Annotated in this window: 49 protein-coding genes (1 of these 49 running past the window's edge); 28 read left to right on the forward strand and 21 right to left on the reverse strand. The window is 68.2% G+C overall.

All coding sequences use genetic code 11. The features are described 5' to 3' along the window. Nucleotides 1–366: 366 nt before the first annotated feature. Complete coding sequence (locus B0T44_RS02570; protein WP_077120623.1) at nucleotides 367–936, reverse strand: carboxymuconolactone decarboxylase family protein; 570 nt, start codon at nucleotides 934–936, stop codon at nucleotides 367–369. 99 nt (nucleotides 937–1035) lie between these two features. Continuing rightward, on the reverse strand, nucleotides 1036–1413 hold the full coding sequence (locus B0T44_RS02575) for a nuclear transport factor 2 family protein (RefSeq protein ID WP_077120626.1): 378 nt from the start codon (nucleotides 1411–1413) through the stop codon (nucleotides 1036–1038). 420 nt (nucleotides 1414–1833) lie between these two features. Here B0T44_RS02575 and mihF point away from each other — a divergent pair, with 420 nt between their 5' ends. Further along, nucleotides 1834–2148, forward strand: a complete 315-nt coding sequence (mihF, locus tag B0T44_RS02580; RefSeq protein ID WP_077120627.1) for an integration host factor, actinobacterial type — start codon at nucleotides 1834–1836, stop codon at nucleotides 2146–2148. Nucleotides 2149–2274: 126 nt separating this feature from the next. Here the strand turns inward: mihF and fdhD are convergent, their stop codons facing one another. The 3 genes from fdhD to B0T44_RS02595 all read right to left on the reverse strand — a co-directional run bounded on the left by fdhD (nucleotide 2275) and on the right by B0T44_RS02595 (nucleotide 6697). Then, nucleotides 2275–3117: a formate dehydrogenase accessory sulfurtransferase FdhD gene (gene fdhD / locus B0T44_RS02585; RefSeq protein WP_077120630.1), complete on the reverse strand. Its 843-nt coding sequence runs from the start codon at nucleotides 3115–3117 to the stop codon at nucleotides 2275–2277. Further along, complete coding sequence (locus B0T44_RS02590) at nucleotides 3114–5408, reverse strand: FdhF/YdeP family oxidoreductase (protein WP_077120632.1); 2295 nt, start codon at nucleotides 5406–5408, stop codon at nucleotides 3114–3116. Before B0T44_RS02590 ends, fdhD begins: the two co-directional genes overlap by 4 nt. An 80-nt stretch (nucleotides 5409–5488) precedes the next feature. Further along, on the reverse strand, nucleotides 5489–6697 hold the full coding sequence (locus B0T44_RS02595; protein WP_081511493.1) for an FHA domain-containing protein: 1209 nt from the start codon (nucleotides 6695–6697) through the stop codon (nucleotides 5489–5491). 66 nt (nucleotides 6698–6763) lie between these two features. Here B0T44_RS02595 and B0T44_RS02600 point away from each other — a divergent pair, with 66 nt between their 5' ends. Continuing rightward, entirely contained in the window at nucleotides 6764–7267 is a 504-nt protein-coding gene (locus B0T44_RS02600; RefSeq protein WP_077120637.1) for a GNAT family N-acetyltransferase, read from the forward strand. 420 nt (nucleotides 7268–7687) lie between these two features. Here B0T44_RS02600 and B0T44_RS02605 read toward each other — a convergent pair whose 3' ends face one another. Next, on the reverse strand, nucleotides 7688–9238 hold the full coding sequence (locus B0T44_RS02605) for a glycerol-3-phosphate dehydrogenase/oxidase (protein ID WP_077120639.1): 1551 nt from the start codon (nucleotides 9236–9238) through the stop codon (nucleotides 7688–7690). 416 nt (nucleotides 9239–9654) lie between these two features. Further along, entirely contained in the window at nucleotides 9655–10311 is a 657-nt protein-coding gene (locus tag B0T44_RS02610) for a TetR/AcrR family transcriptional regulator (RefSeq protein WP_077120641.1), read from the reverse strand. Between the two features lie 132 nt (nucleotides 10312–10443). On the opposite strand from B0T44_RS02610, the gene B0T44_RS02615 reads away from it, so the two are divergent. Together B0T44_RS02615 and B0T44_RS02620 are read left to right on the forward strand one after the other, a co-directional pair. Further along, nucleotides 10444–12021 (forward strand): FAD-binding oxidoreductase, encoded by a 1578-nt coding sequence (locus tag B0T44_RS02615; protein WP_077120643.1) that lies wholly within the window; start codon nucleotides 10444–10446, stop codon nucleotides 12019–12021. Then, nucleotides 12018–12962: a diacylglycerol kinase gene (locus tag B0T44_RS02620; RefSeq protein WP_077120645.1), complete on the forward strand. Its 945-nt coding sequence runs from the start codon at nucleotides 12018–12020 to the stop codon at nucleotides 12960–12962. Before B0T44_RS02615 ends, B0T44_RS02620 begins: the two co-directional genes overlap by 4 nt. Nucleotides 12963–12986: 24 nt before the next feature. Here the strand turns inward: B0T44_RS02620 and B0T44_RS02625 are convergent, their stop codons facing one another. Beyond that, nucleotides 12987–13676, reverse strand: a complete 690-nt coding sequence (locus B0T44_RS02625; RefSeq protein WP_245839065.1) for a P-loop nucleotide/nucleoside kinase family protein — start codon at nucleotides 13674–13676, stop codon at nucleotides 12987–12989. Nucleotides 13677–14000: 324 nt separating this feature from the next. Here B0T44_RS02625 and B0T44_RS02630 point away from each other — a divergent pair, with 324 nt between their 5' ends. The 9 genes from B0T44_RS02630 (at nucleotide 14001) to proB (ending at nucleotide 26628) form a co-directional block, all read left to right on the forward strand. Further along, entirely contained in the window at nucleotides 14001–16676 is a 2676-nt protein-coding gene (locus B0T44_RS02630; protein ID WP_077120647.1) for a valine--tRNA ligase, read from the forward strand. Next, nucleotides 16652–18136, forward strand: coding sequence for a bifunctional tetrahydrofolate synthase/dihydrofolate synthase (folC, locus tag B0T44_RS02635; protein WP_425436788.1), 1485 nt, complete (start codon nucleotides 16652–16654; stop codon nucleotides 18134–18136). Before B0T44_RS02630 ends, folC begins: the two co-directional genes overlap by 25 nt. After that, nucleotides 18133–18570: a DUF4233 domain-containing protein gene (locus tag B0T44_RS02640; protein ID WP_077120649.1), complete on the forward strand. Its 438-nt coding sequence runs from the start codon at nucleotides 18133–18135 to the stop codon at nucleotides 18568–18570. The genes folC and B0T44_RS02640 overlap by 4 nt, the downstream gene beginning before the upstream one ends. Before the next feature lie 61 nt (nucleotides 18571–18631). Beyond that, a complete protein-coding gene (ndk, locus tag B0T44_RS02645) occupies nucleotides 18632–19048 on the forward strand; it encodes a nucleoside-diphosphate kinase (RefSeq protein ID WP_077120651.1) in 417 nt (138 codons plus the stop codon). A 396-nt stretch (nucleotides 19049–19444) separates the two neighbouring features. After that, a complete protein-coding gene (locus B0T44_RS02650) occupies nucleotides 19445–22891 on the forward strand; it encodes a translation initiation factor IF-2 N-terminal domain-containing protein (protein ID WP_077120654.1) in 3447 nt (1148 codons plus the stop codon). Nucleotides 22892–23190: 299 nt separating this feature from the next. Further along, entirely contained in the window at nucleotides 23191–23502 is a 312-nt protein-coding gene (gene rplU, locus B0T44_RS02655; protein WP_077120656.1) for a 50S ribosomal protein L21, read from the forward strand. 43 nt (nucleotides 23503–23545) lie between these two features. Continuing rightward, complete coding sequence (gene rpmA, locus B0T44_RS02660) at nucleotides 23546–23812, forward strand: 50S ribosomal protein L27 (protein ID WP_077120658.1); 267 nt, start codon at nucleotides 23546–23548, stop codon at nucleotides 23810–23812. A gap of 103 nt (nucleotides 23813–23915) precedes the next feature. Next, on the forward strand, nucleotides 23916–25412 hold the full coding sequence (obgE, locus tag B0T44_RS02665) for a GTPase ObgE (protein ID WP_077120661.1): 1497 nt from the start codon (nucleotides 23916–23918) through the stop codon (nucleotides 25410–25412). Nucleotides 25413–25494: 82 nt separating this feature from the next. Beyond that, nucleotides 25495–26628 carry a glutamate 5-kinase gene (proB, locus tag B0T44_RS02670; protein ID WP_077120663.1) on the forward strand — a complete coding sequence of 378 codons (1134 nt, stop codon included), beginning with the start codon at nucleotides 25495–25497 and terminating at the stop codon, nucleotides 26626–26628. A 393-nt stretch (nucleotides 26629–27021) separates the two neighbouring features. On the opposite strand, the gene B0T44_RS26920 is transcribed toward proB, so the two are convergent. The 7 genes from B0T44_RS26920 to B0T44_RS02700 form a co-directional block, all read right to left on the reverse strand. Then, nucleotides 27022–28200, reverse strand: a complete 1179-nt coding sequence (locus tag B0T44_RS26920) for a hypothetical protein (RefSeq protein ID WP_077120665.1) — start codon at nucleotides 28198–28200, stop codon at nucleotides 27022–27024. Continuing rightward, entirely contained in the window at nucleotides 28197–28571 is a 375-nt protein-coding gene (locus B0T44_RS02680; RefSeq protein WP_077120667.1) for a hypothetical protein, read from the reverse strand. The genes B0T44_RS26920 and B0T44_RS02680 overlap by 4 nt, the downstream gene beginning before the upstream one ends. A 519-nt stretch (nucleotides 28572–29090) precedes the next feature. After that, nucleotides 29091–29795 (reverse strand): ESX secretion-associated protein EspG, encoded by a 705-nt coding sequence (locus B0T44_RS02685; RefSeq protein ID WP_077120709.1) that lies wholly within the window; start codon nucleotides 29793–29795, stop codon nucleotides 29091–29093. 96 nt (nucleotides 29796–29891) lie between these two features. Next, on the reverse strand, nucleotides 29892–30020 hold the full coding sequence (locus B0T44_RS27785) for a hypothetical protein (protein ID WP_254893649.1): 129 nt from the start codon (nucleotides 30018–30020) through the stop codon (nucleotides 29892–29894). A 232-nt stretch (nucleotides 30021–30252) separates the two neighbouring features. After that, nucleotides 30253–32382, reverse strand: a complete 2130-nt coding sequence (locus B0T44_RS02690) for a RecQ family ATP-dependent DNA helicase (protein WP_077120712.1) — start codon at nucleotides 32380–32382, stop codon at nucleotides 30253–30255. Between the two features lie 320 nt (nucleotides 32383–32702). Next, nucleotides 32703–33920, reverse strand: coding sequence for an RtcB family protein (locus tag B0T44_RS02695; protein WP_077120714.1), 1218 nt, complete (start codon nucleotides 33918–33920; stop codon nucleotides 32703–32705). Nucleotides 33921–34350: 430 nt separating this feature from the next. Beyond that, nucleotides 34351–35238, reverse strand: coding sequence for a ribokinase (locus tag B0T44_RS02700; protein ID WP_254893650.1), 888 nt, complete (start codon nucleotides 35236–35238; stop codon nucleotides 34351–34353). Between the two features lie 125 nt (nucleotides 35239–35363). On the opposite strand from B0T44_RS02700, the gene B0T44_RS02705 reads away from it, so the two are divergent. The 8 genes from B0T44_RS02705 (at nucleotide 35364) to B0T44_RS02740 (ending at nucleotide 42376) form a co-directional block, all read left to right on the forward strand. Next, on the forward strand, nucleotides 35364–36629 hold the full coding sequence (locus tag B0T44_RS02705) for a glutamate-5-semialdehyde dehydrogenase (RefSeq protein ID WP_077120669.1): 1266 nt from the start codon (nucleotides 35364–35366) through the stop codon (nucleotides 36627–36629). A 65-nt stretch (nucleotides 36630–36694) separates the two neighbouring features. Continuing rightward, nucleotides 36695–37588 (forward strand): AAA family ATPase, encoded by an 894-nt coding sequence (locus tag B0T44_RS02710; protein ID WP_077120671.1) that lies wholly within the window; start codon nucleotides 36695–36697, stop codon nucleotides 37586–37588. Nucleotides 37589–37592: 4 nt separating this feature from the next. Continuing rightward, a complete protein-coding gene (locus tag B0T44_RS02715) occupies nucleotides 37593–39017 on the forward strand; it encodes a vWA domain-containing protein (RefSeq protein ID WP_077120674.1) in 1425 nt (474 codons plus the stop codon). A 48-nt stretch (nucleotides 39018–39065) separates the two neighbouring features. Next, nucleotides 39066–39713, forward strand: a complete 648-nt coding sequence (gene nadD, locus B0T44_RS02720; RefSeq protein ID WP_077120676.1) for a nicotinate-nucleotide adenylyltransferase — start codon at nucleotides 39066–39068, stop codon at nucleotides 39711–39713. 22 nt (nucleotides 39714–39735) lie between these two features. Continuing rightward, on the forward strand, nucleotides 39736–40140 hold the full coding sequence (rsfS, locus tag B0T44_RS02725; RefSeq protein ID WP_077120678.1) for a ribosome silencing factor: 405 nt from the start codon (nucleotides 39736–39738) through the stop codon (nucleotides 40138–40140). Next, nucleotides 40137–40796: a histidine phosphatase family protein gene (locus B0T44_RS02730; RefSeq protein WP_077120680.1), complete on the forward strand. Its 660-nt coding sequence runs from the start codon at nucleotides 40137–40139 to the stop codon at nucleotides 40794–40796. The genes rsfS and B0T44_RS02730 overlap by 4 nt, the downstream gene beginning before the upstream one ends. Beyond that, nucleotides 40786–41523, forward strand: coding sequence for a diglucosylglycerate octanoyltransferase (octT, locus tag B0T44_RS02735; RefSeq protein ID WP_077120682.1), 738 nt, complete (start codon nucleotides 40786–40788; stop codon nucleotides 41521–41523). The genes B0T44_RS02730 and octT overlap by 11 nt, the downstream gene beginning before the upstream one ends. Nucleotides 41524–41527: 4 nt before the next feature. After that, complete coding sequence (locus B0T44_RS02740) at nucleotides 41528–42376, forward strand: DegV family protein (RefSeq protein WP_077120685.1); 849 nt, start codon at nucleotides 41528–41530, stop codon at nucleotides 42374–42376. 112 nt (nucleotides 42377–42488) lie between these two features. Here the strand turns inward: B0T44_RS02740 and B0T44_RS02745 are convergent, their stop codons facing one another. Further along, nucleotides 42489–43055, reverse strand: coding sequence for a hypothetical protein (locus B0T44_RS02745; RefSeq protein WP_139795310.1), 567 nt, complete (start codon nucleotides 43053–43055; stop codon nucleotides 42489–42491). On the opposite strand from B0T44_RS02745, the gene B0T44_RS02750 reads away from it, so the two are divergent. The 3 genes from B0T44_RS02750 to holA all read left to right on the forward strand — a co-directional run bounded on the left by B0T44_RS02750 (nucleotide 43024) and on the right by holA (nucleotide 48221). After that, entirely contained in the window at nucleotides 43024–43596 is a 573-nt protein-coding gene (locus B0T44_RS02750) for a ComEA family DNA-binding protein (RefSeq protein ID WP_139795311.1), read from the forward strand. The two genes, B0T44_RS02745 and B0T44_RS02750, sit on opposite strands and share 32 nt — an antisense overlap. A 206-nt stretch (nucleotides 43597–43802) precedes the next feature. Beyond that, on the forward strand, nucleotides 43803–46934 hold the full coding sequence (locus B0T44_RS02755) for a ComEC/Rec2 family competence protein (protein WP_217697550.1): 3132 nt from the start codon (nucleotides 43803–43805) through the stop codon (nucleotides 46932–46934). Between the two features lie 315 nt (nucleotides 46935–47249). Continuing rightward, nucleotides 47250–48221: a DNA polymerase III subunit delta gene (holA, locus tag B0T44_RS02760; RefSeq protein WP_077120720.1), complete on the forward strand. Its 972-nt coding sequence runs from the start codon at nucleotides 47250–47252 to the stop codon at nucleotides 48219–48221. Between the two features lie 76 nt (nucleotides 48222–48297). On the opposite strand, the gene B0T44_RS28765 is transcribed toward holA, so the two are convergent. The 4 genes from B0T44_RS28765 to rpsT all read right to left on the reverse strand — a co-directional run bounded on the left by B0T44_RS28765 (nucleotide 48298) and on the right by rpsT (nucleotide 49663). After that, nucleotides 48298–48651, reverse strand: a complete 354-nt coding sequence (locus B0T44_RS28765; protein ID WP_483869940.1) for a DUF2798 domain-containing protein — start codon at nucleotides 48649–48651, stop codon at nucleotides 48298–48300. 87 nt (nucleotides 48652–48738) lie between these two features. Further along, a complete protein-coding gene (locus B0T44_RS02770) occupies nucleotides 48739–48987 on the reverse strand; it encodes a hypothetical protein (protein WP_077120691.1) in 249 nt (82 codons plus the stop codon). Continuing rightward, nucleotides 48984–49265 carry a hypothetical protein gene (locus B0T44_RS02775; protein WP_077120724.1) on the reverse strand — a complete coding sequence of 94 codons (282 nt, stop codon included), beginning with the start codon at nucleotides 49263–49265 and terminating at the stop codon, nucleotides 48984–48986. Before B0T44_RS02775 ends, B0T44_RS02770 begins: the two co-directional genes overlap by 4 nt. Before the next feature lie 137 nt (nucleotides 49266–49402). Further along, nucleotides 49403–49663 (reverse strand): 30S ribosomal protein S20, encoded by a 261-nt coding sequence (gene rpsT / locus B0T44_RS02780; protein WP_077120693.1) that lies wholly within the window; start codon nucleotides 49661–49663, stop codon nucleotides 49403–49405. A gap of 346 nt (nucleotides 49664–50009) precedes the next feature. Between rpsT and B0T44_RS02785 the strand changes: the two genes are divergently transcribed. After that, the gene (locus tag B0T44_RS02785; protein WP_077120695.1) at nucleotides 50010–50798 is read left to right on the forward strand and encodes an aquaporin; all 789 of its coding nucleotides are present in this window, start codon (nucleotides 50010–50012) and stop codon (nucleotides 50796–50798) included. A gap of 23 nt (nucleotides 50799–50821) precedes the next feature. Here B0T44_RS02785 and B0T44_RS02790 read toward each other — a convergent pair whose 3' ends face one another. Next, on the reverse strand, nucleotides 50822–51400 hold the full coding sequence (locus B0T44_RS02790; RefSeq protein ID WP_077120697.1) for a type II toxin-antitoxin system PemK/MazF family toxin: 579 nt from the start codon (nucleotides 51398–51400) through the stop codon (nucleotides 50822–50824). Between the two features lie 81 nt (nucleotides 51401–51481). Between B0T44_RS02790 and lepA the strand changes: the two genes are divergently transcribed. The 3 genes from lepA to B0T44_RS02805 form a co-directional block, all read left to right on the forward strand. Then, a complete protein-coding gene (gene lepA / locus B0T44_RS02795; protein ID WP_077120699.1) occupies nucleotides 51482–53383 on the forward strand; it encodes a translation elongation factor 4 in 1902 nt (633 codons plus the stop codon). A gap of 226 nt (nucleotides 53384–53609) precedes the next feature. Next, nucleotides 53610–55958, forward strand: a complete 2349-nt coding sequence (locus tag B0T44_RS02800) for a hypothetical protein (RefSeq protein ID WP_081511495.1) — start codon at nucleotides 53610–53612, stop codon at nucleotides 55956–55958. A gap of 103 nt (nucleotides 55959–56061) precedes the next feature. Then, nucleotides 56062–57671, forward strand: partial view of a dynamin family protein gene (locus tag B0T44_RS02805; protein ID WP_081511496.1) — the 5' portion only. Its footprint extends 202 nt past the window's final position; 1610 of the gene's 1812 nt are visible here — the first part of the coding sequence; the start codon lies at nucleotides 56062–56064; its stop codon lies off the right edge, out of view.

A 57671-nucleotide genomic window follows, 5' to 3' on the forward strand; every position in this document is an offset into this window, starting at 1 on the left:
AGGCGTACACGTCGGCTACGGCTGCCTGGTTCGCCTACCGTAGCCCGCCCACAGCCCCCGACACCCACCGATCGAATGCGAGCAACCGCAGGGGCGGACACGACCCGGAGTAGCACGCCCGCCCGGTAATGAAGACGGCCCCCGCCCACAGCAATGCGGAGGTACACAGGCCGTACGCCCGGAGCAAAGGCGGTAGCTAGGCAGGTTGCACCCTGTCGAGCGAACGCGTAGCGCGTGACCGGGAGCGCGGGCGGAAAGGTACGCAAGCCGCACACCCGGAGCAAAAGCGGTAGCTAGGCATACCCCTCACAGCCGCAATCATGGAAGGTACACAGAAAGGCGCACGGGCCGCAGCGAAGGCGAAGGTTACGCCCAGGGAACGCGGCAGGAGTCCGTGCTGAATCCCTGCGCGGTGATGCCCAGTGCGGTGTAGATGCGGGACCGCTCGTTCTCCAACGCGATGTGATAGGTCAGTTCGATGACGCCTTCCCGGCCGAACCGTCGTTCCAGGTCGGTGACTTGTTCATCGGTGACGGTGGTCGGGGTGGCGGTCATCGCGTCGGCGTAGGCGATCGCGGCGCGCTCGTCGTCGCTGTAGTGCGGTGAGGTCGCATAGTCGGCGATGTGTTCGAGCCGGTCGATGTCCAGGCCTTCCAATCGGCTGAGCATGGTGCCGAAGTCGATGCACCAGGAGCAGCCGATGGTCCAGGCGACGCGGTATACCGCGATTTCGCGGACGTTGACGGGCAGTGTTCTGGACACTTTTTCCACTATCACCTCGTGTACGCCTGCGGCGATGGTGAGTCCGGCGTGGTGGGCTGATACCGCGAACGGTTCGGGAACTTCACCGAACCTGCGCTTGGTGATCCGGTACATCAGCCGGGTCAGCAGACCGGCGTCGTCGGGTTTGACGGCGGGGATGCGGGTTGCGCTCATGATGAGCCTCCTTCGTTCGAGCAACTGGTCCTACTGCTCGGACGAGGAGTCGCCCCGCCGTGTGACGGCTCGAGAGTGTGAGCCGCCACACGGCGGATATCAGGCGGGTTCGACGTTCAGGTCGTCCGGCCCCCAGTAGGCCCGCATATGGACGATTCTGCCCTCATCGTCGAATTCCATCACATCGATCGGGTGCAAGGTGATCCGCTGTTCGGCAGCTTTGGTGACCAGTGTGAACATGAAGGCCGCGTGGTTGCCGGTGATGCGGATGGTGTCGGGGTGGATCGAGGTCTCCCGTTCCAGGTTGGCCAGCACGGTGTAGAACTCGCGAATCGCGTCCCGGCCTTGCTTCGGCGGGGTCCCGATCGGGTCCTCGACGGTCGCGTCGGGGGCATAGAGGTCGACGATCGCCTCGGTGGGGCCGCTGCCCACTAGTTTCACGTACTGTTCCACCACATCGCGGATCTGTCGCGCCATCCGAACTCCTACCGAATTGAAACGTGTTTCAGTTTCGCACTGTAGCAGTACCCACCGCATCGTGATCTGTGATCGCGATGATCCGCATACGCCGCTGTTCGGTTGTGTCGGCGCACCGGTCGTGCGGGGCTGGATATCGGAGCCGGATGCCGCCGGGTGGCCATCACCTGGTCCGAGCCGGGAAGCGCCGTTGATTCCCTCGGTTCGCCGTTGAACCTGCCTCCCGCGCGAAGTACGTCTGCTGGTGGTGTCGGAGCGCGCAGCCCGCATGTTACGCATTCCGGCGACTCGGCTCACAATGGAAAAACATCGCTATAACCGCCGGTACGGCCGGTGTGTCGGCCGGTTGCTGTCGGTATGGTGCTGTTGAATCGGTCCGGTCAACCAGATGTTCGAGTGATGAGTGAAAGCGGAGGAGAAATGGCACTGCCTACCATGACCGCAGAACAACGCACCGAGGCGTTGGCCAAAGCGGCGGCGGTCCGCAAGGCACGCTCCGAACTGATCGGCAAGGTCAAGGACGGCAAAGTCTCGGTCGAAGACCTGTTGAACAAAGCCGACACCGACGACCTGGTCAAAAAGACCAAGGTCGCCGCGGTGATCAAGGCGCTGCCCGGCGTCGGCCCAGTGAAAGCGGCCAAACTGCTCGATCAGGCCGAGATCCCCGAGGATCGCCGCATCGGCGGTCTGGGCGCCCGCCAGCGAGCCGCACTGCTGGAGGCGCTCGCAGGCTGAATGCCCGAGCGGGGGCTCGCTTGTTCAGTGGAGCACGGGCGGCCCCCGGCCGCCCGTCCCGGGAAGAAACCGACCTGCGGTGACGCGGTCGCCGTCTGACCCACCTGAACCGGTGCTCGCCGGTGGTCAGGCGGGGTGGGCTCGCGATGCCGGAATCGCGACGATGCGCTCGGGATGGCTGTAGATGTTCATGGTGTCGCCGCGCAGGAACCCGATGAGCGTCAGGCCGGCATCGACGGCCAGATCCACCGCGAGGGAACTGGGCGCCGAGACCGCGGCCAGCACCGGGATACCGGCCTGTACCGCTTTCTGGGCGAGTTCGAAGGATGCCCGGCCGCTGACCATGAGCACCAGGTCGGCGGCGGGCAGCCGATTCTCCCGCAACGCCCAGCCGATCACCTTGTCCACCGCGTTATGCCTGCCGATGTCCTCCCGGACCGCCAGTGCGACGCCGTCCGCGGTGAACAGACCAGCCGCATGCAGGCCGCCGGTGGCCTCGAACACCGACTGCCTGCCGCGGAGTGTGCCGGGCATCGCGGCCAGGACCTCGGTGTCGACAAGCGGCTCCGGTGCAGCCAGGGGGAACCGGGACCGTTGCCGGACCTCGTCCAAAGCGGTTTTCCCGCACAGCCCGCAGGCGCCGGTGGTGAGGAAGTTGCGGGTGGTAACCCGGGCAGCCGGGGTGCGCAGGGCGACATCCAGGACGTTGTAGGTATTGCGGCCCTCGTCATCGGTTCCGGCGCAATACCGTGCGGCGACGACATCGTCGGCGGCTCCGATCACCGACTCGGTGAACAAGAAACCGTGCGCTAAATCGATATCGTTGCCCGGGGTGCGCATGGTGACTGTCAACGATCGCCCGTCCAGCCGGATCTCCAGCGGTTCCTCCACCGCCAAGGTGTCGGGGCGCTGGATCTGGCCTGCCGGTGAGATGCGGCGCATCCGGCGCCGCGCGGTGACCCGGCTCATAGTTCGCTGCGCTCCAGGCGGATGGTGATCGCCTTGGATACCGGGGTGTTCGATCGTGCCGCAACGTGATCCAGCGGAACCAGCGGATTGGTTTCGGGGTAGTAGGCGGCGGCGTTACCGCGCGGAGTCGGATAGGCGACCAGCCGGAACCCCTCGACGCGGCGCGCCACCCCATCGGTCCATTCGGACACCACATCCACCAGATCACCGTCGGCGAAACCGAATTCGGCGATGTCGTCGGCATTGACCAGCACGACCTTCCGGCCGCCGCGCACCCCGCGGTAGCGATCGTCCAGCCCGTAGACGGTGGTGTTGTACTGGTCGTGACTGCGCAGGGTCTGCAGGATCAGCCGGCCCGGTGGGGTGGGTGTCCAGACCAGTTCGTTCACCGCGAAATTCGCTTTACCGGTGGCGGTGTGGAACTCGCGGGCATCGCGCGGCGGATGCGGCAGGACGAAACCGTTGCGGTGGCGCACCCGTGTGTTGTAGTCGGCGCAGCCGGGCACCACCTTGGCGATGGCGTCACGGATCAGGTCGTAGTCATTGCGGAAATCGTTCCATGGCACCGGATGTTGCGACCCGAACAGTTCGGCGGCGAGCTCGCACACGATGGCCACTTCACTGCGCAGCTGCTTGCTCACCGGTTTCAGCCGCCCGGTGGACAGATGCACCATCGACATCGAATCCTCCACCGATACCCGCTGTTTCACGCCGTTCTGCACATCCAGATCGGTGCGGCCGAGGGTGGGCAGGATGAGCGCGGTCGCACCGTGCACGACATGGCTACGGTTGAGTTTGGTCGACACCTGCACCGTCAGTGCACAGTTGCGTAGTGCGGCCTCGGTGACTTCGGTATCGGGGGTGGCGGAGACGAAATTTCCGCCCATGCCGAAGAACACTTTCGCGTGGCCGTCACGCATGGCGCGGATCGCGGCGACGGTGTCGAACCCGTGCTTACGGGGGCTGGTGATACCGAATTCGGCATCCAGCGCCGCCAGGAAGGCCTCGGGCATTTGCTCCCAGATGCCCATGGTGCGGTCGCCTTGGACGTTCGAGTGCCCGCGCACCGGGCACACTCCCGCCCCGGGTTTGCCGATCATGCCGCGTGCCAGCAGCAGGTTGGTGATCTCCTCGATGGTGGCCACACCGTGCGCCTGCTGGGTCAGCCCCATCGCCCAGCAGACGATGATGTTCTTCGATTCTGCGAGTAGTCGTGCCGTGTGTTCGAGTTGGTCGCTGTGCAGCCCGGTCGCTTCGGCCACTACGTTCATATCGACCGCGCGGATGTGCTGTTCGTACTCGGAGAAGCCCGCGGTGCAGGTGTCGACGAACGAGCGGTCGATAACGGTGCCCGGCGCGCGGTCCTCGGCCTCGAACAGCAGTTTCGCCAGCCCCTGGAACAGCGCCATATCGCCGCCGAGCCGGATCTGCAGAAAATCGTCGGCGATCGGGACACCGCTGGTCAGGCCCTTGACTGTCTGCGGGTCACGGAAATTGATCAAACCGGTTTCCGGCAGCGGGTTGATCGCGACGATCCGTGCGCCCGAGGCCTTGGCGTCGGCGAGTGCGCTGAGCATCCGCGGATGGTTGGTGCCGGGGTTCTGGCCTGCGACGAGGATCAGGTCGGCGGCGGCGAAGTCATCGATCGACACCGAGCCCTTGCCGATGCCGATGGAGGCGGTCAGCGCGGCGCCGGAGGACTCATGGCACATATTCGAGCAATCGGGCAGGTTGTTCGTCCCGAAACTGCGCACCAGCAGCTGATACAGGAACGCGGTCTCGTTGGCGGTGCGGCCCGAGGTGTAGAACACCGCTTCGTCGGGGGAGTCCAGGGCGCGTAACTGCTCGGCGATCAAGCGGTAAGCGTCGGACCAGGAGATGGGGGAGTAGTGGGTGTCTCCGGGGCGCAGCACCATGGGCTCGGTCAGCCTGCCCTGCCTGCCGAGCCAGTAGCCGGTTTTTCCGGCTAGGTCCGCGATCGAGTGAGTGGCGAAGAACTCCGGTCCGACGGTATTGAGCGTCGCCTCCTCGGCCACTGCTTTCGCACCGTTTTCACAGAACTCGGCGGGCCGCCGATGTCCCGACGGCTCCGGCCAGGCACAGCCCGGACAGTCGAACCCGTGCACTTGGTTGACCCGCGCCAAGCTGCGCGCGGTACGGACGACCCCCATATCGGCGACCGCGCGGCCCAACGCCACCCCCACGGCGGTGACGCCGGCGGCCTGCTGCTTGGGTGGGGTGACGTGCAGTGCGGATTCGTCGATGTCTTCGGTGGGCGCGTTGCGGTGCATATGTCTATTGTCCACTTCACACTTAGGTCCCGACCGTTCGGTATCTCTATGGAGGATCTTACCGGCCTGGACAGGGGTGGTCAGCCTGGTTGTGACGGATGGTCGCGTTGGTAGGTGAGGACCTGCTCACTGATGCGGACGCGTGCGCCCGGCGGGAGTTCGGTCGGCGACCGGCCGATGCGGGTCCAGCGCGGCGAGCCGGGCGTGGAGACGAAAGTGCCCGAGGTGGTGCCCGCATCGCGGATGTAGACCTTGCCGCCGTCGACGGATACGTAGGCGTGCACGCGGGAGATGTGGCGGTCGCGTTGCAGCACGATCGGGGCGGCGGTGGCGCGACGAACCGATTCGTCGGCGGAGGGGCCACGGCCGATGACGTAAGGGCGGTCCAGTGGGTAGGCGGCGCCGTCCTCGGCGATCAGGGCAGGCGAGGCCGTCGTGTCGCGACCTGTACCTAGGGCGGACGTGCCGGGCAAGTGCGAGGTTTTGCCCGCGCCGAGCGCCGGGCGAGGTCTGCGGCGGAGAGAGTCGTGCGGGCCTGCTTTGCGCAGAGCGATGGGTTCTGGTGCGGCGGTGGGGCGCAACGCGGCAGGCGCCTGCGACCAGGCCAGCGATATCGGCTGAGCGGCTACCGGCTCCGGGACGGCGGACGGCTCGGCCACCGGGGAAGGTTCGGCGACGGCCCTGGTCCGGGTGTGCTCGGCCGGGTCGGGATCGGCGGCGGCGAGCCCGGCTGGGGCGGTCGCAGGCGGTTGTGCTGTGGTGCCGGAGGAGTTCGCCGGCCGCGGGCTCGCCCCCGACGGTTTCTTACGGCTGCGCCGCACCCGCGCTGTGAGCACGAAACCACCCCCGGGGACGACCCCGGCGCGCAGGTCCGTGCGGGTACGGGCTTCGGGCTGCGCGGCGGTATCCGGTCCGACGGTGATGGTGCGGACCGGTTCGCGCACGATCTCGTCCACCCAGGTGAAGGCACGCGAACCGGTGAGTTTCCTGGTGCCTTCGGCGCCGGAGACGGTGGCGGCGACCGGGCCGCGCAACAAGATCAGGGTGCCGTCGTCGGTAGGTGCGACCACGCCGAATGACGGCGGCTGCGATCCGGCCCCGAACACCACTGCGGCCAGCCGTTGCGCGATCGCCGCACCGGGATGTTCGGTATCGGCGACCGCCTCGACGGCCCCGAGAATCCGATCGGTGGACGCGGTTTCCTCCGCGATGAAGACGACGACGCCGCCGAACCGCGCGACCAGGCCTTCGCCCGGCACGATTCCGGCGGTCGATGACTCGCTGCGCACCCGCGCCTCCTTCCTGGCGCATCACCGCGTCCAGCATAGAGGCCCGGCGCATATTGTTACCGAATCATGATCCGATCCGCTGCCACCGCCGATATCCCGATCCTGCGTGAGCTCGAACGTGCCGCAGGGAAGCCGTTCGCCGATATCGGTATGACCGCAGTCGCCGAGGACGAGCCGCCCTCGGCGGACACCCTGCGCGAGTTCGTCGAGGCGGGCCGCGCCTGGGTATGGATCGCTGCGGGAACCCCGGTCGCGTACCTGATCGCCGCCGTTGTCGACGGCAACGCCCATATCGAGCAGGTGTCGGTGCATCCAGCCCATCGCGGCGAACGGATCGGCCGACGGCTCATCGACCACGCGATGAACTGGACTCGCGACAAGGGCCTACCCGCAATCACCTTGACGACCTTCACCGAGGTGCCATGGAACGGCCCGTACTACGAAACCCTGGGCTTCCGCTACCTGGACATTGCCGAGGAGACGCCGGGACTGCGCGCCATCCGCGCCGCAGAAGACGCCCACGGCCTCGACCACTGGCCACGCGCCTGCATGCGCGCCGAAGTGTACTGATTCACGCACAAGCCGCCGCGAAGTCGCAGGTAGGCATGAACGCCACGACCGGAGCGAATGCGAAGGTACGCATCCCGCATGGTCGGGGCCAAGGCGGTAGGTAGGCGGGCCGAGCTCAGCCGTGCGTATGTGGGAGGTACACATGATGCGCATGGCCGGGGCGAATGTGGAGGTACGCATCCCGCATGGTCGGAGCCAACGCGGTAGATAAGTGGCCCGAGTTCAGTCGTGCATATGCGGGAGGTACGCATAAGGGCGCACAGCTGGGAGTGAGGGCAGGGCGGTGCGCAGGCCGCGCGGTCGGAGTCAAGGCGGTAGGTAGGCGGGCCGAGCTCAGCCGTGCGTATGTGGGAGGTACACATAAATGCGCATGGCCGGAGCGAATGCGGAGGTACGCCCGGAGCGAATGCGGAGGTACGCCTATTGCGCTGATGCGATGGCCGCCCGGGCGGCGGGTAGGGCTGCGGTGCGGTCTTCGGGGACCAGGCCGATGCGGGTGCGGCGGTCGAGGAGGTCGTCGGGGTCGAGGGCGCCTTCCCGGTGTACCGCCCAGGTGAATTCGGCGGTGATGACGTCGCTTCCTGGAGCGACCGGTTCGGCCAGTGCGGGATCGGTGGTGGCGAGTTCGGCGATGGCGGTGGCTTCGCTGCCGTAGCGCTCGATCAGGATCGGCGGTGCTGTCATGTGGTCGCGGGCCGGGCCGGAGGTGGCGCCGACCAGCGCGAGGTGGCGGGTGCGGCAGGGGCCTGCGGGGATATCGGCGTGCGTGATGGCGGCGTCGACGGCGTCGGCGGCCATTTTCCGGTAGGTGGTGAGTTTGCCGCCGACCACCGTGATCACTCCGTTGGGGGAGGTGAGGACGGCGTGCTCGCGGGAGATATCGGCGGTGCTGTCGGTGCCGGTGCGCAGCAGCGGGCGCAGCCCGGCGAAACTGCCGCGGATATCGGCGCGGGTCAGCGGTGCGCGCAGCACCGTGTTGACTGTGTCGAGCAGGAAGCCGATTTCGTCGTCGGTCGGGCGGGGCTCGTCGGGGACCGGGCCGGGGGCGTCCTCGTCGGTCAGGCCCAGATACACCCGGCCGTGCGGGGCCGGGAGGGCGAAGACGAAGCGGCCGAACGTGCCGGGCACCGGGACGGTCAGCGATGCGGTGAGCCCGCCGAAAGCGGCGGCATCGAACACCAGGTGGGTGCCTCGGCTCGGGCGTAGCTCGATACTGGGGTCCACCTGGTCGGCCCACACCCCGGTCGCGTTGATCACGGCACGGGGCCGCACAGTCAGCGTTTCGCCGGTACGGGTGTCGCGCAGTGTGGCGGTGTCCCCGCCGACCGCGGCGGCCTCGACCCGGGTGAGCACGGTAGCGCCTGCGGCCGCCGCGGTACGGGCCAGCCCGACGACCAGCCGGGCATCATCGACGAGTTGGCCGTCCCAGGCCTGCAGCCCGCCGCGCAGTCCGCTGCGCCGCACTGTCGGCGCCAGACGCAGCGCTTCGGCCGATGACACCCGCCGCGACCGCGGTAGCAGCGCCGACGGTGTCCCGGCACTGGCGCGCAGCAGATCGCCCGCCACGAAACCGGCCCGGATAACCGCACGATGGGCTATACCGATATCCGGTAGCAGCGGAACCAGCTGCGGTAGCGGCCGCACCAGATGGGGTGCGGTGCTGCCGATCAGGATGCCGCGCTCCACCGCGCTCTCATGGGCGATACCGACGTGCCCGCCCGCTAGATAGCGCAACCCGCCGTGTACCAGTTTCGAACTCCACCGGCTGGTGCCGAATGCGAAGTCGTGCCGTTCCACCAGTACGGTGCGCAGTCCGCGGGTGGCGGCGTCCAGCGCGACCCCCGTTCCGGTCACACCGCCGCCGATCACCAGCACGTCGATATCGGGGGCGTCGCCGAGCGCGGTGAGCTCACGGGCCCGCCGCGCCGCGTTCAGCGCCGAACTCGCTCCACCGTTCGGGTATCCGGTCATAGCAGGCCCCTTTCGTTCCAGTGCTCGCGCACGTATCGGAAGTCGACTTATCGACGTTGTCGTTCGGCGGGTTCGCCGCGGTTGAAGCTGGTTCGTTGTACTCCCGGCCCGCGCAGGCCTCCAGGGAGTTCGCTGCCCCGGGCCGAAGGTGACTGGGCCGGCAGCTCCACCCAGGCCGGTGCCGCCGTAGCGCGCCCGGTGAGTGAGCAACCGACAGATGGACGCCAGGATCCGATCCGTCGCCGATTCCGGGGGCGCGGAGGGGGACGGCCGGTGCTCGCCTCACTGTGGAACGGGCCCCTCGGCGGCTGCCTGGTCGACGCGCTGGTGTGTTCGGCACGCATCCGAAGCCGAACGGGGGTGTGTGTGCGCCGTCTGCGCTGCAGGGGGCAGTGCAGGTTTCGTGCGGATCGCGTTCATCGGGTGGGAGGCTCGGGGGCCGGGACGTCCCGCGTCGTGGCGGGGTCAACGGGGGCGAGGTAGGCGTCGACCGCGTGGAAGAGTTCGGTGCCCAGGTCGGGGCCGGGAAGGACCGGGGCCACCGTCGCTGCTGACTGGACTGCGGATTGGGCGATGAGCAGCAGCATGGTGGCCATATGTTCCGGGTCGCCGCGGCGGATCGAGCCGTCGTTCTGCCCGACGCGGATACCGGCGGCGAAGAGATCGATCAGGTGCCGCTGGTTGCGGCCGAGACGGCCGAAGACGTAGGTCAGCATCAGGTCGGTGTCGGTGCGGAAGATCTTCCGGAACAACGGGTTGGCGCGGATCGTGGCCGCGCCGTCGACGATGCCGCGGGTCAGTCTGGTCCGCCCCGGTCCCCGGTCGGGTACGGCGCTGCCGATGATGCCGCGCAACTCGCGGACCAGCAGTTCGGCGATCAGCGCTCCGGTGTCGGGCCAGCGCCGGTACACCGTCGGCCTGCTGACCTTCGCCCGGCGGGCCACCTCGGTGAGCGTGGTGCGCCGCACCCCGAACTCGGCCACGCAGTCCCGCGCCGCCGCCAGGATCGCCAGATCGACGGCGGCGGGCTCCGGGTCCTGGCCGCCGAGAGCGGATGCGGTGTCGGAATGCACGCCATCACCTCATAAGATTCTTACTGCTTGACAAACTATGTAAAACTGTAACGCATGGGCGACAGTCAGCAACCGTTTGGCACCGCGGGGACGTCTCCGGCAGACGTCTCCGGCGGTGTGCCGGCAGAGGGTATGGTGTGGGACGCTTGGGGCATCCCTGCCGGGCACAAGCCGTTGTCGGCGCAGATCCGAGGGTTGCTAGGACAGGTGTTCGGAGTGTCCGGGGAACCGGTGGCGCGCCGCGATGAGGGCGACGTGCCGCTGCGGGAACCGGCACTGTCCTCCGATCGGCGCGCCGGACTGGCCGCGATCGTCGGCGCCGACCACGTATCGACCGAACACCGCGACCGCTTGCGGCACGCAGGCGGAAAAAGCACTCTCGATCTGCTGCGACGCCGCGGTGACGGGCCGCAGGACGCCCCCGACGCCGTCGTCTTCCCGGCCGATCACGATCAGGTCCTCGCCGTGCTCGCCCACTGCTCCGGGCACGGGATCGCGGTGGTTCCGTTCGGTGGCGGCACCAGTGTGGTCGGCGGGCTCGATCCGGTGCGCGGGCGTTTCGAGACCGTTATCGCGCTGGATCTGCGCCGCCTGGACTCACTGATCGCGCTGGACCCGGTCAGCGGCACCGCGACCCTCGGGGCAGGTGTCACCGGTCCGCGTGCCGAACAGTTGCTCGGCACGCACGGTCTGTCGCTGGGCCACTTCCCGCAGAGCTTCGAATTCGCCAGCATCGGCGGGTTCGCCGCCACTCGGTCGTCGGGACAGGCGTCGGCAGGCTACGGCCGTTTCGACGACATGGTCCAGCATCTGTGCCTCGCCACCCCTGGCGGGACCGTGGAACTGGGCCGGGCTCCGGCCTCGGCTGCCGGGCCCGACCTGCGTGAGCTGTTCGTCGGCTCCGAAGGGACTCTCGGTGTGATCACCGAGGTCACGGTGCGCGTGCATCCCATACCGGAAACCGTTGCCTACCAAGCGTGGTCGTTCCCCGATTTCGACACCGGTGCGGCCGCGCTGCGCACCGTGGTGCAAACCGGCGCCGCTCCGACAGTGCTGCGCCTGTCCGACGAGGTCGAGACAGCGCTCAACCTGGCGCGGGCAGGCAGCATCGGGGGTGATGCGGTGTCCGGCTGTCTTGCGGTCACCACCGTCGAGGGCACCCGCGCGCATGTGGCGGCCCGCTGCGCCGAAGCCGCAGCGCTGCTGCGCGCCGCGGGCGGCACCGATCTGGGCGAAGCCCCGGCTCGGGAGTGGGAACACGGCCGTTTCGCCGCGCCCTACCTGCGCGATGCTCTGTTGGATCTGGGTGTGCTGTGCGAAACACTGGAGACCGCCACCAGCTGGGGCAACCTGGCCGCATTGAAGGAACAGGTCACCACCGCGCTGACCGAGGCGCTGACCGCGCAGCAGACACCACCGGTGGTGATGTGCCATATCTCGCATACGTACCCGACCGGCGCCTCGCTGTATTTCACCGTGCTCGCCAAGATGCTCGACGACCCGATCGCCCAGTGGCTGTCCGCGAAGACCGCCGCCGGTGACGCGATCATGGCCGCGGGCGGCACCATCACCCACCATCACGCGGTGGGGGCCGATCATCGAGACTGGCTTCCCGACGAAATCGGCAACCTGGGTGTTCGGGTGCTGCGGGCGGTGAAACAGGAAGTCGATCCGGCGGGCATCCTCAATCCGGGAAAGCTGTTGCCATGACCGAGCCTTCGGTACGCGAAGTGCGCGCGGTGACCGTGGTCACCAACCCGTCGTCCGGACACGGGAAGGGCGACGACGCGGCCGCCGCCGCCATCGCCCGGCTGTCGGAACGCGGTGTCGCGGTCACCGAGATCCGCGCCCCCTCGGCAGCGGAATCGCTACGGCAGCTCCAACGTTCGGTCGCGGGCGCGGTAGGTGGGCTGAAACCGAATGCGGTGGTCTGCGTGGGCGGGGACGGTATGGTCTCGACGGCATTGGGTGCACTCGCCCGCACCGGGGTGCCGTTGGCGCTGATACCGGGCGGCACCGGCAACGATCTGGCCCGCGAGTTCGGTATCCCGGCCGATGATCCCGCCGCCGCCGCCGATGTGGTGCTCGACGGCCGGATTCACGTGATCGACTTGGGCGAGATCGAAGCGCCGGATACTGCGCCGATGTTGTTCGCGACCGTGGCCTGCACCGGTTTCAGTGCCCGAGTCACCTTGCGGGCCAACCGGATGCGCTGGCCGCGTGGCCCCCTGCGCTACACCTTCGCCGCGGTGGCCGAACTCGCCCGCGGTTCCGCGGTACCCTATCGCATCGAGTTGCCGGACCAGACGGATTCGCGGCAGACGGTGTTCGAGACCGAGGCGGTGATGGTGGAGGTCGGCAATACCACCACCTACGGCGGCGGCATGCTGATCTGCCCGGACGCCGTCGCCGACGACGGTCTGCTCGACGTGACCGTGGTGGGTGCGGTGTCGCGACGGGAAATGCTGCGCCTGCTGCCAGCGCTGTCATCGGGGAAACGGATCGATCACCCAGCTGTCTCGCAGCATCGGGTCGAATGGCTGCGATTGTCGTCGCCCGGGGCGCCCGCGACCGCGGACGGGGAACCGGCGGGTGTGTTGCCGATCACGGTGCGTGCTGTGCCGGGCGCGCTGTCACTGCTGGTGCCCTGACCGGCATCGGCGATCGGGGGAGTGCTACCCCGCGAAGGAGATTCGTTGCAGATGGTCGACCGTGGACCGGTCCGCGATCACCAGTGACGCCGGGTTCGGGACGGGGTTGTGGCCGGAGTCGATCGCGTGCAGCATCCGCTGCCATCGCGAGCAGTGCAGTCGGAAAGAGAACCCGTTGATCCGCCGCCCGCGTGCGTACTGACCGGCCCTGGCGATGGAGGCGGGTACGTCGAGCAGGATCAGATGCAGTTCGCGGCCGTGTGCAGCAGCCCAGTGCGCGATCATCCGCCGCGCCCAGCCGAAAGTGGCGCATTCGTGGATCACCACCGGCCCGGCGTTATCGCGCAGCGCCCGCCGGATCCGCGTGTAATGCACCACATGCACCAGCGGACGCCACAGCGGATAGGGCAGTTTGTTCAGGCGCCGCCGCCACGCATTGCGGACGTGGTTGGAGTCGAGCACCATCGACCCGGACGGTCCGCGTGGCGGTTGTTCGGCATCGGCTGTGGAACTGAACAAAATTTTCAGCGCCGTGCTCTTACCCGCGCCGGGTACGCCCGCGATGATCAGTGCGGCAGTTGCGGAATAGCGCAGTTCACCGACCTGGTGATCGCGTAGGTCGTGCACCGCGTGGGGTGCGATGACATCGGAAATTCGTTCGGGGCCGCGGGATTCGGGTGGTGACAACGGTAGCGCGTCGAGCGGGGGGTTCACCCTTTCAGGTTCCCCAGTCCGGTCCGGATCGGCAACACCGGAGCCGCAACCCAGCTGCACCGAGCACGCTGGGCTGTGAGTTCGCCGACGAGAGTGCGCCGTGGACCGGCACCGATCCGGCCGGACGCCGCATCCTCGTTCCCACGCTGCCGGGAAGCTGAGAATTGTTTATGGATTCGCGGCCGCCCCGCCGAGCGGCGGTAGGCTGGGCGGCGAAGGCGAAGTCTTCGGTGTCCCTCATCCACCGAAGACTTCGCCTTCCTCTGCATCGGCGGCGCCTCGCCCCTGCGCAAAGCGGCTGGCATCGGCCACTAGAATCACGGCGTGACCAGCGCAGCCCCTGACAACACGCGTAATCGTGCCGATGCACTCCCCTCGAGCTGGAATCCCGGCGAGGTGGAGGCAGACCTGTACGAGCGCTGGGTAGCCGCTGGTTACTTCACCGCCGACCCGGCCAGCGGCAAACCGCCGTATTCGATCGTGCTGCCGCCGCCGAACGTCACCGGCACGCTGCACATGGGCCATGCCCTCGACCACACCCTCATGGACACCCTCGCCCGCCGCAAACGAATGCAGGGCTACGAGGTGCTGTGGCTGCCCGGGATGGACCACGCGGGTATCGCCACCCAGTCGGTGGTGGAAAAACAACTGGCCGTCGACGGCAAGACCAAGGAAGACCTCGGGCGTGAGCTGTTCGTGCAGCAGGTCTGGGATTGGAAACGCGAATCCGGCGGCGCCATCCAGGGCCAGATGCGCGCGCTCGGCGACAGCGTCGACTGGTCCCGCGACCGGTTCACCATGGACGAGGGTCTGTCCCGCGCGGTCCAAACGATCTTCAAGCGCCTCTACGATGCGGGCCTGATCTACCGGGCCGAACGTCTGGTGAACTGGTCGCCGGAACTGCGCACCGCCATCTCCGATATCGAGGTCAAATACGAAGACGTCGAAGGTGAGCTGGTGTCGCTGCGATACGGCTCTCTCGACGACGCGCAACCACATGTGATCGTCGCAACCACCCGGGTGGAGACGATGCTCGGTGATACGGCCGTCGCCGTGCACCCGGACGATCCGCGCTACCAGGCCCTGATCGGCACCACTCTGGAACATCCGATCACCGGCAGGCAGATCCCGGTGATCGCCGACAGCTACGTCGACCCCGAGTTCGGCTCCGGGGCGGTCAAGATCACCCCGGCGCACGACCCCAACGACTTCGAGATGGGGTTGCGGCACAACCTGCCGATGCCGTCGATCATGGACGAGCGCGGCCGGATCACCGGCACCGGTACCGAATTCGATGGTATGGACCGGTTCGAGGCGCGGGTGAAGGTGCGCGAGCGGCTCGCCGCCGAAGGGCGTGTGGTCGCCGAGAAACGCCCCTACGTGCACAGTGTCGGTCATTCCGAACGTAGCGGCGAACCGATCGAACCGCGGCTTTCCATGCAGTGGTGGGTGAAGGTGTCGTCGCTGGCCGAAGCGGCGGGCGACGCGGTGCGCAACGGCGCCACCGTGATCCACCCCGCCAGTCAGGAGCCGCGCTGGTTCGCGTGGGTCGACGATATGCACGACTGGTGTATCTCCCGGCAGCTGTGGTGGGGGCACCGTATCCCGATCTGGTACGGCCCCGAGGGGGAGGTGCTCTGCGTCGGCCCCGACGAGACCGCCCCCGAGGGCTGGGTGCAGGACCCGGACGTGCTCGACACCTGGTTCTCCTCCGGGCTGTGGCCGTTCTCCACCATGGGCTGGCCGGAGGCCACCGCCGAACTGCAACGGTTCTATCCGACGAGCGTGCTGGTCACCGGTTACGACATCCTGTTCTTCTGGGTGGCCAGAATGATGATGTTCGGCACTTTCGTCGCCGACGACCCGGCGATCACCGCAGGTAAGGGTGGCGCACCGCAGGTGCCCTTCAAAGACGTGTTCCTGCACGGCCTGATCCGCGACCAGTACGGCAAGAAGATGTCGAAGTCGCGCGGTAACGGTATCGACCCGTTGGACTGGATCAACGACTACGGCGCCGATGCGCTGCGGTTCACCCTGGCTCGCGGCGCGCAGCCGGGCGGCGACCTGTCGGTCGGTGAACCGCATGCGCTGGCCTCCCGCAGCTTCGTCACCAAACTGTTCAACGCGACCAAGTTCGCGCTGATGAACGGCGCATACCCCGGCGACCTGCCCGCCCGCGAGACGCTCACCGACCCCGACCGGTGGATCCTGGACCGGCTGGATCAGGTCCGTGCCGAGGTCGACGCCGCGTTCGACGCCTACGAATTCGGCAAGGCGTGCGAGGCGCTGTACCACTTCGCCTGGGACGAGTTGTGCGACTGGTATGTGGAACTGTCCAAGGCCCAGTTCGCCGCCGCCGATCGCGCCGAGTCCACTCGGGTGGTGCTGGGCACCGTGCTGGACGCCGTGCTGCGGCTACTGCACCCGGTGATCCCGTTTCTCACCGAATCGCTGTGGCAGGCGCTCACCGGCGGCGAATCCATCGTTGTCTCCGCCTGGCCGCAGCCCAGCGGTGTGCCCACCGACACCGCGGCCGCCCAGCGGGTCGCCGATACGCAGCGGCTGATCACCGAGATCCGCCGGTTCCGCAGCGACCAGGGCCTGGCCGATAAACAGAAGGTGGCCGCCATGGTGATCGGCCTCGATGAGGCGGGTCTGGCGCATCTGCACGATTCGGTGGCCAACCTGGCCCGGCTCACCGAACCCGGCGACGGTTTTGCTGCCACCGCCTCGGTCGAGGTGCGACTCAGCACGACAACGGTGACCGTGGAGGTGGACACCTCGGGGGCGGTCGACTTGGTCGCCGAACGCCGCAGGCTGGAGAAGGACCTCGCCGCAGCCCAGAAGGAGCTGGCGGGCACCACGGCCAAACTCGGCAACGAAGCGTTCCTGGCCAAAGCGCCCGAACCCGTGGTGACCAAGATCAGGGACCGCCGGGACGTCGCCGCCGCCGAAGTGGAACGCATCGGCGCCCGATTGGCGGAGCTGAGCGGCAAGTGAACGACCGCGCCGACAACACCGAACCGGAGCCGCAGCACGGTGCCGCAGACCGGCTCGGTTCCGGGCCGTCGCCGGTCGAATTGGCCGAAATGGCGCTGGTCGAAGCCGAACTCGACCAGCGCTGGCCGGAAACCAAGATCGAGCCCTCGCTGGCCAGGATCGCCGCGCTGATGGACCTGCTCGGGTCGCCGCAGCGCGGCTATCCGGCGATTCACGTCGCCGGAACCAACGGCAAGACCTCGGTTACCAGAATGATCGACGCGTTGCTGACCGCGCTGCACCGGCGCACCGGACGGTTCACCAGCCCGCATCTGCAGCTGGCCACCGAACGCATCAGCATCGATAACGCGCCGATCTCACCGGGGCGCTATGTGGAGCTGTACCGCGAACTGCAGCCCTATCTCGAGATGATCGACACACAGTCGGCTGCTTCCGGTGGCCCGGCGATGAGCAAATTCGAAGTGCTCACCGCCATGGCATTCGCCGCGTTCGCGGAAGCGCCGGTCGACGTCGCGGTGGTGGAAACCGGGATGGGTGGTACCTGGGACGCCACCAACGTCATCGACGGGCAGGTCGCGGTGATCACACCGATCGGCCTCGACCACACCGACTACCTCGGCCCCGACCTCACCGCCATCGCCGGGGAGAAGGCCGGGATCATCAAACGAGCACCGGAGAGCCTGATCCCCCAGGACACCGTCGCGGTCATCGCCGAACAGGACCCGGAGGCGATGACCGTGCTGCTGCGCCGCACGGTCGAAGCCGATGCCGCGGTGGCCCGAGCGGGCGCGGAATTCCAGGTGCTGACCCGGCAGGTCGCCGTCGGCGGGCAACAGCTGCAATTGCAGGGGCTCGGCGGGGTCTACGACGAGATCTTCCTGCCGCTGCACGGTGAGCACCAGGCGCACAACGCCGCGGTGGCGCTGGCCGCGGTGGAGGCGTTCTTCGGGGCAGGCGCGCAGCGGCAGCTCGACATCGACGCGGTACGCGCCGGTTTCGCGAGCGTCACCAGCCCGGGCAGGCTGGAACGGATGCGCAACGCACCCACCATCTTCATCGACGCCGCGCACAACCCGGCCGGGGCCACAGCGCTGGCCGCCACCCTGTCTGCGGAGTTCGATTTCCGCAAACTGGTCGGCGTGGTCGCGGTACTCGGCGACAAGGACGCCGCGGGCATTCTGACCGCCCTGGAACCGGTGTTCGACGAGATCGTGGTCACCAGCAACGGCTCGCCGCGCGCCCTGAGCGTCGACACCCTGGCCGATCTGGCCGTTCAGCGGTTCGGGGACGAGCGCGTGGTGACCGCACCCACCCTGCCCGACGCACTGGAGACCGCCATCGCCATAGCCGAGGAGGCGGGAGAGCCGGGTGAGATGGTGTCCGGCGCCGGTGTCGTAGTGACCGGCTCGGTGGTCACAGCGGGCGCTGCCCGCGCCCTGTTCGGAAAGGAACCGGCATGAGTGGTCAGCGACCGGAGGAGGGGGCGGAGCGTAACCACGAAGGTCGCCCTGCTATCACACCGCCCGACCCGTGGAAGGGGCTGCGCGGTGTGATGGCGGGCGCCCTGATCCTCGAGGCGATCACGGTGCTGCTCGCGCTCCCCGTGGTCGCCGACGTCGGCGGCGGAGTGACCTGGCTATCCGGTGGTTACCTGGTGCTGCTGGCGCTGGTGATGGTGGCCGGTGCGGGACTGCAGCGGCGCTCGTGGGCCATCCCGTTCAACCTCGGGCTGCAGGTGCTGGTGCTGCTCGGTGGGTTCATCCACATCTCCATCGTGATCATCGGTGTGGTGTTCGTTGCCGTCTGGGCCTTCATCCTGGTGCTGCGCGCCGACGTCAAACGGCGGATGGAGCGGGGGCAGCTGCCGAGCCAGCGGATATCGCGGCAGTCTTGACATCGCTTGTCGGTGGGCCACGGTTCGGTGACCAGGGGGGCAGCCCATTAAGCTGTGCGCTGTGACAGAGCAGACTTTGGTTCTCATCAAGCCGGACGGTGTGTCCCGCGGCCTCGTCGGCGAGGTGCTCAACCGCATCGAGCGCAGGGGTCTCGGGCTCGCCGCTCTGCAGTTGAAGCATGTATCGCAGGAGCTGGCCGGACAGCACTACGCCGAGCACGAGGGCAAACCGTTCTTCGGTTCGCTGATCGAATTCATCACCTCCGGCCCTGTGGTGGCCGCCGTGGTCGAGGGTCCGCACGCGATCGCCGCGTTCCGGCAGATCGCCGGCGGCACCGACCCCGTGAACAAGGCCGCGCCCGGTACCATCCGCGGCGATTTCGCCCTGGAAACGCAGGAAAATCTGGTCCACGGCTCCGATTCGCCCGACTCGGCCAAGCGCGAGATCGCGCTCTGGTTCCCCGACTTCCCGATCTGATATCCGGCCCGGTCCCGGCACTCGCCGACGCCCCAGCACAGCGCCGATGGCGAACCCTCGGCGCACCGTGTGGGATACTGGCAAGTGGTTGTGGCCGCGAAGGTCGCAATCGGATGACACACTGCGGTTCGATGCCGCCATCGCTGCCACGGACAGACAGCCGGTCTCATGGGCCGTCGCCCGGCACGCTGGATGAGCGCTCGTATCGCGGAGTTCAGCCATATGCCAGGCGCCGCGTGGCCAGTTAGCCCGACTGATGTTCGATGGAGATAACCGGGCACGCGGGGCGAGACCATTGACCTCGTGCCAACCGTGCGAGGCAGACGGACAGCGCCCCCGCGTCGGCCGCGTCACTCCCCCCGGGGAGGGACGCGCCCGGGGGCCCGAGGAGACTTCGTGGCCGATCAAGAGCCGCTGGACACAACATCACAGGATGCCGATCAATTGCCGGAGCGAATCCGAGTTCATGCGCTGGCCAAGCGGCTGGGGGTGACAAGCAAACGCATCCTCGCCAAACTCGCCGAGTTGGGGTTCCAGGTGCGCAGCCCCCAGTCGAACGTCGAGCGGGCCGTGGCCGAATCGGTCCGTGACTCGCTCACCACCTCCGACGAGGCGGCAAGCCCGGCAGCTGCGGCCGAGCCCGCCACGACCGTGCCCGGCGTCGCGGAATCGGCAGGCGAGGTGGCAGGGGCTGCTGCGGCTGCGGACAGCGTTCCGCAAACACCTGCCGAAGAGCCCGCTACCGGTTCCGGGCAAACCTCGGGTAGCCGAGCCGATACCGCTGCCGAACACGTGCCCGCATTCACCGGCGGTCTGTTCGCAAGTCCGATCCCAGAGGAACCGGCCGCCGCCGAACCTGTGGTGTTCGAATCCGCGGTCGTGGCCGCGCCGCTGTTCCTCTCCCCGGATGCCGCCGCAGCCGAGGAGCTGCGCAGGCAGCGCAGGGCTGAACGCGAAGCCGCCCGGGTCAGGGAAGCCGAGGCTGCTGAGGCCGAAGCCGATACAGAGTCCCGCGGTAACGGCGAGACCGAAACCGACGAGCAAACCATCGTCGAGCAGCAGGCCGAATCCGACGACCAGCCGCGGCGCAGGCGGCGCGGCAGGCGGGGACGCGGGCGTGGCCGGGGTGAACAGCCCACCGAGGCCGAAACCGACAGCGACACCGAGCGCAGCGAGGTAGCCGAATCCGACCAGGACGAGCAGGCCACCGAGGAGCGCGGCGCAGACAAGACCGACTCGACAACGGCTGCTGCGGCTGCTGTGTCTTCGGAGACCGAGGAGCCTTCAGGGGCGACCGAGAGCGCCGAATCGGGTGAGGACACCGAAACCCCAGAAGGCTCCAGCCGCAGACGGCGGCGCAGGCGCAGGCGCAAGGTCGTCGGTGAATCCGGCGCCGACAACGAGCCCGCCGACGACGACCCGCCCAATACCGTCGTGCACGAGCGCGAACCGCGGAACAAGAGCCGCGGCCGCGCCACCGTCGACGAGGTGCAGGGCATCAGTGGCTCGACCCGGCTGGAAGCCAAACGGCAGCGCCGTCGCGACGGCCGGGAAGCGGGCAGGCGCCGCCCGCCGATTCTGACCGAATCAGAATTCCTGGCCCGCCGCGAAGCGGTCGACCGGGTGATGGTGGTGCGGGAGAAGTCGTTCCCCGGGCATCCCACGGCCACTCAGGTCGCCGTGCTCGAGGACAACATCCTGGTCGAGCATTTCGTCACCAACACCGGCTCGCCGTCCATGGTCGGTAACGTCTACCTGGGCAAAGTGCAGAATGTGCTGCCCAGTATGGAAGCGGCGTTCGTCGATATCGGTCGCGGCCGCAACGGGGTGCTCTACGCCGGTGAGGTCAATTGGGAGGCCGCTGGGCTCGGCGGTAAAGAACGCAAGATCGAACAGGCGCTCAAACCGGGCGATCAGGTGCTGGTCCAGGTCAGCAAGGACCCGGTCGGGCACAAAGGCGCCCGACTGACCACCCAGATCAGCCTGGCGGGCCGGTTCCTGGTGTACGTGCCGGGCGGTACCTCCACCGGGATCAGTCGCAAACTGCCCGACACCGAACGCAAACGGCTCAAGGAGATCCTGCGCGAGATCGTCCCCGCCGATGCCGGTGTGATCATCCGCACCGCCTCCGAGGGGGTCAGCGAAGCTGAGCTGACCCGTGATGTGGAACGGTTGCAGACCACCTGGCGCACCATCGAAGAAGCGTCCACCCGCGATTCCGGTGCGCCGAAGACGCTGTACGAAGAGCCCGACCTGCTGGTCAAGGTCATTCGGGACCTGTTCAACGAGGACTTCTCCAAACTCGTCATCGAAGGCGAGCGGTCCTGGAGCACGGTGGAGAACTACATCCGCACCGTTGCCCCCGACCTGCTGTCGCGGGTGTCGCGGCATGAAAGCGGTACTGGTTCCCACCCCGGTGCGGATGTCTTCGAGACCTACCGCATCGACGAACAGCTCGCGAAGGCGCTCGATCGCAAGGTGTGGTTGCCGTCGGGCGGCACCCTCGTCATCGACCGCACCGAGGCGATGACGGTGATCGACGTCAACACCGGCAAGTTCACCGGTTCCGGCGGCGGCAATCTGGAGGAGACCGTCACGCGCAACAACCTCGAGGCCGCCGAGGAAATCGTGCGGCAGATGCGGTTGCGCGATATCGGCGGCATGATCGTCGTCGACTTCATCGATATGGTCCTCGAATCCAATCGGGACCTGGTGCTGCGCCGGCTCACCGAGGCGCTGGGCCGCGACCGCACCCGGCACCAGGTGTCGGAGGTGACCTCGCTCGGCTTGGTTCAGATGACCAGGAAGAAGCTGGGCACCGGCCTGGTCGAAGCGTTCTCCACCACCTGCGAGCACTGCCACGGCCGCGGCATCCTGGTGCACAACTACCCGGTGGAGCCTTCCGCGGGCGAGGACGGTTCCGGACGTGGGCGAGAAACCGGCTCGCGTCGCCGCCGCGGCCGGGACAAGGCCGCCGCCCCTGTTACGCCTGCGGCGCAGCCCGGCGAAACCCCCGATGAGGACGCCGCGGTCAAACGCGCCCATCCGGTGGCGCTCGCCATGGCCGCGCACCAAGCCGAGGAGACGGGTGCTGTCGAACAGCGCCCCGATTCGGTGGAAGCCGCCGAACCCGAGCGAGTGGCGACCGAGGCGATTGCCGTCGAACTGTCGCCGGAGGCCGCGCAGGCCGTCGCGGAGGACACTGGGCGCGTTGCTTCGTCAGCGGTGGACTCGGCGGATGCCCGGCCTGCGGAAACCGCTGCCGAATCCACCGAGTCCGGCGAGTCCGGCGAGTTCGCTGAGCCGGCCGAGCAGCGGCCGGCCCGCGCCCGGCGCAGGGCCAGGTCGAAGCCGAGCACGATCGGCGCCACCGCGGCCCGCAACGGTATGGCCGCCGAGGCGGCTTCCGGTGGCACCGCCACCGACACGGGTGCCGAAACCCCTGCTGCGGCGAAAGCCAACGGCCGGGCCGTTGTGCCGGAGCCGGCCCCGGCACCGGGGCGCGTCACCGACGAAGCGGTCGCGGCGACCGGGCAAACGGAGGCAGCCGAGCCTGCAACCACCGAGCAGGCACAGTCGGCGGCCGAGGAGTCTCGGTCGGGGATGACGGAGCCTGTCGCCCGGCAGCCGCGTCGGCGCCGAGTCGCCCGCTCTGCCGCAGCGCCCGCCGCGGACAGCGCGGGTGCGGTATTCGTCGTCGGCGCCGAACAGCCCGCCGCCCCGGCGGTCGACTACACCGATTACTCCACAGCCGCGTCGGCGGCGGCGCAGTTGCCCGCCCGCAAGACTCGCAGGCGCGCGGCGGGCAGGCCCGCTGGTCCGCCGGTGGACGCCGACGAGTGAGAGCGCAGGACCTCGCCCCACGCGGACGGGGATTGCGGCCCGGTTTGGCCGAGCCAGCAGTCGTCCTGTAATCTTGCACAGTCGCTGCCCAGCGACAGCGCATGTATCGGCCCCGCCCGCGCGGGGATGATCCCGCCGCTGTTGTCGTGAAGCTGTCCCGAACAGATCACGAGGTAATCGGGTTGCTGAGGCGGCGGCTATCAGACCAGAAGTTCGTGGTTCCCCGGCGAAACCGCCATGCGGAACCACCGGGCCGCGCGAGTATGCGCCGCAACTAGAGGAAGAAGGGCAGCCGACCGATGGCAACGTACGCGATCGTCAAGACCGGCGGAAAGCAGTACAAGGTCGCGGTCGGTGACCTGGTGAAGGTCGAGAAGATCGAGGGTGCGCCGGGTACCGCCGTTGCGCTGTCGCCCGTGCTCGTCGTCGACGGGGCCGAGCTGACCACCGACGCCGCCGCGCTGGCGAAGCTGTCGGTGTCGGCTGAGGTCGTCGAGCAGACCAAGGGCCCGAAGATCCGCATCCACAAGTTCAAGAACAAGACCGGATACCACAAGCGCCAGGGTCACCGTCAGCCGCTGACGGTCCTGAAGGTCACCGGCATCAAGTAACGGCCCAAGGGCTGGCCAGCCCGCACGGAGGAGTCTCACAGCAATGGCACATAAGAAGGGTGCATCCAGCTCCCGGAACGGTCGCGATTCCACTAGCAAGCGCCTCGGCGTGAAGCGGTTCGGCGGACAGACCGTCAAAGCCGGCGAGATCCTGGTGCGTCAGCGCGGTACCCACTTCCACCCCGGCATCAATGTCGGCCGTGGCGGTGACGACACCCTGTTCGCGCTCGCGGCCGGCGCCGTCGAGTTCGGCAGCAAGCGTGGACGCAAGACCGTCAACATCGTGGTCCCGGAGCCGGTCGAAGCCTGACCGGCTGACGACTCCACACAGACGAGCGGGTCAGGGTTGTACATCCCCTGGCCCGCTTTTCGTGTTCCCACCCGCTCGTTGTCGAAGGAGGATGATTCGGCGTATGGCCAAGTTCATCGACCGTGTCGTGCTTCAGGTGCGGGCCGGTAAGGGCGGCCACGGTTGCACCTCGGTGCACCGGGAGAAATTCAAACCGCTCGGCGGCCCGGACGGCGGCAATGGCGGCAACGGCGGGGATGTGGTTCTCGAGGTCGACTCGAATGTGCACACCCTGCTGGACTTCCACTATCACCCGCACGCCAAAGCAGGCAACGGCAAACCGGGCGAAGGTGGCAACCGCGACGGAAAACAAGGCGCGGACCTGCTGCTGAAGGTGCCCGACGGCACCGTCGTACTCGACCGCGACGGCGAGATCCTCATCGACCTGGTCGGCGTCGGCAACCGGTTCGTGGTCGCCCGCGGTGGCCGCGGCGGGCTCGGCAATGCGGCGCTGGCGTCGCGAGCGCGTAAGGCGCCCGGGTTCGCGCTGCTCGGCGAGGACGGCGAAGAGCGCGAAGTGGTGCTCGAGCTGAAATCGGTGGCCGATGTGGGGCTGGTCGGGTTCCCGTCGGCCGGAAAGTCGTCGCTGGTGTCTGTGCTGTCGGCGGCCAAACCGAAGATCGCCGACTACCCCTTCACCACCCTCGTGCCCAACCTCGGTGTGGTGGCCAGCGGAGACACCACTTTCACCGTCGCCGATGTTCCCGGGCTCATCCCCGGTGCCAGCGAGGGGCGGGGCCTCGGGCTCGACTTCCTGCGGCATCTGGAGCGCTGCGCGGTGCTCGCGCATGTCGTGGATTGCGCGACCTTGGAACCAGGCCGCGACCCCATCTCCGATGTGGAGGCGCTCGAAGCCGAACTGGCCGCCTACAAACCGGCGTTGCGCGCCGACGCCGGGCTCGGCGACCTGGCCGACCGGCCCAGGGTGGTGATCCTCAACAAGATCGATGTTCCCGACGCCGCCGAGCTGGCCGATATGGTGCGCACCGAGTTCGCCGAGCGGGGTTGGCCGGTGTTCGAGATCTCCGCGGTGAGCCATGCCGGGCTACGTCCGCTGACGTTCGCGCTGGCCGATATGGTTCGCCGATACCGTGAGGCCCAACCGAAGGCGGCCCCGAAGCGTCCCGTGATCCGGCCGATCGCGGTAGACGACACCGGTTTCAGTGTGATCGCCGACCCCGACGAGCCGGGCGGTTTCCTCGTGCGCGGCACCCGGCCCGAGCGGTGGGTGCGCCAAACCCAGTTCGATAACGACGAAGCCGTGGGATACCTGGCAGACCGGCTGGCCCGCCTCGGCGTCGAGGACGAGCTGGTGCGTCTGGGCGCGGAACCGGGCGCCTCGGTGACCATCGGGGATGTCACCTTCGACTGGGAGCCACAGATTTCCGCGGGCGTCGACATGGTGCCCACCGGCCGCGGCACCGATATCCGGCTGGAGCAGTCCGACCGGGTCAGTGCCGCTGAACGCAAACACGCATCCCGGGTGCGGCGTGGTCTGGTCGCAGACGATGAGGGCCCAGCGGCGGGGAGCGACGGGCCAGGAGGCGGGAGCGGAGCGTAACCACGGAGGGCTCCGCGAGTGCCGAACAGTGAAGGGAGCATAGGCAGGTGAACCAGCAGACCTGCGGAGCAGGAGATCTGCCGTGACCGAGACCGAATTACGTTTCGGAGCCGAACTCAGCGACGCGCGTCGCGCCATTGCGGGCGCACGCAGCGTTGTGGTGAAGATCGGTTCTTCGGCATTGACAAGTTTGCACGGCGGACTCGACACCCACCGATTGGATCTGCTCGCCGATGCCGTGGAAGCACGGATGCGGGCAGGATCGGATGTGGTTGTGGTGTCTTCCGGAGCGGTGGGCGCCGGAATCGCACCGCTGGGCCTGGCTCGGCGCCCCAGGGACCTGGCCGGTAAACAGGCCGCTGCCAGTGTCGGTCAGCTCGCCCTCGCTCACGCCTGGGGCACGTCCTTCGCCCGCTACGGCAGAACTGTCGGCCAGGTACTGCTCAGCGCCGGTGACTTCGCCCGCCGCGAACAGCATCGCAACGCTCAGCGCACCCTCGACAGGCTGCGTTCTCTCGGCGCGATTGCGGTGGTCAACGAGAACGACACCGTCGCCACCGAGGAGATCCGCTTCGGCGACAACGACCGGCTCGCCGCGCTGGTCGCCCACCTGGTCGGTGCGGATGCGCTGGTGCTGCTGTCGGATGTGGAGGGACTCTACGACGGTGATCCGCGCAAAGGCGCGGCCACTTTCATTCCCGAGGTACGTTCCAGTGTCGACCTGGACGGGGTCATCGCGGGCACCGGCGGCGCGCTCGGCACCGGCGGTATGGCCTCCAAATTGTCCGCAGCCCGGCTCGCCGCCGACGCTGGTGTGCCGGTCCTGCTGGCCGCGGCATCACAGGCGGCCACCGCGTTGGCTGCGGGCACCGTCGGCACAGCCTTCGCCGCCCGCCCGGTTCGCTTGTCGGCCCGCAAGTTCTGGGTCAGGCATGCCGCCGACAGCCGCGGCGCGATCGTCATCGATGCGGGTGCGGTGCGCGCGGTCGCCGAATGCCGCCGGTCGCTGCTTGCCGCGGGAATTGTCGCGGTCAAGGGACGCTTTTACGGCGGCGATGTCGTCGACCTCGTCTCCCCGGACCGCAAGGTGGTGGCGCGCGGGGTCGTCGAATACGACAGCAGCGAGCTGTCCACCATGCTCGGCCGCTCCACCCGGGAACTGCCCGACACCATGCAGCGTCCGGTGATTCACGCCGACGATCTGGTCAAAGTCTGATTTCCGGCGGTATCGTCAGGAAAGAACCGACGGCTCGAACGTGTCACTGCTTTCCTGCGGTTTCCCGCGGCAGGCGTTGCGGTAAGCCTGCGGGGTAACGCCGTCCGTGAGGCCACCATCGTCTCGGCTACCGCAAGCGTGGCTGCGGCCGAGCCACGAGGGACCTGTCGCTCGGATCGATCCGATCTCCTCGTAGCTCATCCGGCGGCCACTCGAGTATCCGCCTGCTCGGACGAGCGGCGGGTGGCGATCCCCGCCGGAACGCTCCCTCGCCTACGCGGTGGCTGTCGTCTGGGCAACCCAGCCGGATCCGGGAGACGACGCCTTCGAGGGCCGAAACCACCTGCGGTAGCTAAAAGCGGGTGACCCTGGCCGCGAGGCCCGACAATCGGCTCAGCGGTCGGGTGGAATAACCCCGGGTTGGTCGGGAGCAGCAGGCCCATCCTCCCCCGGGATCGGCCCCGTGATACCGGGCTGGCCCGAAGGATCGACCAGCGGGATCGGAGGTAAGCCGGGTTCCGGAATGGGCGGTGGCGCAGGCGGATCCGCTGGGGCGGGAATGGGTGGTGGCGCGGGCGGATCCGCCGGGGCGGGAATGGGTGGTGGCGCGGGCGGATCTGCCGGGGCGGGAATGGCCAGTGGGGCGGGCGGATCCGGCACCGAGGGCGGCTGGAAGGGCGTCTGCCTGGGTGGCGGGATCTGGACCGGTGGTTCGGCCGGTTCGGGGATCTGGAATGGTGCCTCGGCAGGTGGTGGGGCCTGCACCGGCGGTTCGGCCGCCGGAGGAGGGGGCGGAGGTGGTGTTTGTGCCGGTGGCGGGACGGGCGGCGGCGTCTGCTCGGGCTCGCCCGGTGCCTGCGGCTGCTCCGATTCGGACCGTGGGGCGGACGGCGATGCCGGGGTTTCGGGTTCGTACGACGGCGCGGAGCCGTTCGGGTTCGACGAAGGAGCTTGCGTTCCTGAGGATTCTGGGGGCAACGGTGGGGTCGCGTGCAGTGGCGCAGGCGGTGCCGACAGCGGTGGGGGAGTGCCGGGCGGCGGTGGCGGCGCGGGCAGCGCGGGAACATCGGTACCTGCCGTGGAGTATGCGGGTTTGTACACCATGTTCATGGTGAGCACGGCTTCCTGGCGTAGCGTTTCCTGGGCTTGTTGCGCGTCGATGACGTTGGCGGCTTCCAGGATTCGCGCGATCGTTCCGACGGGGCCGGAGTTTCCGGGTGGAACGACCGCGAGCTTCACCGCTTCCGCTGCTGCCGCGACCCCGGCGAGCCTGCCGCCGACCTGGCCGAGCACCGCGGCGAGCTCGTCGATGGAATCTGCGAAACTGCGGGTGCTGGCGTAGGCGGCGTCGGCGGCGGCGCCCTCCCATTCCATCGCGTTCATCACCCGGTCGGCGCTGTCGCGGGTCAGCGGGAACGATGAGCTCAATCCGGCCGCCACCTCGAGCCACGCGCCGGAGACCCGTAGGATCTCCACGGCGTCGATCTGCTGGGCTTTCGCGTAGATGTCTTCGTGCCGCATGGACTCGAAGTGCTCCATCGCGTTGATGTAGTTCGGGTCGGTGCCGGTCATAGCGGCAGTCTCGACTCGATTGCCCGCACCGCGGCCGCATTGGCCGCGTCGGCCTCTTCGTAGAGTCCGCCGCTGATCAGGAACGCTTCTTTCATCCGGTAGGCGGCCTCGATGTAGTGGTCGAGCAGGGCGGCGGCGTCGCGTGCTTTGTGCCCGAACCCGGCCTGCAATTGCTGGGCGGAGACGAACCCGCCGAATCCGCGTGGTTCGGTCACCGACTCCAACCGCTGCTGCAGATAGATCAACCGGTCGGCCTGCTGTTCGTAGAATTCGGCACAACGTCGCGCCGCGGCCGGATCGAATGTGACGGTGCCTGCATGGGCTTCTTGCCGGAACCGGGCGATATCGGCTCGGCTGTTCTCGATTGTCATCGCGCACCCCTCCGTCGGTCCGACTCAGGGTAACCGGAACCCGGCGACTCGGTCATCAGGTCGTCTCCGCTCGATGGGACGCTGTCGGATCGCCTGGCACTGTCACCGGAAGAGCTGACACGTGCACGCCGGAACGGGCGTCAGCCGATTCGAGATCCGCTCAGCCGAAGCGTCAACAGCCTCGTATGTTCCGTCATTCGCGTCGATCGGCCTGATACTTCTGGCCTGCTCTGCCGTGTTCTGGTAAACCATCACGCCTGTGCCGGCTCCGTCTGCTGGGAACGAGTCGCGGCTGATCCCGGCCGGAACTGGATGAGGAGCCGGGCGATACCACGTCGTAGTCGCACGGAATCGCTTGTTCCGCACCCGCACCTTACGTTCCTGCGCAGACCGTCGGGACTGCTGTCGCGGCGCCTCATCGACGAAGGCGGCCTCTTCCGGCTGCGTGCGGGTACGGCGCAGCAACAAGAACACTGTGCGCACACCGAGTTCCTCTCTGGTCGATCGCAGGGTATCCGGTCAGCTGGGGATGCGTTTCTGGAGTTGAGCGGCGAGCTGGGTGGGGGATGCGGGGACCAAGTGCACGGTGTCATCGGATTTGATGAGGTAGCGGCCGTCGGATTCGATGTCGATCCAGGTGTAGTGGATCGCGGGGGGCGGGGTGGGACGGTCGATGCGGGGTTCTACGCGGATATGGCCTTGGCTGGTGAGGGGTTTGCGGAGCAGGCGGCGGATGGCAGGGGCGGCGCGCTGGTCGGGGACGACGAGCTCGTCGTCGCGGACAGCTGCGGCGGAGGCGCTGCGGGCAGGATGGCGGCCTGCCGGGGTGCCGGGGAGGTGGGCGGTGATGCGGGCGCCGAGTTTGGCGGTGTGGCCGATGGTGATACGGACGCGGCCACCGAAATCGGGGGTGGTGCCAGGTTCTTGGATAGCGAGGACCGCGCGGTCGAAGACGGTGCAGGCGAGCAGCCGGATTTCGCCGCCGCGGCGGGTGGTTGCGCCGACCGTGACGATGCGGGTGTGTGGTGCGGCGAGGATACGCAGGCAGGCCGACAGGTCGGGGTCGGAGCCGAGGGGCAGCCGCTGCTGGAGTCGGGTGCGCAGCGTTTCGGCTTCGTACTCGGTTCCGGGGGTTTCCAGGATGCGCAGCGGGTACGGGTAGCGGTCCAGGTCGGTTTCGCGCCAGATATGGGCGAACTCGTCTGGGGTGAACGTCCAAGACACGCCGATCACATCCTCACCGACACGTGTTGCGCCTGCAGACAGCCTAACGGGCGGGTCCGCGTGCACCCCGTCCAGTTCGACTCGGTCCCGGTGAGCTCATTCGATGCGCCGGGATAGATCGAAGAAGGCGTCGTCGATACCGGCGTGCAGGTCACCGATCTGGTGATAGCGGACGGGCTCGGTGGCGATGATGAAATCGGCGAGGGGGCACCTGGGGGATCTCATCCCAGCCCACCGGTGTGGAGAGGGCGGCCTCGGGACGCCGCGCACCGAATAGGCACCGGTGATGCGTCGTCCGGGGCACTTCTGGTTGTAGCCGGTGGACAGCAGCCCGGGCCCCGTCCCCGCCGCCACGATGGGGTGATCATCTCATCGGCAAATGGATGTTCGGTGGCCAACCGGAGAACTGATGTCCGATCGCAGCTTCCGCTGTTCGAGGCAGGCGAATGCTCCGTTGTCAGGTCGGGGTTGCCAGGGCGAATGGGAGCACCGCGGGCGCGCCCGCGCGACGTAGGGCGTGGGCGGCGACGGTGAAGGTCCAGCCGGAATCGGTGACGGCGTCGACCAACAGGATGGGGCCGTCGACGGTGGACAGGTCGGGGAGGGTGAAGGAATCGTGCAGGGCGGCAACACGGTGGGCGGAGTTGGCGGCCGAGACGGGTGGGCGGCCGGTGCGGATCCCCATGGCGCCGAGATCGCGGAGCTTGCCGATGGCGGCAAGGCGGGCGGCGAGGCTCGCCGTGAGCACCGGGTGGGTGGGCGACGGCATGGCCAGTACCGAGGTAGGGCGCTGCGCCCATTCCCATTCGCGCAGTACAGCGATACATGCCTCGACGACAGAGTCGGGGACCGGCGCGTCAGGCTCGTCGAGGAGGGCGCGCAGCCGTTGACCCCAGCCGAGCGAACTGAGCCTGCCCAGAACCCGTCCCGTTTCCGCGCCGCCGGTGATCTTGCCGGACAACGGGATTCCGAGCTTGGCCATACCGGTCGGCCATTGTCTACGCGGGGCGAGGTCGATGCCGGGCCGGTCCAGCCGGGCGCGCGTGCTGGCCACGGATGCAGCGTCCACCGTCGCGCGGTGCTGAACCCCGGTGCAGTTGTCACAGCGCCCGCAGGTATGCGAACCGGGCGGTACCGCGGCCAAGCCGGGATCGTCCAATTGCCGGCGCAGAAACTCCATCCGGCAGCCGGTGGTCACCTGATAGTCGAGCATCGCCTGCTGTTCGGCCCGGCGGGCGGTGTCCAGCCGCGCGTAGCGTTCGGCGTCGTAGGTCCACGGTGCGCCGGTGCACAGCCAGCCGCCGCGTACCCGCCGCACCGCGCCGTCGACGTCGAGCACCTTCAACACCATCTCCAGCCGGGAGCGGTTGAGTTCGACCAGCGGCTCCAGCGCGGCCGTCGACTGCGGACGCTCGGTATCCAACGCTTCCAGCACCGAGCGCACAACGTGTTCGCGCGGGAAGGCCACCGAGGCGAAATAGCTCCAGATCCGAGTGTCCTCCGGCCCGGGCAGCAGCAGCACCTCGGCGCGTTCGGTGCCGCGTCCAGCGCGGCCGACCTGCTGGTAGTAGGAGATCGGCGACGACGGCGCGCCGACGTGCACTACGAACCCCAGGTCCGGTTTGTCGAACCCCATGCCGAGCGCCGATGTGGCGATCAGCGCTTTCACCTCGTTGTTCAGCAGCGCCGCCTCCAGCGCTTCGCGTTCGGCGGGGTCGGACTGCCCGGTGTAGGCGGCGACCTGGTGGCCGTGGGAGTTCAGCACATCGGCCAGATCGTGGGCCGCCGCGACGGTGAGTGTGTAGACGATGCCCGAACCGGGAAGGCCGGCGAGCCGGTCGCCGAGCCATGCCGTACGTTCCACTGCGTCGTCGAACCGCACCACCGCCAGATACAGCGATTCGCGGTCGAGGCTGCCGCGCAGCACCAGGGTGTCGGTGCCGATCTGCGCGGCGACGTCGGTGATCACGCGGTCGTTCGCGGTCGCGGTGGTGGCGAGCACCGGGACATCAGCGCCGAGGTCGGCGATCAGGGTGCGGATACGACGGTAGTCGGGCCGGAAATCATGACCCCAGTCGGAGACGCAGTGCGCCTCGTCGACAACGACCAGACCGGCGTCGGCAGCCAACCGCGGCAGCACCTGATCCCGGAAATCCGGGTTGTTCAACCGTTCGGGGCTCACCAGCAGCACATCAACGGCCCCGGCCGCGACCCGCTCGTGGATCTCCTGCCACTCGGTGGCATTGCCGGAGTTGATGGTCGCCGCAACCACCCCGGCCCGCTGCGCGGCCGCCACCTGATTGCGCATCAACGCCAGTAGCGGTGACACGATCACCGTCGGCCCGCGGCCCGCCGCCCGCAGCAGCTTCGCCGCGATGAAATACACCGCCGACTTACCCCACCCGGTGCGCTGCACCACCAGCGCCCGCCGCCGGTCCACCACCAGCGCCTCGATCGCCGTCCACTGATCACCCCGCAGCCGCGCCTCGGGGCCCGCCAGCTCGCGTAGCAGCGCCTCCGCGCGCTCGCGCAGGTCAGCGCGTGCTGGTCCGCTTTCGGCCATGGTGATGCCCGGTGCCGTCGTCATGCGGCCCATACTGCACGACCCCACCGACATGAGCTTTCCGGTGCACCGGAGGGCACGGAATGGTGTGCGCACGGCTACCTGTTCCCTCCCTGGGACGGCGAGAAGCCAGGCACAAACGAGGTGCGTACCGGGACGGCGACCGATCGGCGGCGCGCTCGCGACACACTCTCCCTTCAGGGAGAGGATCAGGCCAAAGGCAGGTCATCACGCTGAGCCGGTGCGATGCCGGGCCGGACACCAGCTGGCAGTGAGCCGATGGGCGGCCCGGTGCTGGGGCGGTCACCACCTGACAGCGAGCCGACGACCGGCCGGCACCCTGGTCAGCCCTTCACGCATAACACCTGACGCAGGGTCGCGACGACATCGACCAGATCGCGCTGGGCCGCGATGACCTCGTCGATGTCCTTGTAGGCCGCGGGGATCTCGTCGACCACGCCTGCGTCCTTACGGGACTCCACGCCCTCGGTCTGGGCGACCAGATCGGCCACGGTGAACTGCCGTTTGGCCGCATTGCGGCTCATCCGGCGGCCCGCGCCGTGCGAGGCCGACTGGAACGAATCCGGGTTGCCTTTCCCGCGCACCACATAGGAACGGGTGCCCATCGAGCCGGGGATCAGTGCCAGCTCGCCCTCGCCTGCCCGCACCGCGCCTTTACGGGTCACCAGCATCGGCATACCGTCCACGATCTCCTCCGCCACATAGTTGTGGTGGCAGGAGATGGGCTCATCGAACCGCACCGGCCGGTCCCCGAATTCGGCCTGCACGGCCCGGCACACCAGTGCGAGCATCACCGCCCGGTTCCGCGCCGCGTACTCCTGCGCCCAGGTCAGATCGCGCCGGTAGGCGTCCATCTGTGGGGTCCCGGTCAGGAAGACCGCCAGATCCCGGTCGGGCAGGTCCTGGTTGTGCGGCAGTTCCCGTGCCAGCGCCATATGCCGTTCGGCCAGTTCCTTACCGATATTGCGGCTGCCCGAATGCAGCAGGATCCACACCGTGTCGTCCTGGTCCAGGCATATCTCGATGAAATGGTTGCCGCCCCCAAGGGTGCCCATCTGCTTGTAGGCCTTGGATTCCCGTGACTGCACACCGCGCTCCAGCGAACCGAACGCCCGCCAGAACCCGTCCCAGCCGCTGCGCAACGTGGACGTGGTCACCCCGGACGGTCGCGCGGCCAGCTTGCCGACATCGACGGCGTTCTTGTGCGCGGCGAACCCGACCGGAACCGCCGCCTCGATCCGCGACCGCAGTGAATGCAGACTGTCGGGCAGGTCGGCGGCGGTGAGGTCGGTGCGCACGCTCTCCATTCCGCAGCCGATATCGACGCCGACGGCGGCCGGTGCGACGGCATCGCGCATCGCGATCACCGACCCGACAGTGGCGCCCTTGCCGAGATGCACATCCGGCATGACGCGCACGCCGTGTACCCATTCCAGTTGCGCGATATTGCGCAGCTGCCGCAGCGCGGCCTGCTCGATATCGTGCTCCTGGGCCCACATCAGCGTCCGCGCCCGAGTGCCGGGCAGCTCGACGGGAAACATCGTTTCGGTCCTTTCCTCCGCGGCGAAATAGGTGTTCGCCCGCAACCTCAACGGTAGGCACGGATCGGGCCATCGGCACCTGAATTTCCGACTGGTCAGCGCTCATGCGGAGGTATCAAGACCTCTGAGGATCCGACAGCGAATCCACCTGTCTCGATTTCGGTCGCTCGCCGTTGAGATCACGGCAAGGGTGCATCGCCCGCGGATCCCGGCGAGCAATCCACTCGGCCTACTCGAGCTCTCCGCGAGCTGCGGTCGACGCTGCACGACATGACCACGCGCGGGAGACGCTGCCGCGAATGCTGAAACCGCAGTGGCGTTGCACGGCGCGGTGTCCTGCGCCGACGCGATGGGGACCACCTCGAACGCCTGCCGGTCAGGTGCCCCCGTTGGGTCTTGCCCTCACCCCGTAACGACCGACCTGTGTCGATCAGTGCTGCTCGGCGAACGTCCGTACCGCATTGTCGATCGCCGACCGATCGGGGATCGAAGCGCTGGCCCCGAGTGCGGTGGCTGCCAGCGCACCGGCGGCGCACGCCCAGCGCAGCGCGGTAGCCGGACCCCGGAGCCATGCGACGGCCAGCGCACCGGTGAAGGCATCGCCCGCGCCGGTGGTGTCGACAACCTCGATCGCAAGCCCGGGCACCGACAGCTCGCCGTCCGGTCCTCGGTATGTTGCGCCTGTCGCCCCGCGGGTGATCACCACATGCGGGACCGAGTCGAGCGCCGCGCCGAGCGCCCGAGCTTCGCCGGTGTTCACCACGGCGACATCGACATCCGACCACATCGATGCCGGAAGCCGCTGCGCGGGAGAAGGGTTGAGAACAACCGTGGTCGCGTGGGCGCGGGCGTGGGCGGCCGCGGCCGCCACTGTCGGCACCGGAATCTCCAACTGGCACAGCAGTACATCGGCGTCGGCGATCACCGCCAGATCGGCGTCGGTGAGGCCGGTCATCTCGCCATTGGCGCCACCGACCACAATGATGCTGTTCTCCCCGCTTTCATCGACCACGATCGTGGCGACACCGCTCGGCCCGGCCACGGTCCGCAGCCGGGAAACACCTACGTCGGAGCCGGTCAGCACGTCCCGCAAGGTATCTGCGAACACGTCATCACCTACCGCGCCGAGGAACTGCACCCGGCCGCCCGCCCGGCTCGCCGCGATCGCCTGGTTCGCTCCCTTACCGCCGGGCATCATGGTGAACCCGCTGCCCAGGACCGTCTCGCCCGGTTCAGGTCGCCGCGCAGTGGTGGTCACCAGGTCCATGTTGATGCTGCCGAGTACCGCGATGGTCGGCTCACTGCCGTCGTCGTTCACATGCCGAACGTAGTCCGTACACAGGTTCGGCGGCGGCTGGCGTGGCACAGGTCGGGTGTTGTGTCGCAGGACCGCGCGGCCTAACAGCCCGAAACCGTGTCCTACCGGGTGCGTAGGCTGTAGCCATGACGGTAGGAACCACAGCCGAGTTCGATGTCCGCGAGGCGGTGCACGAGGCCGCACGCAAGGCCAGGGTCGCTTCCCGGGTGCTCGCACAGCTGACCACCGCGCAGAAGAACGAGACGCTGCACGCGGCCGCCGACGCACTGCTGACCGCCGCCGACACCGTGCTCGCCGCCAATGCCGAAGATCTGCTGGCGGCGCAGTCGGCGGGCACCGAGGATGCGCTGCTCGACCGGCTGCGGCTGACCAAGGACCGGGTCGACGGTATCGCCTCCGGCCTGCGCCAGGTCGCCGAACTACCCGATCCGGTCGGGGTGGTGGTGCGTGGTTCCACCCTGCCGAACGGGCTGGAGATCCGGCAGGTGCGGGTCCCGCTGGGTGTGGTCGGCATGGTGTACGAGGCGCGGCCGAATGTCACCGTTGACGCGTTCGGGTTGGCGCTGAAATCGGGGAACGCGGCGCTGCTGCGCGGCTCGTCCTCGGCTGCCCGTTCCAATGCGGCGCTGGTCACCGTGCTGCGGGAAGCGCTTGCCGGGCAGGGACTTCCCGCCGACGCCGTGCAACTGCTGCCGAGCGAAGACCGTTCCAGTGTCACCCATCTGATCCAGGCGCGCGGCTTGGTCGACGTGGTGATCCCGCGCGGCGGCGCCGGCCTGATCAACGCCGTGGTACGCGACGCGCAGGTACCCACCATCGAGACCGGCACCGGCAACTGCCATGTCTACGTACACACCGGCGCAGACCTGGATATGGCCGAGCAGATCCTGCTCAATGCGAAGACCCGCCGCCCGAGCGTCTGCAACACCGCCGAGACCGTCCTGATCGACGCCGCGATCGCCGACACCGCGGTACCCCGGCTGACCAAGGTGCTCACCGACGCCGGTGTCACCATCCACGGTGACCTGCCCGGCCTGGTCCCGGCCACCGACGCCGATTGGGGCGAGGAGTATCTGAGCCTCGATATCGCGCTCAAGGTCGTCGACGGGGTGGACGCCGCGGTCGAGCACATCAACACCTGGGGCACCGGCCACACCGAGGCCATCGTCACCAGCGAACTGGCTGCGGCGCGGGAGTTCACCAACCGGGTCGACGCCGCCGCGGTCCTGGTCAACGCCTCCACCGCGTTCACCGACGGCGAGCAATTCGGTTTCGGCGCCGAGATCGGCATCTCCACCCAGAAACTGCACGCCCGCGGCCCGATGGGATTGGCGGAGCTCACCTCCACCAAATGGGTCGTCTGGGGTGACGGTCAGGTCCGCCCGGCCTGAACCGGAAGCCGCGACACGTTACGGCGTAGCGTGTGGGGGATCGTTAGTCGAGGGAAGGACGGCAGATGGGTCGCGCGAGCTCGGAGGTGACGCCGGTTCACGAGCCGATCTTCGCGTCGGTCGACGAGGTGGTGCAGCGGTTGGCCGAGACCGGCTATCTGGCCGACAAGGCCACCGCGACGTCGGTATTCCTGGCCGACCGCCTGGGTAAACCGCTGCTCATCGAGGGACCTGCGGGAGTGGGTAAAACCGAGCTGGCGCGGGCGGTCGCGCAGTGCGCCGACGCGGAACTGGTGCGGTTGCAGTGCTATGAGGGCGTCGACGAGGCCCGCGCGCTGTACGAGTGGAACCACGCGAAGCAGATCCTGCGCATTCAGGCGTCGAGCGAGAACGACTGGGCCGAAACCACAGCCGATGTGTTCACCGAGGAGTTCCTGCTGTCGCGGCCGCTGCTCACGGCGATCCGCCGCACCGAGCCGACGGTGCTGCTCATCGACGAAACCGATAAGGCCGATGTGGAGATCGAGGGCCTGCTGCTGGAGGTGCTCAGCGATTTCGCGGTGACCGTCCCCGAGCTGGGCACCATCACCGCCAGCCGCAGGCCGTTCGTGGTGCTCACCTCCAACGCCACCAGGGAACTGTCGGAGGCGCTGAAACGCCGCTGCCTGTACCTGCACCTCGACTTCCCGGACGAGGAGCTGGAGCGGCGCATCCTGGCCGCCCGCGTACCGGAACTCTCCGACGCGGTGGCCGCCCAGCTGGTGCGGGTCGTGCACGTGCTGCGCGGGATGCAGCTGAAGAAGCTGCCGTCGGTGGCGGAATCGATCGACTGGGCCCGGACCCTGCTGGCCCTCGGGCACCACGATCTGGACGAGGCCACCGTCCGGGCGACGCTCGGCGTCGTGCTCAAACATCGCAGCGACCATCAGCGGGCGCTGACCGAGCTGAAACCAGCCTGATCCGATGCCGGGAAATTCGGCGACCACCGGCGACCAGCCACTGGTAGCCCCGCACGGTCTGTCCGGGCATCTGGTCGGCTTCGTCGAGGCGTTGCGGGCCCGCGGCATCCCGGTCGGGCCTTCGGAAACGGTGGACGCGGGCCGGGTCGTCGCCGTGCTGGATCTGATGGACCGGGAGGCGCTGCGTGAGGGCCTGGCCTGCGCACTGCTGCGGCGCACCACCCACCGCGCCACCTATGACGGGCTGTTCGATCTGTGGTTTCCGGCCGCGGTGGGGGCGCGCACCATGAGCGACGACGAGGTCGAGATACCGCTCACCGCCGCCGGCGAGGTGGATATCCCCGCACTGCGCCGGATGCTGGCCCAGCTGCTGACCGAGGAAGGCTCGGGATCTCGGCTGGAGTTGCTGGCCGGGCAGTTGGTCGAACAGCTCGGGCAGTATCAGTCAGCGCGGGGGCCGTCGTTCTCGTCGTATCAGGCGCTCAAAGAGGTGCAGCCGCAAACCTTGCTGACCCAGATCCTCGCTGGTTTGACCGGGCCGGACACGAGCGCATTCGACACCGAGATCGCGCGGCGGGTCGCCCGCGGGCGGATCCAGCAGTTCCGCGACACCGTGGAAACGGAGACCCGCCGCCGGGTCGCCGAACGTATCGGGCGCGAACGTGTCGCTTCCTATGGTGTCGCCCGGCAAGCCGAAGAAGTCGACTTCCTGCGTGCCTCCCGTGTGGAACTGGCCGAACTGCGCCGCAGCAGCCAACGGTTGGCCCGTATCCTGGCCTCCCGGTTGGCGGCGCGGCGCAGGCACGCCAAACGCGGCGAGATCGATCTACGTCGCACCCTACGTAAATCCATGTCCACCGGGGGCGTGCCCATCGATCTGATGAATCGCAAACCCCGGCCGGGGCGGCCCGAGCTGGTGCTGCTGTGTGATGTGTCCGGTTCGGTCGCCGGATTCAGCAATTTCACCTTGCTGCTGGTGAGCGCGCTGCGCGAGCAGTTCTCCCGGGTCCGTATCTTCACGTTCGTCGACCGGACCGACGAGGTGACCAGGTTCTTCGACCCGCACACCCAGCTCGACGAAGCCATGGAGCGGATCTTCGCCGAGGCCGATATCGTCGGTATCGACGGCCACTCCGATTACGGCAGCGCTCTCGCCGGTTTCGCTGCCGACTTCCCCGACGCCGTCACCAGCCGCAGTTCGCTGCTGATCCTCGGCGATGCCCGCACCAACTACCGCGACCCGGAACTGGACACCTTGCGCGACCTCGTCTCGGTGGCCAAGCATGCGCACTGGCTGAACCCGGAACCACGCAGCCAATGGGGTTCGGGTGACTCCGCCGCCGATAAGTACCAGCAGGTGATCGAGATGCACGAATGCCGTTCGGCAGCCCAGTTGACCGCGGTGGTGTCGCGGCTGCTCCCGGTCTGATCCCAGCGCCGGGAACGCCCCGTGACCCACCCGTTAAGCTCGGCTGTCATGCGTACGACAGGCCGGGAACCGAAGAAGCTGGGGGTGATGGGCGGTACATTCGACCCCATTCACCACGGTCACCTGGTCGCCGCCAGCGAAGTCGCCAACCGCTTCGACCTCGACGAAGTGGTGTTCGTCCCCACCGGCCAGCCATGGCAGAAATCGGGCAGGCACGTCAGCCCTGCCGAGGACCGCTACCTGATGACGGTGATCGCCACCGCATCCAACCCCAGGTTCTCGGTGAGCCGCGCCGATATCGATCGCCGCAAGGTCACTTATACCGTCGACACCCTGCGTGACCTGCACATCCAGCATCCCGGTGCCCAGCTGTACTTCATCACCGGAGCGGACGCACTGGCCAACATCCTGACATGGCAGGATTGGGCGGAACTGTTCGAACTGGCGAAATTCGTCGGCGTGAGCAGGCCGGGGTACGAGCTGAACACCGATCATCTCGAGGAACATCTGCGTGATCTTCCCGACGATGCGGTGACCATGATCGAAATCCCCGCCCTGGCCATCTCGTCGAGCGAATGCCGTCGCCGCGCCGCGGAGAACCGGCCGGTGTGGTATCTCGTTCCCGACGGCGTCGTGCAGTACATATCGAAACGGCACCTGTATGTGCCGGACGGAACGGAAGGTAACGGAGCGTGAGTGAGCGCAATGAGGTGACCCCATGAGCGCCTCGGTCGAAGCGGTGGAGATGGCGCAGGTGGCCGCCCGGGCGGCGGACGAGAAGCTCGCCGCCGATGTGGTTGTGCTCGACGTATCCGAGCAGTTGGTGATCACCGACTGCTTCGTGATTGCCTCCGCCCCCAACGAACGCCAGGTCAACGCCATCGTCGACAACGTGGAGGAGAAGCTGCGCGCCGCCGGGCACAAACCGGTGCGGCGCGAGGGCACCCGTGAGGGCCGGTGGGCGCTGCTGGACTATGTCGATGTCGTGGTGCATATCCAGCACAACGACGAGCGCAATTTCTATGCCCTGGAACGGTTGTGGAAAGACTGCCCTGTCATCACGGTGGAAGGTATCGGTGTGCCGACGGCCGCCGATCCGACGACATCCGGGGACGACGAGTGAAGCGAGACGCCGGCGTACGCAAACTGATCCTGTTGCGGCACGGGCAAACCGAATGGAACGCCAACGATCGGATGCAGGGCCAGATCGACACCGACCTCACCGAGCTCGGACGGCGGCAGGCCAAAGAGGCAGCGCGGGAGCTGGTATCGCATAACGCGATCGCCATCATCTCCTCTGATCTCAAACGCGCCTATGACACCGCGGTCGCGCTGGCCGACCACACCACCCTCGATGTGGTGCGCGATCCGCGGCTGCGCGAAACCCATCTCGGCGACTGGGAAGGACTGACCCACCTCGAAGTCGACGCGGGCTACCCGGGCGCGCGACTGGAATGGCGGATGAACGCCGACTACACGCCGCCCAACGGGGAGAGCAAACTCGAGGTGGGCGCCCGGTCGCTGCCGGTGGTGCAGGAACTGTTCGCCGAACGGCAGGACTGGCCGGGCGGGACGATCATCCTGGTGGCGCACGGCGGGCTGATCGCCGCCCTCACGGCCGCCCTGCTCGACCTGCCACCCCAAAGCTGGCCCGCTCTCGGTGGTCTGGCCAACACCAGCTGGGTGCAGCTGAGCAGTCACGGCCCGAGCATCGACCGGCCCGGCTGGCGCCTGGATGTGTGGAATGCCGCGGCGAAGGTAGCCCCCGATGTCCTCTGACGATCAGCTCCGGCAGGTGCCGGGCCGCCCGGTGCTGCTGGTCATCGCCGACTCACTGGCGTACTTCGGCCCGAAAGGCGGCTTGCCCGCCGACGATCCGAGGATCTGGCCGAACCTTGTTGCCGCCGAATTGGATTGGGATGTCGAACTGGTGGCGCGTATCGGGTGGACCTGCCGAGACGCATACTGGGCGTTGATCGGCGATCCGCGAGTGTGGGCCGCGGTACCGAACGCGGGTGCGGTGGTTTTCGCCGTCGGCGGGATGGACACGCTGCCCTCACCGTTGCCGACCGCGTTGCGGGAACTGATCCGCTACGTCCGGCCGCCCGCACTGCGCCGCACTGTCCGCGCCACCTACCAGTGGTTGCAGCCCAGATTGTCCGTACTCGGCCGCCCCGTTGCGCTTCCGCCGAAGGTGAGCATCGACTACCTGGAACAGTGCCGCACCGCGCTGGAACAGTTGCGGCCGGACCTTCCCGTGGTCGCGGTGCTGCCGTCGGTGCACAACTGCGCGGCATACGGCCGGGTGCATCGCGGCCGGGACGCTGCGGTCACAGCGTTGCGTGCCTGGTCGGGGCGCACGTCGGTGCCTCTGGTCGATCTCGGGGAAGCGGTACGCGACAACATCTTCTCCGGCGAGGCCAACCCCGACGGTATCCACTGGGGCTGGGACGGGCACACCGCGGTGGCCAATGCGATGGTGAAAACCCTGCAAGAGATCGGGTAGCGGCGTGGCGGTCGTGGTCGTCACCGATTCGTCCGCGAGCCTGCCCGCCGAACTGACCGGCGAGCTGGGCATCGGCGTGGTCCCGCTGCATGTCCTCATCGGCGACCGCGCCATCCGGGAAGGCGTCGACTCCGTCGATATCGACTACACCTCCGATACCGTCACCACCTCTGCGCCGTCCCCCGGGGAACTGCGCGAGGCATACGAGCGGGCGCTGACGGCCAGCGGCGGCGACGGTGTGGTCGCGGTGCACATCTCCCGGCAGCTGTCCGGGACCTGGGAAGCGGGCAGGCAGGCGGTTGCAGCCATGGACGCCGCCGACCGGGTCAGGTTGGTCGATTCGCTCGGCGCGGGACTGGCTGCCGGGCTGCCGGTGCTCGCTGCCGCGCGCGCGGCCGCTGAAGGCGCCGCACTCGACGTCGTGTACCACGCTGCTGTGGACGCCGCCGACCGTGCCCGCACTTTCATCCTGGTCAACCGCACCGAACAGTTGCGTCGCGGCGGGCGGCTCAGCACTGCGGCCACCTTCTTCGGCAGCGAACTGGTCAGCAAACCGGTGCTGCAGATCGTGCGGGGAAGACTGGAATTACGGGAGAAGGTGCGCACCCGGTCCAAGGCATACGCGAAGCTCGTCGCAGCCGCGGTAGACGCGGCGGGTGGTGACGGCGCCACCGTCGCCGTGCAACATCTCGGCGCCGGTGAGGCGGCCGACACGCTGGCAGCGCAATTGTCCGAGCGGATACCGCGGGTCGATGAGGTCATCACCGCCGAATTCGGGCCTACGCTTGCGGTGCATCTGGGTGTCGGCGCTGTGGGGGTTCTGGTGCTGCCCGGCGGCGTATCGGTGCGGTAGCCGCCTTGCCTGCACCGAAGTTGTCCACAGGCTCGGCTTATCAACAGGTTTTCTGAAATAGCTGGTCGGCGCGTATTTCCCGGCGATGCTCAGCCCTAGCGTTGCCGGCATGTCACGACACGACGAGCGCGAGCGGATCCGGCAGCGACTTGGCGGGTTGACCGCACGGGTCGAAGCGGCGAAAGCTGGAGCCTCCTGGTCTGTCCCGCACCGGCCGCAGCTCCCGGCGCCCCTGCGACCTCGGATCCCTGTTGTCCCCGAGGCCGCCGCGGTCCGCGACCAGCTCGGCCGCTCGCCCGGCCATCCGGAACCAGGTGCTCGCGAAGAGGATCGGCAGCGAGACGAGCCGCATCCGGGGGTGGGCCTGCGCAGCCTTCCGCATCTGCCTGCCGATGCTCGCGCGCCGTACCAGGACCCCGCTGAACCCGAAGCCGGTGACCGTCTGGTTCCGGCGCCGAGCTGGCTGGATGGCCCCGGCGACACTCCACACCGCTGGCGAGATCGGTTGATGCCCGCCCGGTTCACCCGGACGCGGATCGATCCCGGACGGCGCGGTGTGCTGACCATGGCGGGCGTCGGAGTGATGGCGGCGATGCTGGCGGTCGGGGTAGCGCTGTGGCAGCGCCCCGCCGGTACCGCCATTACCGATGGTGCGCACCGCCGCCGCCGAAACGACCACCGCACCACGCGACGCCGAACCCGGCGCAACCCCGCTCCCGCAGACCGCCGCCGCGCCCACCACCACCGAATTGGTGGTCAGCGTGGTCGGCTTGGTGCACCAGGCGGGGCTGGTGCGACTGCCCCCTGGTGCCCGCGTCGCCGACGCCGTCGCCGCGGCGGGCGGGGCACGTGCGGGCGCCGACCTGACCGGGCTCAACCTCGCGCAACGACTGTCCGACGGCGACCAGGTCCTGGTCGGCGCCGCGCCGTCCGGTGACACTACGCCCCGTCTCGGCAGTACCACTATCAGTGGCGGCACCACATCGACCGGCGCAGCGGCCGGCCCTGGTTCCGCTCGCAACCCCGCAACCCCGGTAAACCTCAACACCGCTACCGAGCCCGACCTCGACACCCTGCCCGGTGTCGGACCGGTCACCGCCCGCGCCATCATCTCCTGGCGTGAAACCAACGGCCGTTTCACCGATATCGAGCAGCTCGCCGAGGTGAACGGTATCGGTCCCGCCCGCCTGGAGCGGCTGCGCGACCTGGTGACGATATGAGCCCGCACCGGCGTCCAGGGCCGGTCATCGGTAGGCACGGGAGGGGCGCTGCAGCCGGGACAGAATCAGGTGGAGTAGGTGAGCGTGCCGACTCGGCAGTCAAGGGCCTTGCGCCTGAGACCAGGAGTGAGATGGTGCGTTCGAGCGCGCCGGCTGTGGCTGGGAGTCGGGCGGAGCTCAGCGAAAACGGCTGGGTGGGAACCGGCATGCGTGGGGATTGGTTCAGCTCGTTGCGGTCGGGTCGTGATGAACGCGAGGCGGCGGCCGGTGCAGGGGATTCGGTGATCGATGCTCGTCTGCTGCCCGCCGCATCGGCCTGCTGGCTGGTGACGATTGCCGTGCTCACGGCTGGGTGGATGGTGGGTATTGCGGTGGCGATCGGGTTGACGGTTGCGGCGATCGGGCTGTGGGGATTGCTGTTGACAGTGCTGGCCCATCGCTATGAGCGCAGCCGGGCTGTGGTGTCGGTGCTGTTGGCGGCGGTGGTGCTGTCGGCCGGGTTTGCGGTGGCAGCGGCCTGGCGAGACCATCAGGTGGCGCAGCATCCGCTGCGCGCGGTTCCCGAAGCCGCATCGGTGCGGGTGGTCGTCACTCCCGTTGACGACCCGAAACCGGTACGAGGCAACTCGTTCGGTGGACAACAGCGCTGGGTGATCAGGGCGGGGCTGCGGGAGTTCCAGCATGCCGCGAATGCGGTGAGCGCGGGTGGCGCAGTGGTGATCCTGGCCGAGGGGTCGGAATGGGCGGTGCTACCGCCCGGACAACCGATCGAGTTCCGGGCCCGCCCATCGGCACCGTTGCACGCGGATCTGACCGTCGCGACGCTGCGGGCGCTCGGGCCGCCCGACCCAGCGGGCGCACTGCCCTGGTGGCAGCATGCCGCCGGCTCGGTGCGCGCCGATCTCGCGGCGGCGGCGCAGCGGGCGTTGTCTCCGGACGCGGCCGGGCTGCTGCCCGCACTGGTCGTCGGAGATACGGCCGCGCTACCAGACCAGGTGCGCGAGGACTTCACTCTCGCTGGACTGCAACATTTGCATGTCGTAAGCGGCGCTAATTTCACAGTTTTGCTATCGGCGGTGCTGTTCGTGACCCGGCTGCTCACCCTCGGCCCGCGACTGTCGGCGGTGTGCGCGGCGGGTGCACTGGTGATGTTCGTGATCGTCGCCCGCCCGGACCCGAGCGTTCTGCGTGCCGCGGCCATGGGCGCGATCACCCTGCTGGCATTGCTCACCGGGCGCCGCAAACAGGCGCTACCCGCGCTGTGCGCGGCCGTGATCGGACTGATCGCGATCTGGCCCGCGCTTGCGGTGCAGGCCGGTTTCGCTCTGTCGGTACTGGCGACCGGCGCCCTGATTCTGCTGGCTCCCAGCTGGGCGGATTGGCTGCGCGCCCGCGGCTGGTGGCGGCTGCCCGCCGAGTTGGTCGCGGTGTCCGCGGCCGCATTCGTGATCACCGCACCGCTTCTGGTTGCGCTGACCGGGACGCTCAGTGTGGTGGCGGTGGCCGCGAATGTTCTCGTCGCACCGGTGGTGGCGCCGATCACCGTGCTCGGCGCCACCGGTGCGGTGCTGGCCTGCCTCTGGATCCCGCTTGCGGAGCTGGTGTTGCGCTGTACCGCTCCCCCCTTGTGGTGGTTGCTGTCCGTCGCCGAGCGCGCAGCGGCGATACCCGGGGCAACGGTGGTGGTACCGGGCGGAACCAGCGGCGGTCTCATCGCTGCCCTGCTGGTCGGCCTCGGGATCGTCGCGCTACGCAGCGCGCTGGTGCGGCGACTGTCAGCCGCTGTACTGCTCGGAGTCGCCGCGGTCGTCGTACCGCTGCGGGTGTGGTCGCCGGGCTGGCCGCCGGATGGTTGGGTGGTGGCGGCCTGCGATGTGGGCCAGGGTGATGGTCTGGCGCTGTCCGTCGGCGATCGCAGCGCCGTCGTCATCGACGTCGGACCCGAACCCCGGCGCATCCGCACCTGCTTGGACCGCCTGCGCATCGAACACATTCCGCTGCTGATACTGACTCATCCACATGCCGACCACATCGGTGGTGTCACCGGCGCCCTCCAGGGCCGCACCGTCTCGGTGGTCGCCGTCGCACCCAACGAACTACCGGCCGGTGCGGACGCCGGTAGCGGTTCGCGCACCGGGAGGGGGGTGCGCGAACCGTTCGGCCGTCACCTGCCACCCGCGTCAGGAGAGCCGCGCGGCGCGGCGAGGCCGATCATCGACGCTGAAACCGCCGAAACGAGCAGCGCGACAGCCGCCGGATGCCCGCCGAGTCACTCCGGACGGCCGAGCGGGCAACCGACGAACAGTGGGCCGGATACGAGTGAGTGCGCTGACCTCAGCTCGGGGGACGGCCCGGATGCGGATGACGGTCCGGGATCGATGCGCGCCGACCGAGCCAGCGGTGACGGCCCTGATGCGGTGGCATCGATCCTTGCTGCGGCCCATATTCCGGTGCTCGAACTGGTGGCGGGGGATCAGCTGAGATTCGGGTCCGTCACCTTGGAGGTGCTGGCGCCCGGCTCGGCCGACGCGGCAGTGGGCGAACATTCTGTTGCCGACGCGAACAACCGCTCGCTGGTAGTCGCCGTGGATACCGCAGCCGGGCGGGTACTGCTGACCGGGGATACCGAGGCCCCGGTCCAGCGGTCGCTGTTGCGCGCACCGGAGCGTATTCGAGCCGATATCTTGAAGGTTCCGCATCACGGGTCCCGAACCACCGCACCGGAATTCCTGTCCGCTGTCCGTCCACGGCTGGCCATTGTGAGCGCAGGCAGTGACAACACCTTCGGCCATCCGCACCCGGCGGTGCTCGCCGAACTCGAGGCCATGGGAACCACCGTCGCCCGCACCGACCGGCACGGTGATATCGCCGTCGTTCCGCGCGGGTCCGGGCTCAACGTGCACACCGCACGCCCGTTCGGAGCCACCCGCCGCCCGCCCGGCCTGCAGCCGACCCAGCTCAGCTCGCGAATGCTGCTCCGCCCCAAGGCTGCGTGCAGCAGCCGCTCGGTGTGCGGTAGCCCGGCTGCGCACCGAGGCATCGCTGCGGAAAACATCGAGTTGCTCGGGTCCGCGCCGGATCACCGGCTCGTGCATGAGCTGCAGCCAGCAGACATATCGCCGCTCGCTGTCACGTTCACCGCCCGCCTGGCAGTCTTCCATGATCGGGATCGACGGCGTCGAACCGGGAAGCCACCACACGGCACGCCGCCGCCGTGGCCATCGGCCGACGCGCCCTCGGGCACCGCACCCGGCAACGGACGGCACCGTCCCGCAGCACTGGAGCGATGCTGCGGGGCGTCGGACCATCCGGACCGGACATCAGACCTGTGGGCGTGAGGGAATCCGCCCCGCCTTCTCGGGCCACGGACACGATTCGTGCCGCCCAGATGCGGTGCGAGCGTAGGCGACCGGGGCGCCCAGCACTGTTCGGGGCGCGTGACTGAGCGGGGGACCTGGCATCAGGACCCGCTCCCACTCGGTCTATAGGAACGGTCCGGGCCCCCACCTCGATGAGATCCGCGGGGGCGCGTTCGGCTTGCCGGACCGACGAGGCAGCGGCTGAGGATCAGCAGGCACGTGTGGATCGGGAGTACCCGGCAGCGGCGGGTCGCCACCTCCGCGCTGTCGGCGACCATCCGTAGGATCGGGCGGGTGAGCGAACGGCCTGCGGCGGTGCATCTGGTACTCGGGGACGAAGAGCTGCTGATCGAGCGCGCGGTCGCTGCGGTGACGGCGCAAGTCCGGGCGCGAGCTCCCGACCCGGACGCGGTGCCGGTGGATCGGTTGCGCGCCGGTGACGCGAGCACCGCCGAACTGGCCGAGTTACTCAGCCCGTCCCTGTTCGCCGAGGATCGAGTGATCGTGCTGGAATCGGCCGCCGAGGCGGGGAAAGACGCCGTCGCGGTGATCACCGAAGCCGCCACCGACCCGCCGGACGGGGTGGTGCTCATGGTGCTGCACTCCGGCGGCGGCCGGGCGAAAGCGCTGGCCCCGGCACTGCAGAAAGCGGGAGCCACGGTGCACGACTGCACCAAGATCACCAAGGCTTCCGCACGCGCGGATTTCGTGCGCGCCGAGTTCCGTGCCGCGGGCGCACGAGTGCCCGGTGACGCCGTCCAGGCGGTGCTGGACGCGGTCGGTTCCGAACTGCGAGAACTGGCGGCGGCGTGCTCGCAACTCGCCGCCGATACCGGCGGCAAGGTGGATGTGGCGGCAGTACGCCGCTATTACTCCGGCAAAGCCGAGGTGACCGGTTTCGAGGTGGCCGAGCGCGCCGTGTCCGGCGACCGGCCGGGTGCGATGGAGGCGCTGCGCTGGGCCACCGATCGCGGTGTCGCGCACGTGCTGCTCGCCGACGCACTCGCGGATTCGGTGCACACTATCGCGCGGGTCGGCTCGGCGGTCCGTGGCGACCCGTTCACCCTGGCCGGGTCACTCGGTATGCCGCCATGGAAAGTGAAGAAGGCACAAGCCCAGGCCCGCGGCTGGTCTCCCGCATCCATCGGCGCCGCGCTGCAGGTCGTTGCGATCCTCAACGCCGATGTGAAGGGCGGCGCGGCTGATTCCACCTACGCGCTCGAGCACGCTGTGCTGCGGATTCTGGATCTCCACGGCCAGCGCTGAAGCGCTGCGCAGCAGCCTGCCGAGCGGATATCGGCGGGCTGCTTGCCGTGCGCCGGTTGCTGCGCAGCGCACCGGTTCAGCTCGTGTGCACGATGGAGGTTGTCGCGCGGCGCACGGCGGGCAGCACGAGCAGCAGCGTCGGGAAGGCGATCGGCCAGGACACTGCCCACGACCTGAGCCAGGTTCCCATTGCGAGACCGTCCCCGCCCAGTGTGCTGATCAACGAGACGATGCAGGTCATCAGGATCGACAGCAGCAGCGGAAGCACGACCGGTGCGAAGCGCGCAGGCAGCTTGAACGAGCGGGCGGCGCTGGCGGAGTGCGGGCCATCGGCCAGGCCAGGAACTCGCGCGGGAAACCCAGGTCGATCGCAGTGGGCGTCGAGACCAAGGTGACGCCTCCTGCACGACGTCCGCAAGGCCCAGCGCACCTTCGGTGAGTGACCTGCTAGCGGCTGTCACGTTCTTGCGGGTGCGGTTGATGCAGGCGCGACATTGTGGTCGAGGTCGCCGCGGCCCTATTGCCGGTGAGCACCTGGCCAGGCGTGATGCGCAGGTTCGCGGGCGGGAAAGTAAACGGTTGCGGCACCCGTGGGCAGGTCCGCTGCGGGGTTGAGTTCGAGGCGTTGGCACCGGTGCAGGCCCCAGATCAGCACCTCATCATCTATCGGGCGGCCGATACGGCAGCGCAGGCTGCGCGGGACCGCCTCGCAGGCGATGACGATTACCTCGGGGTCAGGCATCGTGGCCGACCCGGGCTCGGTCATTCGACGACAGTAAAACCGATGTCGCCGTCGTCGCCGATGGTGAGGGTGATCGCGTCACCATCGGTGTCGTCGGTTTCCCGGTAGCGGCCTTCCCAGTCCTCGTAGGCGGGAGCTTCCTCGTCGCGGGTGACGATCCACTCCAGCGAATAACCGCCCTCGTCGTCGGGTACCAGCACGTTCTCGATCCGGACGCCGAGGTTGAGCACCTCGGCCGCACGGATCACATCGGGTAGATCCTCGGCTCGTACAACTGCCTGGTTCGCATACACCGTCACCATGCAGCGCATCGTACGGCAGCCGGACAGCAACCTTCCGCGTGGTCCGGTCGAGCCGGGTGCACACGAAAAGCCGCCGTGGTCATCGAGGCCGCGGCGGCTGCGTAGAACGGTTGAACCGTAGAACTGCGGTGATGTGCTCAGAGCTTGTTGAAGGCCAGCGCCAGCGCCGACTTCTTGTTGGCGGCCTGGTTGGCGTGGATGACGCCCTTGGAGGCGGCCTTGTCCAGCTTGCGGCTGACGAAACGCAGACGCTGGGCGGCGGTGTCCTTATCGCCGGCGGCAGCAGCTTCCCGGAAGCTGCGGATACCGGTGCGCAGCTCGGACTTCACCGACTGGTTGCGCTGCCGCGCCTTCTCGTTGGTGCGGATCCGCTTCATCTGGGACTTGATGTTGGCCACGCCTGTATCCTCTGGTTCCTGTCGCTGGTGTACGTCCGGGAAAAGTCTGGGAGCGCGCACCTGCCCTGAGCTGAGCCGGGCAAGGGGTAACGCGACGCCGAAGGTCGAGGGTACCAGCACCCTCGGGGCGGGAGGAAATCGCCTCGGCCTGCCCGGTGCGCGTCCGCGGCACAGGCAACCGCCACGACCTGCGGCGTTGCCGTTGTGATGAGCACCCGCCTGGCGTAACGTCCACTGCACTTCGGCCTTACCGGTCGTGACCATGCGTAACCAGTCGTAGCAGGACCAGGCAGTACCGGTGTGCTCCCGCACACGGCGGGCAGCGATCCTCTCGGAAGGCGGACGTATGTCTCCCACTGCTCAGGAAGTCGTCGAAGAAGTCGCCGAACAGGAACCCACCCCCGAACCCAAGAAATGGGCGGCCGAGGCTCTCGGCACGTTCGTTCTGGTGATGGGCGGCGTCGGGACCGCGGTGCTGGCCGGTGAACGGGTCGGTGCGCTCGGTATCGCGCTGGCGTTCGGCCTGACACTGCTGTTCCTGATGTATGCGATCGGCCCGATCTCCGGCTGCCATGTGAATCCGGCGGTCACGGTCGGCCAACTGCTGCTGGGACGGTTGTCGGTGATCAGCGCGGCCGGCTACATCATCGCCCAGCTGATCGGGGCGTTCCTGTCCGGTCTGGTGCTCTTCGCCATCGCCAAGAACCTGCCCTCCTACGATCGCTCGGTCGACGGGCTCGGCGCCAATGGGTGGGGTTCGCACAGCCCGTCCGCGAAAGCCGGGCCGCTCGGTGAGGTGGTGATCCAGGACGGGTACGGCATGGCGGCCATGATCATCGTCGAGATCATGCTGACCGCGCTGCTGGTGTTCGTGGTGCTCGCCTCCACCGATCAGCTCTCGGATCTGCCGCTGGCCGGTGTGTCCATCGGTTTCACCCTGGCGGTGATCCACCTGATCTCCATCCCGGTCGACAACACCTCGGTGAACCCGGCGCGCAGCCTCGGTGTCGCGCCCTATCAGGACGGTGCGATGGGGCAGGTCTGGGCGTTCATCGTGTTCCCGGTGATCGGCGGCGTGCTGGGCGCGCTGATCTACGGCATGTTGTTCGGCCGTTCCAGGGACCTCACCACCTGACCGAAGGACCGGTGGGTGCGCGGTCAGCTCCAGCGGTATTCGGCGACCAGCCGATGCGCGACCCGGTCGAAGATCTTGCGCGGCAGGATCGCGCCTTCACGCCGGATACCGTCTTCGGGGACGTCGAGCACCCGGTCCAGCCGCACCCAGCTCGGTCTGCCCTCATGATCCCAGGCGCCCGAACCGATCGCGACCCAGTCGCGATCGTGCTCGCGCGCCGGGTTCGACGACAGCATCAGGCCGAGCAGGGTGCGCCGGTCGCGACCCACCACCAGGACCGGCCGGTCCTTGCCGTTGCTTGGGTCCTCTTCGAACGGAACCCAGGTCCACACGATCTCACCCGGGTCGGCGCGGCCGTCGAGCTGCGGCGCGTAGACGATCCGCCTGGCCCGTTCGGCGGTCGGTACCGGGATCGAGGCGGTGGGACGCACCGCGACGCCGGGCGCGCGGCGGGGCGTGCGGCTTCCGGTGGCTCGTTCCAGCGATGCCGCTCGTTGCAGTTTGCCGATCAACTTCGGCGCTTGCCGCCGGACCAGTGCGGGGCCCTGCGCCAGGGCAATCATGCCCAGCTGCCTGCCGAGAGAGTTCCAACTTCGGGCCATTACAGGAGAATAACGTCGCCACCGCTATCACGTGGCCACGGTCGGGACCAGCAGGGGAGGCACGGTTGGGCACATGGGACGATGGAGCGTAGTCCGCCGCTGACCATGAGGAGTGGAGTGCCCGCCAGTTTCGCCGACACGACGTTCACCGATCCCGCACGGATCCGGAACTTCTGCATCATCGCCCACATCGACCACGGCAAGTCGACGTTGGCCGACCGGATGCTGCAACTGACCGGTGTGGTCTCCGAACGGCAGATGCGCGCCCAGTACCTGGACCGGATGGATATCGAGCGGGAACGCGGTATCACCATCAAGGCCCAGAACGTGCGGCTGCCGTGGGCACCGCGCTCCGGGGAGCACGCGGGCACCGACTTCGTGCTGCACCTGATCGATACGCCGGGCCACGTCGACTTCACCTACGAGGTTTCGCGCGCGCTGGAGGCGTGTGAGGGCGCGATCCTGCTGGTGGACGCCGCGCAGGGGATCGAGGCGCAGACGCTGGCCAATCTGTATCTGGCACTGGACAAGGATCTGACGATCATCCCGGTGCTGAACAAGATCGACCTGCCCGCCGCCGATCCGGACCGCTACGCAGCCGAGCTCGCCCATATCATCGGCTGCGAACCCTCGGACGTACTGCGGGTCTCCGGTAAGACCGGTGTCGGCGTGCCCGAGTTGCTCGACGAGGTGATCGCGCAGGTCCCGCCGCCGGAGGGAGTGGCCGACGCCCCGGCGCGGGCGATGATCTTCGACTCGGTCTACGACACCTACCGCGGTGTGGTGACCTATGTCCGGGTGGTGGACGGCAAGCTGACCCCGCGCGAGAAGATCAAGATGATGTCCACCGGCGCCACACATGAGCTACTCGAGATCGGCATCGTCTCCCCGGAGCCGAAACCGACCGACGGTCTCGGCGTCGGTGAGGTGGGTTATCTGATCACCGGTGTGAAGGAGGTCCGCCAGTCGAAGGTCGGCGATACCGTCACCACCGCCCGCGGCGGCGCGCCCGAACCGCTCACCGGTTATCGCGAACCCCAGCCGATGGTGTACTCGGGCCTGTATCCGGTGGACGGCTCCGACTATCCCGTGCTGCGTGATGCACTGGACAAGCTGCAGCTCAACGATGCCGCGCTCACCTACGAGCCGGAAACCTCGGTTGCGCTCGGATTCGGGTTCCGGTGCGGTTTCCTCGGTTTGCTGCACATGGAGATCACCCGCGAGCGACTGCAACGCGAATTCGGCCTCGACCTCATCTCCACCGCGCCGAACGTGGTGTACCGGGTGGAGATGGAAGACAGTGCCGAGCACATCGTCACCAACCCGTCGTTCTGGCCGGAAGGCAAGGTGCGCACCGTTTTCGAACCGGTGGTGAAATGCACCATCATCGCGCCGAGTGAGTTCATCGGCGCGATCATGGAACTGTGCCAGTCGCGCCGCGGCGAACTCGGCGGTATGGACTACCTGTCCGAGACCCGGGTCGAGTTGCGGTACACGCTGCCGATGGCCGAAATCATCTTCGACTTCTTCGATTCGCTGAAGTCGCGCACCCGCGGTTACGCGAGCCTCGACTACGAGGAGGCAGGCGAACAGCAAGCACAGTTGGTGAAGGTGGACATTCTGCTGCAGGGGGAGGCGGTGGACGCGTTCAGTGCGATCGTGCACCGTGATGCCGCGCAGGCCTACGGCCACAAGATGACCACCAAACTGCGCGAGCTGATTCCGCGTCAGCAGTTCGAGGTGCCGATCCAGGCCGCGATCGGTTCGAAGATCATTGCGCGCGAGAACATCCGGGCGATCCGCAAGGATGTGCTGGCCAAATGCTACGGCGGCGATATCAGCCGTAAACGCAAGCTGCTGGAGAAGCAGAAGGAAGGCAAGAAGCGGATGAAGACCATCGGCCGGGTGGATGTTCCGCAGGAGGCCTTCGTTGCGGCGTTGTCTTCGGATGCGCAGTCGGACAAACCGAAAGACAAGAAATAACGCCGTCCCGACACTGCCGGGCAGCTGCCCGGCGCCGGGTTGCCGTGCGGTGACTCGGATGTACTGACCCGGCAACTGGGGGCTGTTCGATGTCGGTGCCTGCTGTTAACTTCGCAACGTCAACGATGAAGTGACAGCCGGGTTCTCCGCAAATATGGTGGTTTCTGATCTTCACTCGGCGACCCGGCGTGGTGAGGATGCTGGAAGCTCGAGAGTGGAGTGTGGTATGACCCGTGACCTACCTTTCGACGGCGAGGAGGCAGCAGCCGTCGAGCGCGGTGGTGATACCGCCTATCGGGTGGCCAGCGGTGTGGCCCGAGTGGCCAGGGGCGGTGCGTACGTGACCGGTGGCGCCCTGGTGGCCGCCAACGGCGGCGGGGTTCCCGCGCAGCCGGGGTCGGAGCATCTCGACAGCCGTAACACCGGTTGGGCCCGTAACAGCGATCCCGACCCCGATGTGCCGAGCCCGGTGGTGACTTTCCCGGATCCGGCACCACTGGCTACGGATTCGGCCGTCCGGAATCAGCCCGGTTTCGACCTGCCCGATGCCGACGCGACGATGACCATGCCGTTGCCGCGGCTGGACGGCACGATCGGTGGCCGTGGTACCGACGCCGGTTTCGGGCTGCCAAGCCTCCCCGACAACGAGTATTCGAGGGGAATTCCCGGCACGGACGAGGGTGTGCCCGGTATCGGGGGCATCCCCGGCGCGGACGCGGGCGAAGGCGTGCCGGGTATCGGCGGCATCCCGGGTACCGACGGCAGTGAGGGGATACCCGGGGTGGGCGGTATTCCTGGTTTCGACGAGGGTTTCTCGCTGCCGTCCCTGCCAGGAACCGGACCTTCGGCCGGGTTCGAGGAGCCGGGCGGGCACGGTTTCGGCCTGCCCGGTCATGGTCTCGGCCAGGCGGGTCACGGTTTCGGGTTGCCGGATATGCAGGGTTTCGTGCCGCCGGGGTCCAACCCTTTCGCGCTGCCGTCCCTGCCCTCCGGGGCGCCCGTGGCGGATACCGGTCCGGCGGTCGGTGCTTCGCCGCTGCCGGGCACCGGCGGTGGCCCGTTCGACGGCGTCGGTGACGGGCCGGGGATCTTCTTCAGCACCGAAACCCATATCGATTTCGGTATCGGACCCGACGGCTTCTATTTCGTCAGTTCGATGGAGATCGATGTCGCCGTCGGGAATGTGGGCGACCAACTCGACCAGTACAACGACTGGCTCGCCGACGGTCTGCGAGCACCCGATGGTGCCCAGCCCGGCGCCGACCAGGGCGTCGAGGGCGGGCAGCAGGACCTGCTGGGCGCGCTGACCGGTTCCCCCGCAGGCGGGCTGTCCGGCCAGGCCGCGACGGGCGGTCCGGGGTCCGCATCGCCTGCAACGACGTCGAGCCCCAGCACGGCGTCGAGTCCCGGTACAGCACCGGCTCCGGCCGCTGCCCACGCCGCGCCCGCGCCCATGGCGGCACCCGCACCCGCGCCGGTGGCGCCTGTCGCGATCGCGCCCGCGCCGATGGTGGCGCCTGCGCCGATGGCGACGCCTGCCCCGGTCGCCACTGCCGCGGTCGCGCAGCCGGTGACCGCGACCCCGCTGCAGACCACGATCCAGCCGGATGCCGCGACCACCCCGGTGGCGAATGTGATCGCCCCGCCGCCCGGCCCGTCGCCGCTCACCGTGCCCGCCGCGCAGGTGCCGGAACTGTTCGAGCGCTCGAACGAGCCCGAGCTGATCGATCCGCAGGTCGGCCTTGTCGACGATCCGTCCGAGACCGGAGTCACCACCACCCCTGGCGAGACGAGCACGACGACCACCGGAACCTCGACGCCGACCACGTCCGGCGGCACCAGTACCTCCGACGTGAGCACCACGACCGTTCCCGAAGTGAGCGTCACCCAGGTTCCCGGTGTGAGCACCACCACCCCGGGTTCGTCGGGAACCACCTCGCCGGGTTCGTCGGCCACCACCTCGCCGGACTCCTCCGGCACCACGTCCCCGGATTCGTCGAGCACCACTTCACCCGGCGAGACGAGCCCCGGCACCTCGAGCGGTCCCACCACCGAAACCGAAGACGGGTCGCCGGGCGGCACCGGCGATACGACCACCAGCCCGGACAGCTCCAGCGAGACCGAGCTTCCCACGCAGACCGCCCCGTCACCGGGAGATACCACCGGCGCCGCGTCGACCACCGCCGTCCAGCCGTCGTCGGTGGGCTCCGAACCCGGTATCGGCACTCCGTCGACCATCGAGGCGCCGAGTGCAGGCAGCCCGTCGGCCGGCGTTCCTTCCGCCACGGTCCCCACTGTGGACGTCCCGGCACAGCCGACGCAGCACGTTCCGACCGTGGATGTGCAGCCGCAGGCGCCGATGGTGCAGCCGCAGATCATCGATACGAAACCGATCGCGGACCCGGCCGGTTATCATTCCGCGGGGGATAACGCGGTGCTGGCGGCGACTCCGATCGCCGACCATCCAGGGCTCGCCGCTACCGATAGCGGTCTGTCCAGCGGGCTGCTGCCGGGGGTGGCCTTCGCCGAGACCCACCATCCGGTCGGCCTCGGGGTGGGCGACACCCTGATCTGATATCACCCCGGTCGTCCGGGGCCGGGGGATGGGCGATCGCGGCGCAGCTGTGCCGTGATCGAATGTGTGACGCAACCACGAGGGAACGACAGAAGGAGCAGGGTTGTCTGCCGCAGCCGGACTCCAGGCCGCGACGGTGAAACATCCGGACGCGATGGCCCCGGTCATCGGAATAATCGACGACCTGCGGGAGGTGACCCGGTTCGCCGGCCGGGAGGATCTCGGCGGGCGTCTCGGTATGGTCCGGGCCAGGGTCAATGACACGCGGGTGCGACTGGTGGTGGTCGGGCCGGCCAAGAGCGGAATGAGCACGCTGGTCAACGCCATGGTCGGGGCGCGGATCAGCGCCACCGACAGCCCCATCAGCGTGCCGGTGATCGTCGAGTACGGTCCCGAGCCGACCGCGACGCTGGTACGGACAGTGGGCGGCGGCCGCACCGAACGCCAGCCCGTCGACCCGCTCGACCCGGCTCCTGCGCTGAACGCCAAGGGTGTGATCCGGGCCGAGTTCACCGAGCCGAGCCCGCTGCTGGCAGACGGAATCGTGCTGATGGACGCGCCCGGCTCGCCCGCCGACGAACAGGCCACCTGGTCGATGATCGCGGCCGCCGACACTGTGCTGTACGTCACCGAAGCCCGTTCGGAGTTCACTCCCGAGCAGGTGGCGTATCTGCAACAGGTGCAGCAGTTGTGCCCCACCGTGATCTGCGTGCTCAACAAGATCGACATGTACCCGCATTGGTCGCATGTGCAGCAGCGCAACCGGGAGCTGCTGGATTCGGCAGGTCTGGGTTTCGCTGTCGCGCCGGTGTCGGCCGAGTTGCACCGTCAAGCCGAGCAGGCAGGCGATCAGCAGCGCGCCATCGAATCCGGGATGCCGCAGCTCATCGACCATCTGCGCGACTATGTGGTGGCGCGCGCCGACGCGTTGGCCATCGAGGCCGCCCTCGGCGATATCCGGCTGGTCGGCGACCATGTGGCCCTGGCGCTGCGTAACGAGGCCGACGCATTGCGTGATCCGCGGCGGCGCGCGCAGATCACCCAGCAGCTGGCGATCGCCCGCGACGAAGCCGACCAGCTGCGTCAGCGCACCGCCAACTGGCAGGTCACTCTCGCCGACGGCAGCACCGAACTGATGGCCGATATCGAGCACGATCTGCGGCACCGGCTGCGCAGTCTGGTGCGCGATGCCGAGGCCGAGATCGCGAAAACCGATCCCGCGCCCCGCTGGAAGGAATTCGCAGCCGATCTCGACGCCCGCATCTGCGAGGCCGTCGAGGAGAATTTCGCGATGGCGCACTACCGTTCGGTCGAGTTGTCCGAGCAGGTCGCCGCCAAGTTCCCAGCCGACCATCGCAGTCCGGCGCTGCCCGGCGTCCAACTGGAGAAGGCCGGTGAGGTGCTGGACCAGGTGGCTCCTCTGGAACCGCTGGACAGCGCGAAAGCCGGTGTCACCGAACAGTTCCTATCCGCGTTGCGCGGCTCCTACGGCGGCATCCTGATGGTCGGCCTCGCCACCAGCCTGCTCGGCATGTCGTTGGTGAACTGGTATTCGGCGGGCGCGGGTGTGCTGTTGGGCATCAACGCCCTGTGGGACGACCGCCGGGCGCGTAAACAGCGGCGCCAAGCCGAAGCCAAGGTCGCTGTGGCCCGTCTGATGGATGATGTGATCTTCCAGGTGAGCAAGGAATCCCGTAACCGGCTGCGCGCTGT

The sequence above is a fragment of the Nocardia donostiensis genome, from assembly GCF_002081715.1.
Lineage (GTDB): Bacteria > Actinomycetota > Actinomycetes > Mycobacteriales > Mycobacteriaceae > Nocardia > Nocardia donostiensis.

What these genes read in the sequence shown, in the direction of transcription:
- B0T44_RS02590 (WP_077120632.1), bottom strand. Translation starts at nt 5,408, where the DNA reads ATGCACCGCAACGCGCCCACCGAAGACATCGACGAATCCGCACTGCAC.
- B0T44_RS02640 (WP_077120649.1), top strand. Translation starts at nt 18,133, where the DNA reads ATGAGTGGTCAGCGACCGGAGGAGGGGGCGGAGCGTAACCACGAAGGT.
- B0T44_RS02600 (WP_077120637.1), top strand. Translation starts at nt 6,764, where the DNA reads ATGATCCGATCCGCTGCCACCGCCGATATCCCGATCCTGCGTGAGCTC.
- B0T44_RS02690 (WP_077120712.1), bottom strand. Translation starts at nt 32,382, where the DNA reads ATGACGACGGCACCGGGCATCACCATGGCCGAAAGCGGACCAGCACGC.
- B0T44_RS02680 (WP_077120667.1), bottom strand. Translation starts at nt 28,571, where the DNA reads ATGACAATCGAGAACAGCCGAGCCGATATCGCCCGGTTCCGGCAAGAA.
- mihF (WP_077120627.1), top strand. Translation starts at nt 1,834, where the DNA reads ATGGCACTGCCTACCATGACCGCAGAACAACGCACCGAGGCGTTGGCC.
- fdhD (WP_077120630.1), bottom strand. Translation starts at nt 3,117, where the DNA reads ATGAGCCGGGTCACCGCGCGGCGCCGGATGCGCCGCATCTCACCGGCA.
- B0T44_RS02750 (WP_139795311.1), top strand. Translation starts at nt 43,024, where the DNA reads ATGGTGCGCACCGCCGCCGCCGAAACGACCACCGCACCACGCGACGCC.
- B0T44_RS02710 (WP_077120671.1), top strand. Translation starts at nt 36,695, where the DNA reads ATGGGTCGCGCGAGCTCGGAGGTGACGCCGGTTCACGAGCCGATCTTC.
- rplU (WP_077120656.1), top strand. Translation starts at nt 23,191, where the DNA reads ATGGCAACGTACGCGATCGTCAAGACCGGCGGAAAGCAGTACAAGGTC.
- B0T44_RS02570 (WP_077120623.1), bottom strand. Translation starts at nt 936, where the DNA reads ATGAGCGCAACCCGCATCCCCGCCGTCAAACCCGACGACGCCGGTCTG.
- B0T44_RS27785 (WP_254893649.1), bottom strand. Translation starts at nt 30,020, where the DNA reads ATGAGATCCCCCAGGTGCCCCCTCGCCGATTTCATCATCGCCACCGAG.
- rpmA (WP_077120658.1), top strand. Translation starts at nt 23,546, where the DNA reads ATGGCACATAAGAAGGGTGCATCCAGCTCCCGGAACGGTCGCGATTCC.
- nadD (WP_077120676.1), top strand. Translation starts at nt 39,066, where the DNA reads ATGCGTACGACAGGCCGGGAACCGAAGAAGCTGGGGGTGATGGGCGGT.
- obgE (WP_077120661.1), top strand. Translation starts at nt 23,916, where the DNA reads ATGGCCAAGTTCATCGACCGTGTCGTGCTTCAGGTGCGGGCCGGTAAG.
- B0T44_RS02620 (WP_077120645.1), top strand. Translation starts at nt 12,018, where the DNA reads ATGACCGAGCCTTCGGTACGCGAAGTGCGCGCGGTGACCGTGGTCACC.
- B0T44_RS02785 (WP_077120695.1), top strand. Translation starts at nt 50,010, where the DNA reads ATGTCTCCCACTGCTCAGGAAGTCGTCGAAGAAGTCGCCGAACAGGAA.
- lepA (WP_077120699.1), top strand. Translation starts at nt 51,482, where the DNA reads ATGGAGCGTAGTCCGCCGCTGACCATGAGGAGTGGAGTGCCCGCCAGT.
- B0T44_RS02800 (WP_081511495.1), top strand. Translation starts at nt 53,610, where the DNA reads ATGACCCGTGACCTACCTTTCGACGGCGAGGAGGCAGCAGCCGTCGAG.
- B0T44_RS02770 (WP_077120691.1), bottom strand. Translation starts at nt 48,987, where the DNA reads ATGACCGAGCCCGGGTCGGCCACGATGCCTGACCCCGAGGTAATCGTC.
- B0T44_RS02695 (WP_077120714.1), bottom strand. Translation starts at nt 33,920, where the DNA reads ATGTTTCCCGTCGAGCTGCCCGGCACTCGGGCGCGGACGCTGATGTGG.
- B0T44_RS02790 (WP_077120697.1), bottom strand. Translation starts at nt 51,400, where the DNA reads ATGGCCCGAAGTTGGAACTCTCTCGGCAGGCAGCTGGGCATGATTGCC.
- B0T44_RS26920 (WP_077120665.1), bottom strand. Translation starts at nt 28,200, where the DNA reads ATGACCGGCACCGACCCGAACTACATCAACGCGATGGAGCACTTCGAG.
- B0T44_RS02575 (WP_077120626.1), bottom strand. Translation starts at nt 1,413, where the DNA reads ATGGCGCGACAGATCCGCGATGTGGTGGAACAGTACGTGAAACTAGTG.
- octT (WP_077120682.1), top strand. Translation starts at nt 40,786, where the DNA reads ATGTCCTCTGACGATCAGCTCCGGCAGGTGCCGGGCCGCCCGGTGCTG.
- B0T44_RS02615 (WP_077120643.1), top strand. Translation starts at nt 10,444, where the DNA reads ATGGTGTGGGACGCTTGGGGCATCCCTGCCGGGCACAAGCCGTTGTCG.
- B0T44_RS02605 (WP_077120639.1), bottom strand. Translation starts at nt 9,238, where the DNA reads ATGACCGGATACCCGAACGGTGGAGCGAGTTCGGCGCTGAACGCGGCG.
- B0T44_RS02775 (WP_077120724.1), bottom strand. Translation starts at nt 49,265, where the DNA reads ATGGTGACGGTGTATGCGAACCAGGCAGTTGTACGAGCCGAGGATCTA.
- rsfS (WP_077120678.1), top strand. Translation starts at nt 39,736, where the DNA reads ATGAGCGCCTCGGTCGAAGCGGTGGAGATGGCGCAGGTGGCCGCCCGG.
- B0T44_RS02755 (WP_217697550.1), top strand. Translation starts at nt 43,803, where the DNA reads ATGCGTGGGGATTGGTTCAGCTCGTTGCGGTCGGGTCGTGATGAACGC.
- B0T44_RS02715 (WP_077120674.1), top strand. Translation starts at nt 37,593, where the DNA reads ATGCCGGGAAATTCGGCGACCACCGGCGACCAGCCACTGGTAGCCCCG.
- B0T44_RS02705 (WP_077120669.1), top strand. Translation starts at nt 35,364, where the DNA reads ATGACGGTAGGAACCACAGCCGAGTTCGATGTCCGCGAGGCGGTGCAC.